We start from the raw sequence: 42,184 nt of genomic DNA on the forward strand, positions 1-42,184 counted from the left end.
CACCGGCCGGCTGCACGACGCCGCCGAGTACTGCTACCAGGGCATCGAACTGGCCCAGAACTGCGGCGCGGACGGGCTGGTCGCCCAGGCCCGCCGCGAACTCGCCCGCGCGGGCCTGCGGCCCAACCGGCTGCGGACCCTCAGCAAGGACTCCCTCAGCCAGAACGAGCGCAGCGTCGCCGAGCTCGCCGCCAAAGGAGTACCTCCCCAGCGGATCGCCGAGCAGCTCAACGTGGCGCTGAGCATGGTCCACCGCCGCCTGGCGGCCGTCCACCGGAAGATCGGCACCGGCCCCGAGGGCCTCGCCGAGGCCCTGGGACTGGACCGCCCCAAGGATTAGCGGTAGCGCCCCGCAGGGGCGCGAGGAACTGCGCGCGGGGGAACGGCAGCACCTGCAGCTGGCTGACGGCGGTTCAGTTGCCGGTGAGCCGCCTCCCGATTCGCGCAGTTCCTCGCGCCCCTGGTGTAACCACGTACGTCCTCGCACCCAAGGTACGATCCAACAAGGTCGCACAGGTTCGAACACGCGAAGGGGTCCTGTCCAGATGCCGCAGACCGAGGTAAGCCGCGCGCCGTTCGACCGCACCGCCGCCGGCGCCGCCATCGAGCGCTGGACCCTGCGCAGCGGCCCGGTCGAGGCCACGGTCCTCTCCCTCGGGGCGACGCTGCACGGCCTCACCGCCCCCGACCGCGACGGCCGGAGCGCCCAGGTGCTCCTCGCCTCCGACGAGCTCGCCGCCGTGCTCGGCCCGGCGCGCCACTACGGGGCGACCGTCGGCCGGTACGCCAACCGGATCGCCGACAGCCGGATCACCGTCGACGGCGAGGACCACCCGCTCGCCCCGACCGGCAACGGCGTGACCCTGCACGGCGGCCCCGACGGCTTCGCCCACCGCCTCTGGCAGGCCACCGAACTGCCGGGCGCCGGAGTCCGCCTGACGCTGCACAGCCGGGACGGCGACCAGGGCTTCCCCGGTGCGCTGGACGTCACCGTGGACTACCTGCTGGACGGCGCCGACCTCACCATCGCCTACCACGCCGTCACCACCCGCCCCACGGTGGTCAACCTGACCAACCACGCCTACTTCAACCTCGCGGGCGAGGGCTCCGGCGACGTCCTCGGCCACCTGCTCACCCTGGAGGCCGACCACTACACCCCGGTGGACGCGCGGCAGATCCCGCTCGGCCCGTACGAGGCGGTGGCCGGCACGCCCTTCGACTTCACCACGGCCCGCCCGATCGGGAAGGCGATCGGCGAGGCGGGCGGCTACGACCACAACTGGGTGCTGCGCGGCTACGACGGCGGCACCGCTCCGTCCCGCGCGGCCCTCCTGGAGGACCCGATCAGCGGCCGCACCCTGGAGGTGCTCACCACCGAGCCGGGCATCCAGGTCTACACGGCCAACGGCTTCGACGGCGCCGTCACCGGCCCGAGCGGGGTGCCCTACGGCCGCTACTCCGGCGTCGCCCTGGAGACCCAGCACCACCCGGACTCGCCGCACCAGCCCTCGTACCCGAGCACCGTGCTGCGCCCGGGCGAGGAGTTCCGCTCCGTCACGGTCTTCCGCCTCGGCACCTCCTGACGGCCGCTCACCGGAGGACGGCACCTTTGGCCGGCAGGAGCGGTACATCCGATTCGCCGTATATTGACCGGATGGACGGCAGCACGGAGAGCAGCGGCGAGGTGCACCGGGCGCTGGCCGCGCCGGCCCGCCGCGCGCTGCTGGCGGAGCTGACGGCGGCCGGCGAGCCGCTGGAGGCACGGCAGCTGGCCGAGGCGGTCGGCCTCCACCTGACCACCGTCCGGCAGCACCTGACCGCCCTGGTGCGGGCCGGGCTGGTCGCCGTGCACACCGAACCGGCGGTCGGCCGGGGCCGTCCGAAGCTGCGCTACACCGCCGCCCCGGAGCGCGAACAGCTGGACGCCTACCGCGAGTTGGTGGACATCCTGGCCCAGGGGTACGGCCGGCTCACCCCGTCGCAGGCGGGCCGGGAGTGGGGAGCCGCCGAGCCGCCCCCGGACGCCCCGCTGGCCGACCGGGTGATGGCGGCCGCCGAGCGCTGGGGCTTCGAGCCCGAACTGGACGACCGCCGGGTCCTCCTCCACGGCTGCCCGTTCGCCCCCAACGCCACCCGCCACCCCGAGGTGGTCTGCGCCGTGCACCAGGGCCTGCTCGACGCCCTGGCACCCGGCATCACCCTGCGCCCCTTCTCCGCCCCGGGCCTCTGCACCATCGAGCTGCCCGGGGCGCGGTGACCTACTGCCCGGCGAGCCAGAGGTCGGGGCCGAAGACCTCGTAGTGGATGGCGTCCGCCGGGACGCCGCGCTCCAGCAGCTGCCCGCGGGCCGCCCGCATGAAGGGGAGCGGGCCGCAGAGGTAGGCCTGCACACCGGTCGGCAGCGGGACGGCGGAGAGGTCGACCAGGCCGTCGGTCTCCTCGTACCAGCGGTGCAGCTCCGCCTGCGGGAGGGCTCCGGTGAGCTCGGCCAGCTCCGCGGCGTGGGCGTGCGCGGCGGGGGAGCGGTCGCCGTGGACGGCGACCACGCGGCGCTTGGAGCCGGTGCGGACCAGGTGGTCGAGCATGCCGATCATCGGGGTGCAGCCGATGCCGGCGGAGGCGAGCAGCACCGGCGCGTCGCCGTCCCGGAGCACCAGGTCGCCGAAGGGGTGCGAGACGGAGAGCTCGCCGCCGACCTCCAGGTGCTCGTGCAGCCGGCTCGACACCTCGCCGTCGCGCTTCACGGTGATCCGCCACTCGTCCCGCCCGGGGGCGGCCGAGAGGCTGTACTGCCGGATCTGCCGTGCGCCGTCCGGGAGTCGGACGCCGACGCTGACGTACTGGCCGGGCAGGAAGGCGCCGACCGGGGCGCCGTCGGTGCGGCGCAGGGTGAAGGAGACCGCGTCGGCGGTCTCGTCCTGCCGGCCGGTGACGGTCATGGACTGCCAGACGTCGCCGGGCTCCAGGCCGGCCTCCTGGTACAACTTGGCCTCCAGGGCGACGAGTTCACCGGCCATCAGCCAGTAGAGCTCGTCCCAGGCGGCGGCCACCTCGGGGGTGACGGCCTCGCCGAGCACCTCGACGATGGCGGCGAACAGGTGGGTGTGCACCACCTGGTACTGGGCCTCGGTGACACCGAGCGAGGCGTGCTTGTGGGCGATCCGGGCCAGCATCGCGCCGGGCCGCACCTCGGGGTGCTCGACCAGCAGGGTGGCGTAGGCGGCGATCGAGCCGGCCAGTGCCTGCTGCTGCTCGCCGCTGGCCTGGTTGCCGCGGTTGAAGAGGTCGCGGAGCAGTTCGGGGTGGGCGGCGAAGAGCTTGGAGTAGAACAGCGGGGTGATCTCCCCGATGGCCCCGCCGACGGCGGGCAGGGTGGCGCGGACGGTCTCGGTCGACTGCGGGGAGAGCACGGGTCCTCCTGGATGGGGTGACGGCTGCGCTCTCAATATAAATGGTGATCGCCATTTAAAAAGTGGGCCAAAGGTCCCGATCTCCGCCGATCCGGCCCCGCCACCGTCCGGCAACGCGCAGGACACGCGGACGTAACGATCCCCGGTTCTTGCAGAAACTTGCTGCAAGACCTTTCGGCGCCGCTCGCGCCGCTGTTACGTTCCTTCCCGAGCCCGACGGCCACGAGCAACGGCGCAGTCGGCAACGGGACAGCCATTATGCGCCGTCCCCCTCCACTTCGGGCACCCCCACCTTTCCCCAAGGAGTTCTCATGCGGCGTGGCATCGCGGCCTCTGCCCTCGTTGCGGCCCTCGCGGTCACCATGGCGGCCTGTGGCAGCAGCGGCTCCGGTTCGGACGACAAGGCCGCCTCCGGCCCGGTCACCATCACCTACTGGGACACCTCCAACGCCACCAACGAGGCGCCGAACTACGAGGCCCTGGTCAAGAAGTTCGAGGCCGCCAACCCGAACATCAAGGTCAAGTTCGAGAACGTCCCGTTCGACCAGGCGCAGAACAAGCTGCAGACCGCGATGGGCGCCACCGGCGCCCCGGACGCCTTCCGCGCCGAGGTCGGCTGGACCTCCGCCTTCGCCAAGGCCGGCTACCTGGAGCCGCTGGACGGCACCGCCGCCCTCGCCGACAAGGCCGCGTTCCAGCCCAGCCTGATCCAGCAGGCCACCTTCGAGGGCAAGGTCTACGGCGCCCCGCTGGTCACCGACACCCTGGGCCTGCTCTACAACAAGGAGCTCTTCACCAAGGCCGGCATCACCAAGGCGCCCACCACCTGGGACGAGCTGAAGACCGCCGCCGCCCAGGTCAAGGAGAAGACCGGCGCCGACGGCTTCTTCCAGCGCGCCGGTGACGGCTACTACGCGATGCCCTACCTGCTCGGCGAGGGCACCGACACGGTGGACGCCAAGGGCAAGAAGATCACCGTGAACTCGCCCGAGGCCGCCAAGGCGATCGAGACCTACAAGTCGATGTTCACCGCCCCGGGCACCGTGAAGGCCGACGTCACCACCGACTCCTACGCGCACATGATGGACGCCTTCAACAGCGGCAAGGTCGCGGCGATCATCCAGGGCCCGTGGGAGGTCACCAACATCTACAAGGGCACCGCCTTCGCCGACAAGAAGAACCTCGGCATCGCGCCCGTCCCGGCCGGCTCGGCCGGCAAGGCCGGCGCCCCGACCGGTGGCCACAACGTCTCGGTCTACGCCGGCTCGGACAAGGCCCACAAGGAGGCCGCCGCCAAGCTGGCCGGCTTCCTGACCTCGGCCGAGAGCCAGGCCTTCCTCGCGCAGAAGAACTCCACCCTGCCGACCCGCACCGACGCCTTCACCGCCGAGGTCAAGGCCGACCCGGGCATCGCCGGCTTCCAGGCGGTGCTGGCCTCCGCCCAGCCGCGCCCCGAACTGCCGGAGTACTCCTCGCTGTTCGCCTCGCTCGGCACCAACCTGGGCAAGGTCGTCCAGGGCCAGTCCGACACCAAGGCCGGCCTGGACGCCGCCGCCGTGGACTACGCCAAGCTGCTCCCCGGCTTCGCCAAGTAAGCCCCAGGAAGCACCTCGCAAGCCCGCCGCCCGGGCCGCCCACCTGACGGAGGTGGCCCGGGTGGCTGCCACCCACTCCCGAGAAGGTGTCAACTCATGGCAGTCGCCGTGCAGGACGCGCCGGCCGAGGACGGACGGCGCTCCCGTCCCGGTCTGCTGGCCCGCGTCAAGCTCTCGTACAGCAAGTACTGGTACGCGTACGCGATGGTCGCCCCGGTCGTCATCGTCCTCGGGGTGCTGGTCGGCTACCCGCTGGTGCAGGGTCTGTACCTGACCCTCACCGACTCCAACAGCCTCAACTCGGCCCGCACCATCGGCGTCAAGCACATCCCGGCCACCTACGAGTTCATCGGCCTGCACAACTACGCCGACGTGCTCTGGGGCCCCGGCTCCTACGACCGCTTCTGGTCGCACTTCGTCTGGACCATCGCGTGGACGGTCATCTGCGTCACCGTCACCTACGCGACCGGTCTGGCGTTGGCCATGCTGATGAACCAGCACCTGCGCGGCCGCGGCCTCTACCGGCTGATGCTGATCCTGCCCTGGGCGGTGCCCACCTTCGTCACCGTCTTCTCCTGGCGTCTGATGCTGGCCGACGGGGGAGTGGTCAACGGACTGCTCGGCAGCGTCGGACTGCCCGAACCCTCGTGGCTCTCCGACCCGTTGGCCCAGAAGGCGGCCGCCATCGGGGTGAACACCTGGGTCGGCGTGCCGTTCATGATGGTCTCGCTCCTCGGTGGCCTGCAGTCCATCCCCGGCGAGCTGTACGAGGCCGCCGAGATGGACGGTGCCACCCCCTGGCAGCGCTTCCGCCACATCACCCTGCCGGGCCTGCGCACCGTCTCCTCCACCGTGGTGCTGCTCGGCGTGATCTGGACCTTCAACCAGTTCACCGTCATCTTCCTGCTGTTCGGCAACGGCGCGCCGGACGCGCAGATCCTGGTCACCTGGGCCTACCGCCTCGGCTTCGGCCAACAGCCGCGCGACTACGCCCAGTCGGCCACCTACGGTGTGCTGCTGCTCTCCATCCTGATCGTCTTCACCAGCTTCTACCGCCGTTGGCTGGCCCGGAACGAGGAGTCGTCCCGATGACCGCGACCATCGAGGAGGCCGTGAACACCCCGGCCCCGAAGGCGAGTTCCCCCGGCCGTCCGAAGAAGGTGCGCCGCCGCGGCGAGTCCTCACCCGTGGTGAAGGCGCTCTCGCACGCCGCCCTGGTGCTGGCCAGCCTGATCGCGCTGTTCCCGGTGCTCTACATCGGCTTCATCTCGCTCGGGCCGGACAAGATGGACTACCTGCACCCCGGGCAGATCCTCTCCAAGGTGACCTTCTCCAACTACACCAAGGTGCTGTTCGAGACCGACTTCGGCACCTGGTTCCTGAACTCGGTGATCGTGGCCGGCGGTACCACCGTCTTCGGCGTGCTGGTCGCCGCCACCACCGGCTACGCGGTCTCCCGGATGCGCTTCGCCGGCCACCGCCAGCTGATGTGGACCCTGCTGGTGACCCAGATGTTCCCTATTGCGGTCCTCATTGTGCCGATGTACACCATCCTCTCCGAGCTGAAGCTGCTGGACGGCTACCTTGGCCTGATCATGGTCTACTCCGCCACCACCGTCCCCTACTGCGCCTGGCTGCTGAAGGGCTACTTCGACACCATCCCGGTCGAGATCGACGAGGCCGGGCGGGTGGACGGGCTGAGCCCCTTCGGCACCTTCTGGCGCCTGGTCATCCCGCTGGCCCGGCCCGGCCTGGCGGTCGCCGCCTTCTACTCCTTCCTCACCGCCTGGGCCGAGGTGGCCTTCGCCTCCACCTTCATGCTCAGCTCCGGCAAGTACACGCTGGCCGTGGGCCTGCAGACCTTCATCAGCCAGTACGAGAGCCAGTGGAACCTGATGGCCGCCACCTCGGTGCTGATCGCCCTCCCCGCAGCTCTGGTCTTCTACCTGGTACAGCGTCACCTCGTGACCGGTCTGACCGCCGGCGCCGCGAAGTCCTGACGGCCTGACGTACCGTCAAAACCGCCCCCGCACCTGCCTGTTGCCGCGAACCGGCCGCCCCGACCGGGCGGCCGGGCCGCCACCGAGTCCCCAAGGGATGACTGTCCATGACCCAGAACCTGGCCGACACCTCCCGGCCCGCCGCCCCCGCCGCCGAGTCCGACGCCGACTCCTCCGCTGCGAACGGTGCCGCCGGCAGAGGCTGGTGGCGGGACGCGGTCATCTACCAGGTGTACCCCCGCAGCTTCGCCGACTCCAACGGCGACGGCATGGGCGACCTGCCGGGCGTGCGCAGCCGGCTCCCGTACCTGCGGGACCTCGGGGTGGACGCGGTCTGGCTCTCCCCCTTCTACGCCTCCCCGCAGGCCGACGCCGGCTACGACGTGGCCGACTACCGCGCGGTGGACCCGATGTTCGGCACCCTGCTGGACGCCGACGGCCTGATCCGGGACGCGCACGAGCTGGGCCTGCGGATCATCGTGGACCTGGTCCCCAACCACTCCTCGGACCAGCACGAGTGGTTCCAGCGCGCCCTGCGCGAGGGCCCCGGTTCCCCGCTGCGCGACCGCTACCACTTCAAGCCGGGCAAGGGCGAGGGCGGCGAACTGCCGCCCAACGACTGGGAGTCCATCTTCGGCGGCCCGGCCTGGACCAGGACCACCGACCCGGACGGCACCCCCGGCGACTGGTACCTGCACCTGTTCGCCCCCGAGCAGCCGGACTTCAACTGGGAGAACCAGGCCGTCGCCGACGAGTTCCGCTCCATCCTGCGGTTCTGGCTGGACATGGGCGTGGACGGCTTCCGGATCGACGTCGCGCACGGCATGGTGAAGGCCCCCGGCCTGCCCGACCTCGGCTCGCACGACCAGCTCAAGCTGCTCGGCAACGACGTGATGCCGTTCTTCGACCAGGACGGCGTGCACGCCATCTACCGCGCCTGGCGGCAGATCCTGGACGAGTACCCCGGCCAGCGGATCGGCGTCGCCGAGGCCTGGACCCCGACCGTCCAGCGCACCGCCAACTACGTCCGCCCGGACGAGCTGCACCAGGCCTTCAACTTCCAGTACCTGGGCACCTCCTGGGACGCCGCCGAGCTGCGCGAGGTGATCGACCTCTCGCTGGACTCGATGCGCCCGGTCGACGCCCCCACCACCTGGGTGCTGTCCAACCACGACGTCACCCGGCACGCCACCCGCTTCGCCAACGAGCCGGGCCTGGGCACCCAGATCCGCACCCCCGGCGACCGCGAGCTGGGCCTGCGCCGGGCCCGCGCCGCCTCCCTGCTGATGCTCGCCCTGCCCGGCTCGGCCTACGTCTACCAGGGCGAGGAGCTCGGCCTGCCGGACGTCACCGACCTGCCCGACGAGGTCCGCCAGGACCCGTCCTTCTTCCGCGCGGAGGGCCAGGACGGCTTCCGCGACGGCTGCCGGGTGCCGATCCCGTGGTCCGGCACCGAGGCCCCCTACGGCTTCGGCCCGACCGCCGGCGGCCCCAGCTGGCTGCCGCAGCCCGACAGCTGGGCCGGGCTCAGCGTCGAGGTCCAGACCGGCGACCCGACCTCCACCCTGGAGCTCTACCGCTCCGCCCTGACGATCCGTCGCTCCCACCCGGACCTCGGCGCCGGCGAGTCGGTGGAGTGGCTGGAGACCGGCGAGCACCTGCTCTCCTTCCGTCGCGGTTCCTTCGTCTGCACCGTGAACACCGGCTCCGAGCCGGTCCGGATCGCCGCTCCCGGCCGTATCCTGCTCTCCTCCACCGAGGCCGTCGCGGTGGAGGGCGAGACGGTCCTCCCGGCGGACAGCACCATCTGGTGGGCGGTCTGACATGGTTGCAATAGGCTCTGGGATCGTGACTACGGCGCGACTCTCGGACATCGCGGCGCAGGCGGGGGTCAGCGAGGCCACCGTCAGCCGCGTCCTCAACGGCAAGGCGGGCGTCTCCGCGACGACCCGTCAGACGGTGCTGGCCGCACTCGACGTGCTCGGGTACGAGCGGCCCACCAGGCTGCGCCAGCGCAGCGCCGGCCTGATCGGCCTGATCACGCCGGAGCTGAGCAACCCGATCTTCCCCGCCCTGGCCCAGGTGATCGAGCAGGTGCTGAGCCGGCACGGCTTCACGCCGGTGCTCTGCACCCAGACCCCGGGCGGCTCCACCGAGGACGAACTGGTGGAGATGCTGGTCGACCGGGGCGTGGCGGGCATCGTCTTCGTCTCCGGCCTGCACGCCGACTCCACCGCCGACCACGACCGGTACGCCAAGCTGACCGGCCGCCAGGTGCCGTTCGTGCTGATCAACGGCTACAGCGAGAAGATCGCCGCGCCGTTCATCTCGCCGGACGACCGGGCCGCGATGTGGATGGCCGTCCAGCACCTGGTCGAACTCGGCCACGAGAAGATCGGCCTGGCGGTCGGTCAGCGGCGCTACGTGCCGGTGCTGCGCAAGATCGAGGGCTTCACCGCCGCGGTCGGCGAGTACCTCGGCCTCGGCCCGGACCAGGCCGCCGAGTACGTCCACCACACGCTGTTCAGCGTGGAGGGCGGGCACGCCGCGGCCAACGCCCTGCTGGACAAGGGCTGCACCGCGATCGTCTGCGGCAGCGACCTGATGGCGCTCGGCGCGATCCGGGCGGTCCGCCAGCGCGGGATGGCGGTGCCGAAGGACGTCTCGGTGGTCGGTTTCGACGACTCGCCGCTGATCGCCTTCACCGAGCCGCCGCTCACCACCGTCCGCCAGCCGGTCGAGGCGATGGCCACCGCCGCCGTCGACGCCCTGCTGGAGGAGGTCAACGGCAGTGGCTCGCAGCGCGGTGAGTTCATGTTCCAGCCCGAGCTGGTCATGCGCGGCTCCACCGGCCCGCGCCAGCACGGGCGTTAGGACGCGCGAGAAGGGCCCGGGGTCGTCGTGACCCCGGGCCCCTCCGTGCTGTCAGCCCTCCTGGACGACACCGCCCCTGGGTTCGGTGAGGCGCGCCTCGTCGGCGGCGTCGCCGGTCCGTGCCTCGGTGCGGCGCGAGCGCACGAGGTAGTCGCGCAGGATCAGCTCGACGGCGTCCTGCGGGTTCTTGGTGCCGGCGAGGAGCATCAGCTCGATCGCGAAGTCGGCTTCCAGGGAGACGTTGACCTTGGCCATGGCGGCAGGATACGGCCGTGCCCCCGGAGCCGACCAGGTCTCCGGGGGCACGGCTTCATGCCGTCGTCAGACGCGGCCCGCGAAGTCGGGGGCCCAGTTGGCGATGGTCTCGGTCTTCACGCCGGCGCGGGGGTTGGCCGCCTCGACGTACTTGCCGCCGCCCAGGTAGATGGCGACGTGGTAGACGCCGGAGTTGGCGCCGTTGTTGGACCAGAACAGCAGGTCGCCCGCCTGGAGGTTGTCCAGCGAGACCCGGGTGGCGGCGTCCGCCTGGTCGTTGGCCACCCGCGGCAGGGAGATCCCGGCCTGGCGGAAGGCCGCCTGGGTCAGGCCGGAGCAGTCCCAGCCGCCGTTGCTGCTGCCGCCGTAGACGTAGGCCTGGCCGACCTTGGAGAGCGCGAAGTTGATCGCGGCGGCCTTGGAGCCGGTGGCGACGGTCGCGGTCTGCTCGGCGGCCGCGGCGGCGGACTTCTTCGCCTTGGTGGTGGTGCCGGTGGAGGCCGAACCCGACTGCGGGGCGGTCGACTTGGGGGCCGGAGCCGGGGCCGGGGCGGCCTGGGCGACGTTGCCCAGGACCAGCTGCTGGCCCGGGTAGATCATGTCCGGGCCCTCGGTGAGCTGAGCCTTGTTCAGCTCGTAGAGCTTCTCCCAGCCGCCCTCGACGTTCTGCTGCTGGGCGATGGTGGAGAGCCAGTCACCGGCCACCACGGTGTAGCTCTTGGCGGCCGCGGGCTTCGCGGCCGGCTGGGCGGCGGGCTGCTCGGCGGCCTTGGGAGCCTCCGCCTTCGGGGCCGAGGTGGTGGTCGAGGAGGTGTCGACCTGGGCGGCGGCGCCGCCCTTGGTCAGGCCCGCCTTGACGGAGCAGACCGGCCAGGCGCCGGGGCCCTGGGAGGCGAGCACCTTCTCGGCGACCGCGATCTGCTGCGCCTTGGTGGCCTGGTTGGCCTGCGGCGCGTACTGCTTGCCGCCGAACTCGGCCCAGGTGCTGGAGGTGAACTGCAGGCCGCCGTAGAAGCCGTTGCCGGTGTTGATCGACCAGTCGTTGGTGGACTCGCACGCGGCGACCTTGTCCCACACGGAGACGGGGGCGGCCGAGGCGGTGCCGGCGGTGAGGGTCGGGATGGTGAGGCCGATGCCCACGACGCCGGTGGCGGCGATGAGTCGGCGGGCACGCTTGGAAGTGGTGCTGGACAGCACGAAGACGCGTTCCTCTCCCACGCCTGCGAGGTGAGCTGTCGGATTCGGGCTGGAGTTGCCCGGCCGTGCCTGAGCGCGGCTTCACCCCAAGCCTGAAATCGGTCATACATGACCAAAACCAGGCGACTTACCTGTGGTTCCCCCGCCCCTGCCGCGGTGCTGATGAGCTGCCGACCCGTCCGGCGGCAGGATTCGGCGTTCCGGAGGGGCTGGGTCCGTGTGGTCACGAACAGGGCGTCACGTTAGGCAGAGTTAAGTTGAAACCGCAAACCCCTGTGATGCTGATCATGGTTTCTTTACCGACTCTTCATGAACCGGAAGCTGTCGATCCGGATGTCGATTCCGATCGATTCTGTTCAAATTCCTTGCGAGCAAAGGGATTTGCCTATGCTTCGGGTCATGCGGCACGCGAGAGGGCCCCAGTCGGGCCCGGCGGACAACGGATCGGCAAAGGTCAGTCGCCGGAAGCTCCTCATCGGCCTGGCGATCGGCACCGCCCTGGCGGCGGTCGGGGTGGAGGAGGTGGTACGGCGCAGCGGCAGCGGTCCTGACGCCCCCTCGGCGGCGAAGCCACCGCCGCCGACGGAAGCTTCGCATTCGCACGGTGCTTCGCCCGGTGCCTCTGACAGCCCGTCCGCCTCGGCCTCGCCCACCGAATCGGCCGCCGCCTCCGCCTCGCCCGCCGAGACGGTGCGGCCGCGGAGCTGGTCCGACCCGGCCGGCTGGAGCGGCGGCGCCGCGCCCCGCCCCGGCGCGGCGGTGCGGATCACCGACCACGTGCTGCTGGACGGCGACGTGACGGTGGGTTCGCTCCTGGTCGAACCGTCAGGTTCGCTCACCTTTGCCCCGGATCGTCCGGTTTCGCTCACCTCGCACGGCAACGTCGAGGTCCGCGGCGCGCTCACCCTCGCCCCGTCGAACGCCGCCACCGTCCACGCCGTCCGCTTCCCCGCGGTCGACGAGGGACGCTTCCAGGGCGGCGGGATGGCCCTGGTGGAGAGCGACACCGGCCTCTGGGTCACCGGCTCCGGCCGGCTCCGCCTGGCGGGCGCCCAGCGCACCGCCTGGGTCCGCGCGGCCGGCCCGCTGAAGGCCGGCGACACCAGCATCCGGCTGGCCGCCGCCCCGGCCGGCTGGCAGGTCGGCGACGAGCTCGCCGTCACCCCGACCGGGACGCCCGACGCCGAGGGCTTCTCCGAGCGCTACGACCACCGCACCGTCACCGCCGTCAACGGATCCACCGTCAGCCTGGACGGCCCGCTCAAGTACGCCCACCCCAAGGTCACCACCGGCGGCGGGGTGAGCGTCGGCGCCGAGGTGCTCAACCTGACCCGCAACGTCCGGGTCGAGGGCACCGAGAAGGGCCGGGCCCACGTCCACATCACCAGCAACCAGCGGGCCGACGTCCGCTACGCCGCGCTGCGCTGGATGGGCCCGAGGTCGGCCGGCAAGGAGAAGTGGGCCGGCAAGCCCGTCACCGAGCCGGTGCTCGGCCGGTACGGGTTGCACTTCCACATGCTCGGCGACACCACCCGGGGCACCGTGGTGGAGGGCGTGGTGGTCCGCGACACCGGCAGCCACGCCTTCGTGCCGCACAACTGCCACGGCATCACCTTCCGCTCCTGCATCGCCCACCAGACCTGGGAGGACGCCTACTGGTGGGACGGTCCGCTGGACACCCGCACCCCCCAGGGGCCCTCCAACGACATCACCTACGACGCCTGCGTGGCCTCCCGCACCCAGTTCGACCCCAACCCGCGCGGCTACCGGCTGACCGGCTTCAGCCTCGGCGCGGGCAAGGGCGGGGTGGCCCGGGACTGCGTGGCGGTCGGCGTCCAGGGCGCCAACGGCGCCTCCGGCTACGAGTGGCCGGAGACCAGCGAAGGGGTGTGGACCTTCGAGCGCTGCCTGGCCCACAACAACCTGGAGAACGGCATCTTCGTCTGGCTGAACGCCGAATTCCACCACACCGTGGGCCAGTTCGTGGCCTACCACAACGGCGGCTGGGGCATCGAGCACGGCGCCTACCTGAACGACTTCGACTACAACGGAACCGTCCTGTACGGCAACGCGGCCGGCGGAGTGGCGATCCACGCGCTCGGCCGGGACAAGGGCACCGTCTTCGACGGCCTGCTGATCGACGCGGCCGGGCAGTCGGACTACGCCGTCTCCACCGCGCTGCACCAACTCCCGGGCGAGACCGTCCAGGTGACGCGCAGCAAGTTCACGGGATACCGGAAGGCCGGGGTCGCGCTGCGCGCGGTGGACGGCGGGGCACCGGAGGACATCGCCATCCTGGACTGCGAGTTCAGCGGCACCGAGCTCTGGATCGACCCGAAGCTGCCGACCCCGAAGCGGGTGGTGCTGCGCAGGGCCGGGGCGGACCAGGCCCAGGAGATCCACCTCTCGGGCGCGCCGACCCCGACCACCAGCGCCGTTCCACCGCGCGCCGTGGTCACCCCGAGGATCGCGCTGCGGGACGCGGCGCCGCTCTCCTGAGTCCTGGGTCGCGGAGTCCACACGGGGACGGACGCGAGGGGGCCCCGTACGGTTGCACACCGTACGGGGCCCCTCGTGCTGTCGGGGTGTCAGGCCTCCGGCTGCTCCTCGAAGGCGGGCTGCGGGAGCGCTGCCAGGTACGCCGAGGCGATCAGCTGGCCGACGGCCGGGTAGGCGCCGAGCGGGGCGGCGCTGGGGCAGTCCGCCTCCTCGGCGGCGGTGGCCAGCAGCTCCGGGTCGGCCTCGGGGCCGATCACCAGCGGGGCCAGCGCGGGGCGCTGGGAGCCGGTCGCCTTCAGGTGGTTGACGGCCGCCAGCACCGAGCCGGGAACGTCGAGCGCGGCGCCGACCACCGGGACGGCCAGGCGGGCGGCCAGCAGCACGCCGGTAATCTCGGCGGCCTGGGCGGCGTCCTCACCGCCGGCGGTGGTGAGCACGATGCCGTCCGCGGCGGTCGCGATGGCGAACAGCCGGGCCCGGTCGGCCCGGGCCAGCCCGGCCTCGGAGAGGCGGACGTGGACGGCCTCGGCCAGCAGCGGGTGCGGGCCGAGCACGTCCGTCACGACGGCGCCGTGCGCGGCGGCCAGCTCGTGAAGGCCGGTCAGGAAGCCGTGCGGGCCCGGGAGGAGGGGCACCAGCACCGGGGCGGGCAGCCCGGCCTCGGCGGCCCGGGCGAGCAGCTCGGCCACGGTGGGGGAGGAGTCGTCCTGGGAGCCGTCCAGGTAGGCGGCGGCGGTCTCGATGCCGGGCTGCTCGCCGCGCACGATCGAGAGCAGTTCCTCGACCACGGGGCGGACCTCCGGCCCGGCGGTGGCCGGAACGGCCAGCACCAGCGTCGGCGAACCCGCCGGGATCTCCGGCCGCTCGGGACGGCGGTGGCGCCCCCGCGCACGGGAGCCTGGAGTACGTACGGGCAGTGCCGGGCCCGGGATGGCTGCTGTGCTCATGGCGGAGATCGTAGGACATCTCGCCCTACCTCCCACAGCCGGGCCGGAGTCCGGACAGTGATCGGCGTCACAATCCGACAGAGGTGACGGACCGTGAGCCATCTCGACAGACCCCCGAAGATCGACAACCCGCTGGAGTTCGAGTACGCGCAGTCATCGGTATGTCCACGATTGGCCCGCGTTTGTCCTGATACGGGGCCTCAACTCGCTTGTCGGACACCCGTGCTGACTGATTGATGCCCCACATCGTGCACGCGCAAACACCCGTGCTGATGCACGTGCACTGGAGCTATCATCACGTCAAGTGAGGCGAACGCCTGTCACGTCGGGGAGAATCCACATGCAGAACACCACGTACAACGGCATGCCTTCCGCGGACCTCGAGGGTGTGGTCTGGCAGAAGAGCCGCCACAGCAACTCGCAGGGGAACTGCGTGGAGTTCGCGGCGCTGCCGGGTGGTGACGTCGCGATGCGCAACTCCCGCTTCCCGGACGGGCCGGCCCTCGTCTACACCCGCGCGGAGATAGCGGCGCTGCTGCTCGGCGCGAAGGACGGGGAGTTCGACCACCTGGCGGGCTGACAGTCCGTCGGACCGGGGGCACCGGGGCCGTCGCGAGGGGATCGCGGCGGCCTTTCGTCGTGTCCGGGCCCGACGGGGCGTCAGGCGGACGGGTGCCCCGTCGGCGGGTGCCGGATGACGGCGGGTCAGGCGGAGCGCCGGTGGCGGCCGGGGGTGGCCGTGGGGGCGGGGACGGTGTCGGCCTCGAACACGGCCCAGACCACCTTGCCCGCGCCGGCCAGCGGGTGCCAGCCCCAGGAGCGGCTGAAGGAGTCCACCAGGTGCAGGCCGCGGCCGGACTCGGCGACGAAATCGGGCTCGCGGGCCACCGGACCCTGGCTGCTCGGGTCACTGACGGCACAGACCACCTGGGGTGCGCGGTGCACCAGGCTTATTCGGATCGGCAGAAGGCGCGCATCGGCCCGCGGCTCCACGGTACGGTCGGGACCGGGCTGCACCGGCAGCCGGACCGCCGACGCGGCGTCGGGCCGCTGCAGCAGGGCGTGCCGCAGCGCGTTGGTGACCAACTCCGAGGCCACCAGGGCGATGTCGTCGAAGAGGGGAGCCAGGCCCCAGCCGTGCAAGGTCTCCCTGGCGAACTCCCGGGCCGTCTTCACGGCCTCGAAGCGGGGAGCGAGGGTGCAGCTGACCACGTACGGGTCGGCCGCGATGGCCGTACCGGTGCTCATGAAGAGCTCCTCCCATAAGGGGGCGGACACGGCGGGACCCACCGGGGTCATGCCGGTCACCTCCGACTCGCTCGGCCGCGCGGCCACCGGGCCGACGAACCACGTCCGCACACGGCTATCCGGCCGCGCGGGGGCGCGGCCGGAGGCGTGTGCGGAATCGCGCGTGGGGACGTCGACACGGTGCCCGCGGGGGTGCCAGGGGTGTGCAGGTGCACGTGCACCATGGTCCCGTGCGCACACTGCGGATGCAAGAGTCGATTCACGTGCAGTCGCACCTTTGGCATATGCAAGCGCCGGATGCACGTGCATCCTGGGAGGGTCGGAGCAGAACTGGCAGATTGATCAGTCAGTACCGGCACCCAGAGCGCTCAACTGATGGCAGACTGTGCGCTGTTTGCTCACGGCGGAGGTTTTGACGGCAATGACCACAGTCCAGCCCGGTGGCGGTTCGATGGTGCGCCGGATCCTGCTCGGCTCGCAGCTCCGCCGGCTCCGGGAGTCCCGGGGCATCACGCGGGAGGACGCCGGCTACCAGATCCGCGCCTCCGAGTCGAAGATCAGCCGCATGGAGCTCGGTCGCGTCTCCTTCAAGGAGCGCGACGTCGCCGACCTGCTCAGCCTCTACGGGGTGGACGACGGCGCCGAGCGCGAGGCGCTGCTCGGCCTGGTCCGCGAGGCCAACAAGTCCGGCTGGTGGCACAGCTTCAACGACGTGCTGCCGGGCTGGTTCCAGACCTACGTCGGTCTGGAGGAGGCGGCCGCCCAGATCCGCACCTACGAGGTGCAGTTCATCCCCGGTCTGCTGCAGTGCGAGGAGTACGCCCGCGCGGTCTTCTCGCAGACCCGCCCGGTGATCACCGAGGAGGAGCTGGAGCGCCGCCTGAGCCTGCGGATGCGCCGTCAGAAGCTGCTCAGCGACGGGCCGGGCCCGCGCCTGTGGGCCGTGATCGACGAGGCCGCGCTGCGCCGCCCGGTCGGTGGCCCCAAGGTGATGCGCGCTCAGGTCCAGTACCTGCTCGACGTGTCGGAGCAGGCCAACGTGGTGATCCAGGTGATGCCGTTCCGCTTCGGCGCGCACGCGGGGGAGAGCGGCGCGTTCTCCATCCTGCGCTTCCCCGAGCAGGACCTCGCCGACGTGGTCTACCTGGAGCAGCTCACCAGCGCCCTCTACCTCGACAAGCGCGACGACGTCGACGCCTACGTCCAGGTCATGGAGCGCCTGTGCGTGGACAGCCTGACGCCGGAGCAGACCAAGGACCTGCTCACCCGGATACTGTCCGGCAACTGATCTTCTCTCCGTCAGGGGCCCGGGCAGACTCATGTCCGGGCCCCTGACGCATTCCTGACAGGTCGTCAGGCCGCAGCCCGGCTCAGACCCGGGTCGGTGGCTGTGCGCGCGGTGGCGCCTCGGGCAGCGGCGGCCGGCCCAACTCCCAGGCCAGGCCGTAGCGGTAGAACAGGTCGGCCCGGATCGGCGGCAGCGAGACCGCCGCGCCCGGCAGCAGCAGCCCGATCACCCCGCCCATCAACGCGCTGCGCAGCACCGCGTGTTCGGCCACCGGGTCGGCCGCGCCCCAGTCGCCCAGCAGCCCCTGGAGGATGCCGCCCAGGGTGCGCTGCTCGGGGTCCTTCACGAACGCGCCCACGTCCGGGTCGAGGATCAGCGCCAGGTGCGAGCGCATCACCCGGGGGTGGTCCAGCGCCAGCCCGAGCACCGCGTCGATCGCCCGGGCCAGCCGGGCCTCCGGGTCGCTGCCCCCGGGCAGCTCCGCCAGGGCGGCGGAGAGCGTCAGGTGCATCATCCGGTGGGTGGCCGCCTGCATCAGCAGCCGCTTGCTGTCGAAGTAGTACGTCAGCAGCCCCCGCGCCAGCCCCGCCCGCTCGGCGATGTCGCCCAGCGTGGTCTTGGCGTACCCGTTCAGGTCCACCAGCTCGACCGTCGCCTGCATGATGCGGAGCCGGGAACGTTGGCGCATTTCCTCATTGACCGATTCCCCGCGAGGTGCCATCGTGTCTGCTCCGTACGTTGATTGGCTCCCAGCCAATATACTGTGCGGGAGCCGCTCGCCCGGTCCTTCGGGCCACGCGTACGGCGACGGGGCCGGGTCCACCAACACGGGGGTTTGGTGGACCCGGCCTCCGTCATGAACGGACCCGGTGGGTCAGCCCTTGGTGAGCACCTCTGCCGTCGCGGGGGTCTCGGCGGCGTTGCGGGTGTAGTCGTAGTCCGGCACCGCCGCCGGGGCCGGCGCCTTGCGCCGCTCCAGCGCCACGCCCACGGCGGCCACCACGAAGCCGACTAGCGAGATCCCGGTGACCAGCAGCAGGGCCGGGCGGTAGCCGTCCAGCTGGGCCGCGGCGCTCTCCCCGCCGCCGCTGCCCGAGGTGATCACGGCGGTGACGGCGGCCATCACCAGGGCGCTGCCGACCTGGAAGGCCGTGTTCACCAGGCCCGAGGCCAGACCCTGCTCCTCGTCGTCGACGCCGTTGGTGGCCGCGATGTTGACCGAGGGGAAGCCGAGCGCGAAGCCGATGCCGAGCAGCACCATGCTGGGCAGCACCAGCGTGGCGAAGCCGCTGTGCTCGTCGAGCCGCAGGAAGAGCGCGTAGCCGAGGGTCAGCGAGAGCACCCCGAGCACCATCAGGCGTCCGGTGCCGAAGCGGTCCACGATCGAACCCATCTTGGTCGCCGAGAGGGCGACCAGTGCGCCGGCCGGGAGGAAGGCCAGCGCCATCTCCAGGGCCGACCAGCCGAGCAGCCGCTGGAGGTAGAGCGTGGCGATGAACTGGAAGCCCGCGTAGGAGCCGAAGAGCGCCAGCGCGGTCAGGTTGGCCCGGGCCACGCCGCCGTTGCGGAAGATGCCGAGCCGCACCAGCGGGTGCGCGGTGCGCTGCTCGATCACCAGGAAGGCCGCCGCGAGGGCGAGCACCAGGACCAGCGAGCCGATGGTGCGCAGGCTGGCCCAGCCGGCGCTCTGGGCCTCCGTCACGGTGAACACCAGCAGGAGCAGCGAGCCGGTGCCGGTGACCGCGCCGGCGATGTCGTACCCGGCGGAGCCGCGCGGGGGCCGGGGCTGACGGGGCAGCAGGCGGAACGCGAAGACCAGGGCGATCAGCGCGACGGGCACCGGCATCAGGAAGGTCCAGCGCCAGCCCGCCGAGGTGAGCAGGCCGCTGAGCACCAGGCCGAGCGAGAAGCCGCTGGCGCCGGTCACGGTGTAGATGCTGAGCGCGCGGTTGCGGGCCGGGCCCTCGGCGAAGGTGGTGGTGATGATCGACAGTCCGGCCGGGGCGGTGAAGGCCGCCGCCACGCCCTTGACGAAGCGCGCCGCGATCAGCAGCCCGCCGTCGTCGACCACGCCGCCGAGCAGGGAGGCGGCGGCGAAGACGGCGAGGGCGACCAGGAAGACCTGACGGCGGCCCAGCAGGTCGGCCGCCCGGCCGCCGAGCAGCAGCAGGCCGCCGTAGCCGAGCACGTAACCGCTGACCACCCACTGGAGGGTGGAGGTGGAGAGCTGGAGGTCGGTGCCGATCGAGGGCAGTGCCACGCCGACCATCGACACGTCGAGGGCGTCGAGGAAGAGCGCGGCGCAGAGCACGATCAGGGTGCCCCAGAGCCGGGGGCTCCAGGCTTCGTCGCCGTGGACGGACGGGGCGTCAGAGGGGGTGGCGGGAGCGGCGGATGCCGATGGCTCTCGTGCTGTGGTCATGGGGAGGACACTTCCATGCACGTGCATTCAATGCAAGTCGATTTAATGTGTACGCAATAAGTTCATGCGCATGTGGTAGGGTGGCCGCGTGTCCGAACCCGAAGTCCCCGCCGACGGGGCGAACCTGGTCTCCGACTGGCGCGATCTGCTGGCCCGTCAGGCGGCCACCGCCTGTGCGCTCGACCGCGAGCTGGGCGAGCTGCACGGGCTGGGGATGAGCGAGTTCGAGGTGCTGGAGCGCCTCTACGAGGACGAGCGGAAGCCCCTGCACGAGACGCGGCTGCGGGTGCAGGACCTCTCCGCCCAGGTCCACCTGAGCCAGAGCGCCCTCTCCCGCCTGATCGGCCGCCTGGAGAAGGCGGAGCTGGTCGAGCGGGCCATGTGCTCCTCGGACCGGCGCGGCATCTACGTCACCCTCACCGAGGCCGGCCGGCAGCGCTACGAGGACGCCCGGCCGGTCCACCGCGAGGTGCTCGCCCGCACCCTGGGCGGTGGCCCCGGCGCGCCCGGAGGCAAGCGGCAGGACGGCTGAGGCTCCGTCAGGTCCGGGCCGGTTCACCGTCAGGCGGCCGTGCCCAGCCGGATCAGGTCCCGGACCAGGGCGGCCGTCCCCTCCGGGAGGGCGGTAGAACCGTTCGCCAGCAGGATTCCGGCCAGGCCCTCCGCCGGCGCGACGAGCAGGGCGGAGCGGAAGCCCGGCACCGAACCGGTGTGCCCGGCGAAGCCCGGCCCGCCACCGCGCGCCGGGTCGTCCGGCCAGAGCTCCAGGCCCAGGCCGTAGCACCCGTCCGGCACGGCCGGGCGGCGCATCTCGGCCAGGGTCGCCGCGCTCAGCACCCCGTCCTGACCCCCGGTCAGGAACGCCGCCCAGCGCACCAGGTCGTCGAGGGTGGACCAGTGCTGCCCGGACGGTGACATCACACCGAAGTCGTACGACGGGACGGCCGTCGGTCCGCCGGTCTCCGGGTCGGCCGCCCAGCCGGTGGCGGCCGGTGCCGCCGGCAGGCGGGTGGTGCGGCGCATTCCCAGCGGACGGAGCAGCTCGGTCCGCACGCACTCGGCCCACGGGGCCCCGCGGTGCCGCTCCACCAGCGCTCCGAGCAGGGTGAAGCCGACGTCGGAGTAGTGGTGCACCGCACCGGCCGGGTACAGCGTGGGCGGCTGCCCGAACAGCCCGGCGGGGAAGTCGTCGGTGCCGTCCCGTCGCCACGTGGCGGGCGGGCCGCCGGGCACGCCGGAGGTGTGGGCGAGGAACTGGCCCACGGTGGCGGCACCGACCGGCTCCGGCAGGCCGGGCAGGTGGCGCCCCAGCGGGTCGTCCAGGCCGAGCCGTCCCTCGTCGCGGAGCCGGAGCACCAGGGCGGCGGTGAGGGTCTTGGTGATCGAGCCGATCCGGAACTGGGTGCCGGCGTCCAGCGGGTGGCCGTCCACGGCGCCCGTGGCGCCCCGCCAGAGGGGCCGGCCGTCCCGGAGCACCACGGCGGTCGCCGCCGTCGCGCCGAGGGCGGTACGGGCCGCCGCCAGGCGGTGGTCGAGCAAGAGGCGGGTGGCGGTGCGGAGTTCGTCGTTCACCAGGGGACGGTAGCCCGGCGGGGAGGGTGCGGGGCCACCGAATTCGGCCCCGTACAGTTCGGGTCGGACCGGTGTCGGCGCAACGAGGGGGACTTGGTGGTGGAGCTCGCGCGGTCGTGGGTCGAGGGGTGGGCGGTGTCCCGGGGGCTGGCCGGGCCGGCGACGGTGCCCTGGGGGCTGCGGATCGAGGTCGGGAAGCCGCGGGAGACGGTCCGTCACGTCCTGCTCGACACGGAGGCCCGCACCACCCGTGCCCTGACCGCCTCGGTCACCGAACCCGCCGTCTGCGTCAAGGGCTTCCTCCCCGCCACCGAGCTGGACCCGTACTTCCCGGCCGCCGGCTGGCTGCCGCTCGACCCCTGCTTCCTGATGGCCACCGAGCTGCGCCCGCTGCGGGTACGGGTGCCCGAGGGCTACACCGTCACCACCTCGACCGCCGACGGCGTCGCCACCGTCCGCGTCCTCGGCGCCGACGGTGGCCCCGCCGCCTCCGGGCAGGCGGGCCTGACCGGCACCGTCTGCGTCCCGGATCAGATCTCCACCGAACCGGCCCACCGGCGAAGGGGGTTGGGCACGATGGTGATCGCGGCCCTCACCGACGCGGCGCTCGCCCACGGGGTCTCGACGGGTGTCCTCGGGGCGACCGTCGAGGGCCGCGCGCTCTACGAGGCCCTCGGCTGGCGGACCCTCGCCCCGCTGACCGGCTACGTCTCCCGGCCCCGGTGAGAAACCAGGTGACACGTGCCGTCGGCCGCGTGATCCTTGGCCCATGATCCCGGCACCGGACAGCCTTGAGCTGCGACTGCACTACCCGCCGCACGGAGAGGGGCACTTGGACGTCCGGCCGGTCGTCAACGGTCGCGACCTGCTGGCCGAGTTCCCCACCCTCGACGGGGCGTCCGCCCCGAACTACGTGACGACGGGGCCCCGGTACCTGCTGGGTCGGTCCGGGGTGCTGCTCGGCGCCGCGGCACCCCGCGAGGTCCGGCTCGCGATCAGCGGATGCGGGTACGAGGGCTGCTGCGGTGCCCTGTACGTGACCGTCGGCAGGGAGGACGGGCAGATCGTCTGGTCCGGCTGGCGCGACCCGGGCAACCGGCTGCCCGCCCTGCCGGAGTTCCGGTTCGACGCCGTCGCGTACGAGGCCGAGGTGCGGCGGGCAGCGGCGGACCGCAGCTGGGAGTGGCCGGGGGTGGTGGTCGCGCAGCTGCTGGAGGCGGACCTGCGGGGCGCCTCCGAGTGGCTGGAACGCTGGGACTGCGAGGTGGAGGCGGTCTGCGCGTCCCGTGCCGAACCGGACGGGATCGAGGTGATGCTGAGGCACCCGGCCGGTCTGGGGGAGGAGTCGTTCCAGCTGCAGATCGAGCTCCCGGTCGGTGACCGGGACCCGGGCGAGCGGGCCGCGCAGCTCGCGGCGGAGCTGACCGCCGGTGATCCCCGGACCGACGCGAAGTTCTGGGCGGGCTCGACCGAGCTGGCCGAACGGATGGGCTACCCCTGGCCGCCGGACCACGACGGGTACCGCTGAGCCCTCGTCACAACAGGCTGACCAGGCCGGGGCCGGCGGCCAGCAGGATCGCGGCGGCGGGGGCGGCCAGGGCGGCCACCGTGAGGCGCAGGCGGTGGTGGACCGGGAGGCGGGGCTCGCCGGCGAGCAGGCGGTCGACGCGGCGCGGGGTCTCGGCGAGCTGCTGCGGGGGGCAGGAGGCGCCGAAGACGCCTCGGCCGCTGTTGATCTCCACCAGGGCCAGCGCCGTGGTCACCCGGCCGTGCCGGCGGGCCGCCCGGTCATCGGCCGCCAGCTCCACCAACTCGCCCACCTGGTCCCGGAAGGCGGAGAACACCCCGACCCCGGGGAAGCCGCTCGCCAGAGCCTCGGCGGACTGCGCCAGCCAGTGGTGCCGGTGCCGGACGTGCCCGCGCTCGTGGCTGAGCACCGCCGCCAGCTCACGGTCCGTCAGCTGCTGCAGAGCCCCCGTGGTCACCACCAGCCGGGAGGACGGACCTGGCAGCGACCAGGCCTCCGGGCGGACGTTCTCCAGCACCACCAGCCGCTCCCGCCCGGCGCCCTTGCGGGCACCCAGCCCTTCGGGCAACTCCGGCGCACGGTGGGCCAGTTCGGCGGAGCGACGGTCGCGCAGCGCCCGGGCGGCCCGGACCTCCCGGGAGAGCGAGTACGCCGTCCACAGCCCGCCGGCCGCCAGCAGCGCGGCCGTCAGCCGCCCCCACCCCTCCGCGTCGGCCAGGCCGTAGGCGGCCTCCACCCCGTGCGGGGCGGTCGAGAACAGCAGGCTCCGTACGGGCGGCAGCGCGGCGGAGGCGGCCAGCAGCAGCGCCAGCACGCAGCACAGCAGCACCGCGACGACCAGGCACTGCCACACCAGCAACGCCAACACCGGCTCCCGGTCCGCCCACCGCACCCGCGCCAACAGCCGCGGCGCCACGGTGGCCAGCACCGCCCCGAGCACCAGCAGACCGAACAGAGCCGTCATGGCAGCAACCTACGCGCTCCACCGCCCCGCGAGAACCCGCTACGGCCCAACATGACCCACGGCACACTTGTTGTACGTGGCTAGGCCTCCGGGGGCGCGGGGAACTGCGCGAGTTCGGAAGGCGGACCAGCGTGGGATCGGGGCAGGCGAGCCAGTTGCAGCACGTGCCGTTCCCCCGCGCGCAGTTCCCCGCGTCCCTGGAGCGCTGCCCTACCGGGCCCGTGCGCTACATGGTGAGCAGCATCGCGAACATGCCGACCCCCATGGCCGAGCGGCAGGCCCGGGAGACGTGGGCCGAGACCGCGACGGTGTGGCCGGTCGGGGTGACGAGGAGGCGGGTGCCGCTCCAGACGGTGTAGCCGCCGAAGTACAGCAGGAGCAGACCCGTCAGCAACGGCAGCCCCGCCGCGCCGTGGTGGGCGGCCGGGCTGAGCGCCATGTACGCCATCGCCGCCGAGCCGACGGCGTGGTGGAGGCGGTGGCCGGGGTGGTGGCCGCCGAGTGCGGCGGCGGCCAGCATGTAGACGGTGAGGCCGGCGAAGAGCCAGCCCCAGAGGGGGAGGGGCCACAGGGCCATGCCGGCCATGCCGAGGCCCATCGCGGCCTCGGTGGCGTCGGACTCCCGCTGCCCGCCCCGCCGCAGGCGGTACAGGCAGTAGCCGGCCGTGCCGCCCGCGACGGCCGCGAGCAGCGTGCTCACCAGCACCGGTCCGTGCACCGCAGCGCCCCCTCCGCAGCCGATCCCGCCCCGTCCGCTCCACGATCACCGATCGGGAACGGGCGGAGCAGGGCGCGAAAGGGGGCGCACTGGGGTGTGACAGGTGGTCAACTGCCGGGCGTGAGCCGTCCGGAGGCGACGATCCGCCGGAGGAACCGGCGGGTCCGCTCGTGCTGTGGGTCGCCGAAGACCTGCTCCGGCGGGCCCTGTTCCAGCACCACGCCGGAGTCCAGGAAGCAGACCTGGTCGGCCACCTCGCGGGCGAAGCCCATCTCGTGGGTGGAGAGCACCATGGTCATCCCCTGCTCCTTCAAGTCCCGTACCACACCAAGGACTTCGCCCACCAGCTCGGGGTCGAGCGCGGCGGTGACCTCGTCCAGCAGGAGCAGCCGGGGCCCGGTGGCCAGGGCCCGGACGATGGCCGCCCGCTGCTGCTGGCCGCCGGAGAGGCGGTCGGGGTACTCGCGGGCCTTGTCGGCCAGGCCGAGCCGGGCGAGGAGTTCCAGGGCGTGCGCCTCGGCCTCCGCGCGCTCCCGACGGTGGACCCGGCGCGGGGCGAGGGTGACGTTCTGCAGGACGGTCAGGTGCGGGAAGAGGTTGTAGGACTGGAAGACCACGCCGATCCGGCGCCGGACGGCGTCCTGGTCCACCGCCGGGTCGGTGATCTCCTCGCCGTCCAGGAAGACCGCGCCGTCGTCCACCTCCTCCAGCAGGTTGGCGCAGCGCAGCAGGGTCGACTTTCCGGAGCCGGAGGCCCCGATCAGTGCGGTGACGGAGTGCGCGGGCACGGAGAGCGAGACGTCGCGCAGCACCAGCTGGCCGCCGTACGACTTCCGGACCGATTCGAAGCGGAGCACCGGGTCCTGGCTCACACCGCACCCCCTTGCAGCTGACGGCGGTTCATCCGCTGGCTGACCCAGTCGGTGAACCGGGTCATCGGGATGGTGAGCAGGATGAAGACCAGCGCCGAGACCAGGTACGGCGTGTAGTTGAAGGTCCGGGAGGTGATGATCTTCGCGGCGAAGACCGCGTCGATCACGCCGCCGATGGAGACCAGGCCGGTGTCCTTCTGGAGCGAGACCAGGTTGTTCAGCAGCGGCGGCACCACCCGCCGCACCGCCTGCGGCAGGATCACGAACCGCATCGCCTGCGCGTTGGTCAGGCCCAGCGAGCGGGCCGCCGCGCGCTGGCTCGGGTGGACGGACTGGATGCCGGCCCGGAACACCTCGGAGACGTACGCCGAGTAGGTCAGCACCAGGGCGGCGCCGCCCAGCACCAGCGGGTCGGTGGTGACGCCGGTGAGCCGGAGCGCGGGCACGCCGGTGATCATGACGAGCAGGCAGATGATCATCGGCAGGCCGAGGAAGAAGTCCACGTACGCGGTGGCCAGCAGGCGCACCGGCAGGAAGACCGGGCCGCGCAGGGTGCGCAGCACCGCCAGCAGCAGGCCGAACACCAGGATCAGCGCGCCGCAGACCAGCATCAGGACGAGGTTGACCTTGAGGCCGGCGAGCACCTCGGGCAGCGCCTGGCGGGCGTAGTGGGCGTTGAAGAAGGTCTGCCGGGTGCGCTCCCAGCCGGGGGAGCTGACCACCACGACCGCCAGCACCAGCGCGGTGAGCGCGGTGCTGGCGGTGGCGATCAGGGCGGAGCGGCGGGCCCGGCGGCGCCGGTGCGCCTCCCGGGCCAGCCGCCGCTCCGACGGCCGGTACTCCTCCTCCGGCTTCGTCAGGTCGGTGGTCGCGGTCACTTGAGCACCGGGGCGGAGACGGCGTCGGAGAGCCACTGCTTCTCCAGCCTGGCCAGCGTGCCGTCGGCCCGCAGCGCGTCCACGGCCTGGCTGACGCAGCTGGTCAGCGCGCTGCCCTTGTCCAGCACCAGCCCGAACTGCTCGCCGCCCGAACCGCCCGCCACGGTCTCCAGCTGGCCGATCACCTTGGCGTCCGTCACCTCGGCGCCGGTGATGTAGAAGGCGGTGGGGAGGTCGACCACCAGGGCGTCGATCTGACCGTTCTTCAGGGCGGTCTTCGCCAGGTCGTTGTCGTCGAAGACGGCGGGCTGGGCGGCCGGCTTGATCTGCCCGGTGATGGCGGACAGGCTGGTGGTGCCGACCTGGGCGCCGAGCTTGACGTTCTTGAGCTCGGCCAGCGAGGCGGCGCCGGCCGCCTTGGAGCCCTTGAGCGCGATCACGGCCTGCCGGACGTCGTAGTAGCCGGAGGAGAAGTCGACCGACTGCTTGCGCTCGGCGCTCACCGAGATCTGGTTGACGTCGAAGTCGAAGTCCTTGACGCCGGGGGCGAAGGCCTTGTTGAACGGGCTGACCACCCAGCTGACCTTCTCCTTGGGGTAGCCCAGCTTCTCCGCCACCGCGTAGGCCACCGCCGACTCGAAGCCCTTGCCGTTCGACGGGGTGTCCTCGGAGAACCACGGGTCGTACGCGGGCTTGTCGGTGCCCACCGTCAGGGTGCCGGACTTCTTGGTGGCCAGCTTGCCCGCCTCGCAACTCCCGGCGGCGGAGGGCGACTTGGCCTCCTCCTGAGGGGCGCAGGCGGTGAGCAGCGCGGCGGCCGCGAGCAGGGCGGCGGCGGGGGCGAGGCGGTGCGGGCGGACGGCCGGGGTCATGGCGGGCTCCAGGGGCAGGGGGTGAGGACTTGCCAGAAGAGGACTGCCCGTCGGGCGGGCGCGGCCAACCGGGTCAGCAGCGGTGGCGGAGCGCGGGGGCGGCGGGCATGGTCGGCGTACGGCACGGCCGCCGCGGTGCCTCCCGACGGGGTGTCAGCGGCGGGGCGTCAGCAGGTGCCGCGACAACAGGAAGGCACCCGGGTCAGGTAGGGGTGGCAGCAGGCCACGTGGATCACCGCCGGGAGCATGGCGGGAGGTTCGCACCCCATCGGCCCCACTGTCCACAAAGTCCACGTGACTGTCCGCATGCTGGACGGCACGGATGTCACCTCAGTGCCGGAGGGACCCCCCTTGAACAGGAGAACCTTTCGAATCTATGGTGTACCTGTCGAAATAACTCCTGTCTAAGTGGGTCTCTGATGCAGAATCTTTCGCCCAAGCTCGTCGAGGCGGCCGAACTCTCCGGAGTAACCCCGGCCGGCCACGCGGCGCACCCCGCCTGGCTCCGGCTCAAGGAGGCCGTCGAGGCGCTGCGCCCCCTGCAGGCCAAGGACGGTTCCATCGACCTGTCCGCCGTCCAGCGCTCCACCGTCGACCCGCTGGTCGAGTCGGTGCTCGGCGCGGTCGAGGAGCTCGCCCCGCTCTTCCCGCACGACGCGGCCTACCTGACCGCCGTCCTGGCCGACCTGCGCAAGTGGGCCGACACCGGATACCGCGAGCCCGACTTCCTGGACTCGCTGCTGGCCTTCCAGCCGGCCGAGCAGCGCGAGGACGGCCTGGAGCACCTCGTGGTGTTCCCGATGTACACCCAGAACGGCAACCCGAACCGCAACCTCGAGGCCGTCCTGCTCACCGTGGTCTGGCCCGAGTGGCTGGCCGAGCTGGAGCGCGAGCGCTTCGACAACCCGATGTTCGTGCCGATCACCTTCACCGACTTCACGGCCGGCTACGACACCAACTCCGCGGTGCTCTTCCCGGAGACCGTCGCGGTCCGCCAGGCCCCCGAGCGCTTCACCTGGGGCGGCATCTTCTGCGACCGCGAGGCGGCCCGCTTCCGCGCCGTCTCCACCAGCGCCGTGCGCCAGCTCGGCCTGGAGATCCCCGAGGACGCCGTCGGCCTGCTCGCCGACCAGCAGCGCGCCCAGCAGACCTTCGTGCTCTGGGACCTGGTCCACGACCGCACCCACAGCCACGGCGACCTGCCGTTCGACCCCTTCATGATCAAGCAGCGCTCGCCGTTCTGGATGTACGGCCTGGAGGAGCTGCGCTGCGACCTGACCGCCTTCAAGGAGGCCGTCAAGCTGGAGGCCGAGGGCTACCCGCAGGGACGCGACGTCCAGTACGCGATCCTCTTCGACCGGATGTTCCGCTTCACCGTCTCCGGTGACCGGGTGCGCAACTACGACGGCATGGGCGGCCAGCTGCTCTTCGCCTACCTGCACAAGAACGACGCGCTGCGCTGGCGGGACAACCGGCTCTCGATCGACTGGACCCGGGTCGCCGAGGTCACCAACGCTCTCTGCGCCGAGATCGAGACCCTCTACCGCGACGGCATCGACCGCCCCAAGACCGCGCACTGGATCGCGGCCTACGAGCTGGTCTCCAAGTACCTCACCCCGCACCCGGCCTCCACCTGGGCCAAGGGCCCCGAGGGCCTGCCGCTGGACATCGCCGAGGACAAGGCGCTCCGCAAGGCGCTCTGCGACGCGGTGCTCCCGGACGAGTTCCCGCTCTCGATGTTCTTCGAGGCCCTGTCCAAGAAGCTCGGCGGCGTCATCGCCGCCACCACCGGCATCACCGGCGCCACCGCCGACCGTCAGGAGATCGCGGCATGACCGACCGTCACCTCGAGGGCAAGGTCATCGCCGTCGCCGGCGCCACCGGCCCGGCCGGCCGCGCCACCCTGCGCCGCCTGACCACCGCCGGCGCGACCGTGATCGCCGCCGACATCGACGGCCAGGCGCTCGACGCGGCCCTCGACACCATCCGGCTCACCGTCCCGGACGCGAAGATCTCCAGCCAGGTCATCGACCTGCTCGACCCGCAGGAGGTCCACGACTGGGCCGACCACCTGGAGGGCGAGCACGGCCACGTGGACGGCGTCTTCCACCTGGTCGGCGGCTGGCGCGGCAGCAAGACCTTCTTCGACAGCCGCATCGACGACTGGGACTTCCTGCACGACCGGGTGGTCCGCACCCTCCAGCACACCTCGCTGGCCTTCCAGCCCGCGCTGGTCCGCAGCGAGGCCGGCCGCTACGCGATGATCTCCGCCTCGGCCGCCCACAAGCCGACCGCCGGCGGCGCCGCGTACGCCGCCGCCAAGGCCGCCACCGAGGCCTGGACGCTGGCCATGGCCGACTCCTTCGTCAAGGAGACCACCGCCCCCGACGGCGTCCCGACCGCGGCGGCTGCGATCCTGGTGATCAAGGCCCTGGTCACCCCGGAGATGCGGGCCGAGAAGCCCGACGCCAAGTTCGCCGGCTTCACCGACACCGCCGACCTGGCCGACGCCCTGGCGTCCCTCTGGGACCGCCCCGCAGCAGAACTGAACGGACAGCACCTGTGGCTGACAGCCCGATGACCACCACCGACGCCGTACGCCGCCACGACCCGGCCGTCCGCGGCTTCGCCAGCGACAACTACGCCGGCGTCCACCCGGAGATCCTCGCCGCCATCGCCCTGGCCAACGACGGCCACCAGGTCGCCTACGGCGAGGACCAGTACACCGAGCACCTCCAGGAGGTGTTCCGCAAGCACTTCGGCCCGTCCGCCGAGGCCTACCCGGTCTTCAACGGCACCGGCGCCAACGTGGTGGCCCTGCAGGCCCTGCTCCCGCGCTGGGGCGCGGTGATCGCCGCCGAGTCCGCCCACATCAACGTGGACGAGTGCGGCGCCCCCGAGAAGATCGCCGGCATCAAGCTGCTCACCGTCCCCACCCCCGACGGCAAGCTCACCCCCGAGCTGATCGACCGTCAGGCCTGGGGCTGGGGCGACGAGCACCGCGCCCAGCCGCTCGCCGTCTCCATCACCCAGAGCACCGAGCTCGGCACCCTGTACACCGCCGAGGAGATCAAGGCGATCTGCGACCACGCCCACCAGCACGGCATGCTCGTGCACCTGGACGGCTCCCGCATCGCCAACGCCGCCGCCTCCCTGGGCCTGCCGCTGCGCGCCTTCACCACGGACGCGGGCGTCGACGTGCTCTCCTTCGGCGGCACCAAGAACGGCCTGCTGCTCGGGGAGGCCGTGGTGGTCCTCAACCCGGAGCGGGTCAAGAACCTCAAGTACCTGCGCAAGATGTCGATGCAGCTCGCCTCGAAGATGCGCTTCGTCTCCGTGCAGTTCGAGGCCCTGCTCAGCGGCGACCTCTGGCTGCGCAACGCCTCGCACGCCAACGCCATGGCCAAGCGCCTGGAGGCCGCCGTCTCCGGCATCGACGGCGTCACCCTGGTCCGCCCCGTCCAGGCCAACGCGGTCTTCGCCATCCTCCCGCGCGAGGTCAGCGAGCGCCTGCAGAAGCGCTACCGCTTCTACTTCTGGGACGAGCACACCGGCGAGGTCCGCTGGATGGCCGCCTTCGACACCACCGAAGCCGACATCGACGCCTTCGCCGCCGCCATCGCCGAGGAGATGGGCCGCGCCTGACGCCCCGCCACTCCGTCGAATGCCCCCGCCGTCCACGGCGGGGGCGTTCGCCGTCAGTCGGTGAGGTCCTCGGGTCCGCAGCCGAAGGCCTCCGTGACGACGGTGCGGACATCGGCCTCGGTCAGCGTGGCGCGCAGCTCCGCGAGGACGCCGGGAAGGTCCTCCTCGTCGATCGAGCCGAGGTACTCCCGGCGGAGCCGGTGGATCACCTCGACCAGCTCCGGCCGCAGCCCCATCCAGGCCCGGGAGGAACGGATCTCGGCCTCCACCCGGTCCATGAACCGGCGCATGACCTCGTACGGCACCTCGTGGTCCTGCGGCTCGAAGCGGAGCGCCGGCTCCCGGGCCGGGTCCTCGTCGGGTATCACCGCCGTCACGAGCAGCCGCTGTCGACGGAGATCCTCGAGCTCCAGGTGCCAGGCGTCGTCGTCGAGGACGTAGGACGTGGTGGTCAGGTAGTCGCGGTCGTGTGGGGGCGCCATGGTGTGCGGCCTTCCGGTGGGGCGGTGGTTCCGAGCCACATCATCGGGGGCGGGCCCGTGCCGTGCCGAGCGGTTTTCGCCGGTCAGTCGGTGGCGGCGAGGACGATCCGGAGGGCGTCGTGCGGCTCCAGGACGGTGCCGTCGGGGCTGCGCCGTACCGAGGCGGCCAGGACGGCGGGGAGGTCGGGCTCGGGGATGGCGGTGCGGAGTTCGGCGAGGAGGGCGGGGAAGTCTGCGTCCTCGATCCAGCCGCCGTAGTACTCCTGCTGGAGGCGGTGGACGGTGGCGACGAGCTCGGGGCGCAGCCGCATCCAGGCGCGGATCTCGTGGATCGCCTCGTCGACCCGGTCCACGTACCAGCGCACGACGTCGTACGGCACCACCGAGTGCGGCTCGGGCGACTCGAAGTGCAGCGTCGGCTCCTCCGACGGATCCTCGTCGGGGATCAGCGCCACCATCAGCAACTGGTTCTGCGGCCCTCGGAGTTCGAGCTGCCAGGCCTCCTCGGACGGGTCGTAGACCTCGGCGGCCTTGTAGAAGGGATCAGGGGACGGGACGGTCATCCTCGGTTCTCCTGTCACGTTCGACAGCGCTGTGTCGTCCCACTCCGCGGTACCGGCTACGGAGGGACGAGGACCATGCGGACGAAGGCCATCATCGTGTGCGACTCGGTGTCGCACGGAAACACCCGGCGAATTGCCGATGCCATGGCGGAGATCCTGCACGCCGAGGTCCGCACCCCCGCCCAGGCCGACCCGGCGGAGCTCGCCGCGGCCGAGCTGGTCGGCTTCGGTTCGGGCGTCTTCCACGGCCGGATGCGGCCCACCCTCGCCGCTCTGGCCCGCACCCTCCCCACCGGCCCGGGCCGGGCCTTCGTCTTCGCCACCAGCGGCTTCCCCGAGGTCCCGTTCGCCCCGTTCACCCGCCCACTGGTCCGCCGCCTGGAAGCCGCCGGCCGCCACGTCGAGCCCGCCTTCAGCTGCCGCGCCCTCGACACCTGGCTCCCGTTCAGGCCATTCGGCGGCCTCCACCCCGACCGCCCCGGCCCGGACGACCTGGCGGCCGCCCGCGCGTACGCCCGCGGCCTGCGCGGCTGACCGGGCAGCGGGTGGCGCACCGGCAGCTGAAGAGCCGTCAGCCGGTGTACGCGTCAGGCCGTCCGGGCCAGCGCCGCCGCTCCGATCAGGCCCGCGTCCGTGCCCAGTTCGGCCGGCAGGAGGACCGTGCGGGCCGCGAAGGGGAGGGCGGCGTAGCCGGCGAAGTGGCGGCGGAGCGGGGCGAAGAGGAGGTCGACGGCCTGGGCGACGCCGCCGCCGATGACGGCGGCGTCGAGGTCGATGAGGGTGGCGGTGGCGGCGATGCCGGCGGCGAGGGCGCGGGCGGCGGCGTCGAAGGCGGCGAGGGCGAGCGGGTCGCCGGACCGGGCGGAGGCGGCGACGGCGTTGGCGGAGGTGTCGCCGTCGGGGGAGCGCCAGCCGGATTCGGCGGCGGTGCGGGCGATGGCGGTGCCGCTGGCGAGGCCCTCCAGGCAGCCGCGGGAGCCGCACGGGCAGGTCCGCCCCTCGAAGTCGACGGTGATGTGGCCGAGGTGGCCGGCGTTGCCCGTACGGCCCGTGTGCAGCTGACCCCCGATCACCAGCCCCGCGCCGACCCCCGTGGAGACCACCAGGCAGAGGACGTCCCGGTAGGGGCGGGCGGCGCCGCGCCAGTGCTCGGCGGCGGTCATCGCCACCGCGTCCCCGCCGAGGACGACGGGCAGCCCGGCCACCGCCGGGTGGGCGGCGACCTCGGCGCGGAGCGGGAAGGCGCGCCAGGAGGGGATGTTGACCGGGCTGACCGTCCCCGCCTCGATGTCGACCGGGCCGGCGCTGCCGATGCCGACGGCGCGGACGGCTGCCCAGCCGGGGTGCCCGGCGAGCAGGTCGAGGACGGCGGTGACGGCGGCCGCCATCTCCTTCTCGGTGCCCCGGGCCGGGGTCGGCACCTGCACCCGGTGCAGCAGGACGCCCTCGGAGTCGACCAGCCCACCGGCGATCTTGGTGCCGCCGAGGTCGATCGCGGCCAGCAGGGACTCGGGGGTCCGGACGTTCATGGGCGACGGCTCCGCAGGTGGGGTTCGGTGGGACTGCGGCGATTCTCGCCGCCCCTGACAACGTTGTCCAGGAGCCCTCGGCAGCCCCCGCCCCGGTCTCGTACGCTGACCCCGTCCGACCGACCGTCAGGAAGGCCAGCCCGCATGCCGATCGACCTGCCGCCGCACCCGACCGTGCTCTTCCAGGGCGACAGCATCACCCGGGCCGGGCGCCACCCGGCCTCCCCGTCCGACCTCGGCCACGGCTACGCGGCGCTCGCCGCCCCGGCGCTGCGCGAGGCCCACCCCGGCGCCACGGTGCTCAACCGCGGCGTCTCCGGCGACGGCGTCACCGACCTCCGCGGCCGCTGGGCGGACGACGCCCTTGCCCACCGCCCCGACCTGCTCTCGCTGCTGATCGGCGTCAACGACACCTGGCGGTGGCAGGAGGGCGGCATCGAGTCCCCGATCGACCCCTGGGAGGGCCACTACCGGGCCCTGCTGGACGAGCTGCTGGACCGTCACTCCACCGCCCGTCTCGTCCTGGTCGAGCCCTTCCTGCTCCCCGTCGCCCCCGCCCAGTGGGCCTGGCGCCCCGACCTGGACGCCCGGATCCAGGTGGTCCGCCGCCTCGCCGAGGAGTACGGCGCCCTGCTGCTCGCCGCCGACGGCCTGCTCAACCAGGCCGCCCGCACCCTGGGCGGCCCCGCCGCGATCGCCGCCGACGGCATCCACCCCACCCCCGCCGGGCACCGCCTGCTGGCCGAGGCCTGGACCGCCCTGGTGCTCGGCTGAGCCGAGCCGGGGGAGCCGTATGCTCCCGGTATGACCAGCCGCCCCGTCACCGCCAGGCCCACCATGAAGGACGTGGCGGCGGCGGCCGGGGTCGGGCTGAAGACCGTCTCACGGGTCGTCAACGGGGAGCGCGGGGTCACCGAGGAGACCGCCGCCCGGGTGCGGGAGGCCATCACCGCCCTCGGCTTCCGCCGCAACGACGGCGCCCGCCTGCTGCGCACCGGCCGGACGGCCTCCGTCGGTCTGCTCCTGGAGGACATCGCGGACCCGTTCTCCGCCGCCCTGACCCGGGCGGTGGAGGAGGTGGTCCGGGCCGAGGGCAGTCTGCTGTTCACCGGCTCCAGCGGCGAGGACCCGGAGCGCGAACGGGAGTTGGCCCTGGCCTTCTGCGCCCGCCGGGTGGACGGACTGATCGTGGTGCCGGCCGGGGACGACCACCGGTACCTGCTGCCGGAGACCGAGTCCGGCACCCCCGTGGTCTTCCTGGACCGCCCCGCCGCCGGGATCGAGGCGGACGCGGTGCTCAGCGACAATGCGGGCGGCGCCCGGGACGGGGTGGCCCACCTGATCCGCCACGGGCACCGCCGGATCGGCTTCGTCGGCGACCAGCCGCACCTGCACACCGCCGCCGAACGGCTGCACGGCTACCGGGAGGCGATGGCCGCCGCCGGTCTGACGGTCGATCAGCGCTGGATCGAGAGCGGCACGAGCGACCCGGCTCGGGTGGCGGCGGCCGTGGCCCGGCTCACCGGCGGGCCCGAGCCCGTGACGGCCCTGTTCACCGCCAACAACCGGATCACCCTGGCCGCCCTGCACCACCTCCCGCCGCGCCCGCCCGCCCTGCTCGGCTTCGACGACCTGGAGCTGGCCGACCTGCTCAGCCCCGGCCTCACCGTGGTCGCCCAGGACCCGCCGGCCCTCGGCGCGGCCGCCGCGCGCGCCCTCTTCGACCGCCTGGCCGGGGACTCCTCCCCGGCCAGGCGCACTATCCTCCCGACTTGCCTGGTCCCGCGCGGCTCGGCCGAACGACCGCCGCACTGACCCACCGTCAGCGGGCGGCCCCGCACCGGTCCACCGTCAGCGGGCGGCCCCGCGCCGGGGACCGCTCAGGAGGCGGCCGCCGCGTGCAGCGCCCCGTACGCGCCGCCGTCGGCGATCAGCTCGGCGTGGCTGCCCAGCTCGACCAGCCGTCCGTGCTCCAGCACCGCGATCCGGTCCGCCGCCCGGATGGTGGAGAGGCGGTGCGCGACCACGAAGACCGTGCGGCCCTTCACCAGTTCGGCCATCGCCCGCTGGACCAGGGCCTCCGAGTGCGGGTCCAGCGCGGAGGTCGCCTCGTCCAGCACCAGCACCCGGGGGTCGCGCACCAGCGCGCGGGCGATGGCCAGCCGCTGCTTCTGTCCGCCCGAGAGCCGCACGCCGCGCTCGCCGAGCAGGGTGTCCTTGCCCTGCGGCAGCCGGTCGATGAACTCCAGCGCGTTGGCGTCCCGCAGGGCCGCGTCGAGCACCTCCTCCGGCACGTCCCGCAGGCCGTAGGCGACGTTCTCCCGGACGGTGCCGTCGAACAGCACCGGCTCCTGCGGGACCACCGACAGGAAGCGGCGGTAGCTGCGCAGGTCGAGGGTCTCCATGTCGGTGCCGTCCAGGAGGATCCGGCCCTCGGTCGGCCGCAGGAAGCCGATCACCAGGTTGAGCACGGTGGACTTGCCCGCGCCCGAGCCGCCGACCAGGGCGATGGTCTCCCCGGCGCGCACGCTCAGGTCCAGCCCCGCCACCGCGGGCCGGTCCGCCCCCGGGTGGAGCAGGGTGACGCCGCGGAAGTCGATCCGGCCGCGGACGGCGGTGACCTCGGCCTTGCCCGCGTTCTCCTCCAGGTCGGGAGCCTGGAGGACCTCCCCGGCCGAGCGGATCGAGGCGAAGCCCTTGCCCAACTGCGGGGCCAGCGCCAGCAGGCCGGTGACGGAGCCGGTCAGCGAGGTGAAGTAGGCGCTGAGCATCACCACCGCGCCGGGGGTGACGCCCAGCCAGCCCCGGTACGCCGCCACCGCCGCGCCGGCCAGGCAGCCGACCCCGATCGCGTTCAGCAGGATCCAGGAGAGCGCACCGAAGCGGCCGTTCAGCAGGTCGAGCCGCAGGCCCGCGTGCAGCACCCGGTCCAGGGTGCGGTCCATCCGGCGCAGCGCGGTGCGCTCCAGACCGTGCGCCCGGGTGACCGGGATCAGGGTGGTCATCTCGCCCACCCGGCCGGCGAGTTGCTCGACCTCGCGGCGGAAGGACTCGTTCTGGTCGCGCAGCCGGTTTCGCAGCCTGGTCACCAGGTAGGCGGCCGCGGGCACCAGCACCAGGAAGACCGGCAGGAAGGCGGGGGCCTTCCAGCCGATCACGGCCAGCGCACCGAGCAGGGTGGCGATGGCCGCCAGCCCGTTGTCGGCGGTCTGCTGGGCGGCGTTCTCGATGTTCTCCACGTCCCGGATCACCTTGGACTGGAGCGCCCCGGCGGTGACCCGGGCGTGGAAGCCGATCGACAGCTGCTGCATCCGGTGGCAGAGCGCGCTGCGCAGCCGGGTGCCCATCCGGCGGATGGTGCCGTGCATCCAGTGCACGTAGAGCAGGTGGAGCGGGAGGTTCAGGGCCAGGATCACCAGCAACAGGCCGGTGTTCCACCAGAGTTCGGCCAGCGGGCGGTGGTCGACCACCACGTCCAGGACGTTGGCGGTGACCAGCGGCAGCAGCCAGATCGGCGAGTGCTTGGCGAGGAAGACCAGGACGGCCAGGGCGGCGCGGGTGCGGTCGGGGCGGATCAGGAAGAGCAGGGTCCGGAGCGGGTGCTCACCCTGGTAGCGGTGACCGAGTGCGCCCTGGGGCAGTGCCATGGAGGCTCCAGCGGAGGGGGTGGTGTGGGGGGATGGTGAGCAGTGTGCCAAGCCGTACCCGATCGGTCAGCCCCGTCCCACTCCGTGGGCAGTCCACCACCCCCCTCCGCGCGCCTCGCTGAACTTGCTGAACTCGGCCGCTCCCGGGCGCCGTTCCAGGTGCCGGGCAGTTCCGGGCCCAGAGGCCTGCCCACGGCTCCCGGACCGCCCTACCGTGGAAGGCGGGGCCCGAACCGGTCGGGCCCCGCCAAGACCGCACCTACGGGGGAGAGCCGCGGACCGACCCCTCGGTGCCACGACTCCTCGGCTCGACGACCCCTCGGAGCCACGGCGTCCCGCGTCCGACGCCTCGTCAAGGGCGGCCCGCCGTCGTGCGACCAGGTGTCAGCCGGTCAGGCGCGGCATCTCCGGGAAGCGGGCCTGGGCGGCGTCCCGGGCGGCCGGGGTGATCACGCGGCGGATGCCCGGGTCACCGGCCAGCCGGACCGCCTCCTCCTCGGTCAGCGGCACGACGCCCTTCTTGTTGCCGGTCCCGTCCCAGGCCAGGCAGCTGGCCAGGTTCAGCTGGATGCCGGTGCCGTCGGGGTGCACCATCCAGATCACCGTGTCCTGGATGCAGTTGTCCCGCATGTGACTGACCGTGTACTTGTTCCCCCGCCCGTCGACCCGGCAGGAGGTCTGCGCGGTGCAGACCTTGTCCGGGCTGGCGGAGCTGACGAACGCCCGGAGCATGCCGGTGCCTTTTGGCGTGCTCAGGTAGACCTGGGCGACGGTCTCCTTGGAGCCCTCGTCGACGTAGGCCGTCTCGGCGGCGTAGCCGCTGGTCGGGACGGACGGCGGCAGTGCGTCCAGGAGCTGCCCGAGCAGGGCGCGGCCGGTCACCTTCACCAGACCGGCGTCCGGATCGGCGGTGGCGCCGGCGCTGGGGCTCGCGGCGGGCCCGGCGGCCGCCGCCAGCTGCACCGTGTCGTCGGTGCCGCCGGTCGGCCGCAGGTGTCCGCCGAGCAGTGCGGCCAGGCCGGCCACGGCGAGCGTGGTGGCCACCGCGCCGCCGAGCAGGCGGGCGCGGCGCCGACGGGCCGGTCGGTGGGTGCCGGTGCTCGGCGGGGTGAGGTCGAGCATCGGCAGCTCGTTGCGGGGGATGTCGGACGGGAGCTCGTGCATCTCCGTCGGTCCTTCCGTTGTCGTCGTCGCATGCCGGCCATGCAGACCGCCCGGTGGCGGTGTTGCCCATCTGGACGTGGCGGCGGGCGGTGCCGGTAACGGGAGGGAGCGGCGGTTTTCCGGTTCTGCCCGTTCGGACAGCCCCGTGTGGTCCGAACGGTCAGGCGTAGGACGCCGTGCCGCCGACCAGATCGGCCAGTTCGCTGAGCGCCGGGCCGAGCGGGAGCCCGAGCCGGGTGGTGGCCAACTCGTCGCCCCGGGTGGGGCCTTGGTTGACGATCGCGACCGGGGTGCCGTCCCTGGCGGCCCGGCGGACGAAGCGCAGGCCGGACATGACGGTCAGGGAGGAGCCGAGCACCAGCAGCACCTGCCCGGCCGCCACCAGGTCGAAGCAGCGCTCCACCCGGGGCTTGGGCACGCTCTCGCCGAAGAACACCACGTCCGGCTTGAGCACTCCGCCGCACCGGGCGCACGGCGCCACCCGGAAGCCCTCCACCGCCGCGTCCGGCAGGACGGCGTCGCCGTCGGCCTGGCGGTGCGCTCCCGGGTCCGCGAACTCCCCGTTCAGCTCGGTCAGCCGGCGGTCCAGCTCGGCCCGGGAGCTCAGCTGACGGCAGGTCAGGCAGACCACCCGGTCCAGCCCGCCGTGCAGCTCCACCGCGTCCCGGGTGCCGGCCGCCCGGTGCAGGCCGTCCACGTTCTGGGTGATGACGGCCGAGACGTGGCCCGAGCGGCGCAGCCGCTCCACCGCGCGGTGCCCGGCGTTCGGCTCGGCCCGGTCGATGGTCCGCCAACCGGCGTGGCTGCGGGCCCAGTAGCGGCGCCGGGCCGCCTCGCTCCCGGTGAACTCCTGATAGGTCATCGGGGAGCCGCGGCGACGGCTGCCGGTCTCGCCCCGGTAGTCCGGGATCCCCGACTCGGTCGACAGACCGGCCCCGCTCAGCACCACCACGCCCCGCCCGGCCACCAGCCGGGCCAGGGCCTCGACACCGGCGGACGGTTCCGCCGCGATCACGGGCTCAGCCATGCCGCCCAGGGTAGACCGGCCTGTTCGAGCAGGGCGGGATGTAGTAGATTCCGGTTCGGCACGGCGCAAGTTTCGAAAGGGAACTCACTATGCAGCAGTCCTCGGCCCAGCAGACCCTCACCCAGCAGGCCCAGGAGGCGCAGCAGACCTGGACCGCCGTCGACGACTACTTCAACGACCTCCTCGTCGAGGAGGACGACGCCCTGCTCACCGCCGTCGCCGACAGCGACGCCGCCGGACTCCCCGGCCACCAGGTCGCCCCCAACCAGGGCAAGCTGCTCCACCTGCTGGCAAGCATCAGCGGCGCCCGCACCGTCCTGGAGATCGGCACCCTCGGCGGCTACAGCACCATCTGGCTCGCCCGCGCCCTCCCGGCAGAAGGCCGCGTCGTCACCCTGGAGGTCGACCCCCGCTGCGCCGAGGTGGCCACCGCCAACCTTGACCGGGCCGGCCTCACCGACCGCGTCGAACTCCGCGAGGGCCCCGCCCTCGACTCCCTCGCGCAGCTCGCCGCCGAGGGCCAGGGCCCCTTCGACCTGGTCTTCATCGACGCCGACAAGCCCTCCAACCCCGCCTATCTGGACTGGGCCCTGCGCCTCACCCGCCCCGGCAGCCTGATCATCGGCGACAACGTGGTCCGCGACGGCGCCGTCACCGACGAGGCCTCCGACGACCCCCGCGTCCAGGGCGTCCGCACCTTCACCGAACTGATCGCCGCCCACCCCCGCCTCACCGCCACCGCCCTCCAGACCGTCGGCTCCAAGGGCTACGACGGCTTCGTCCTGGCCGTGGTCACCGCCTGACCCCGCCCGGTCCGCCGATTGCCGATCGACAGGACGCCCCCGTCCTCATTACGCTCCGCCGGACAAGTCACGGGGGACGGGGGACGGACCATGGATTCGGATCTGCTCGACGTACTGATCGTCGGACTCGCCATCGGAGTGCCGCTCGGGCTCGCGCTCGGGCTCTACCTGAGACGGCGGATCTACGGCAACAAGCAGACCCAGAACACCCGGTACCACGCCGGGATGCTGCGCGAGGAGGTCTTCCGCCGCAGCGATTCGGTCGGCGACGTGGTGGACGTCGGCGCGTACGTGCGCGCGCAGCCTTACGGGGACACCCAGTTGGGGCGGATGGGCGTCTTCGGCCAACTCAGGGCCGACGGTGCCATCGTCGACCTGCCGACCGCGGACCCCTCCGTCCCCGGCAGCCTGCTCATCCGCCTCACGCCCGAGGCCTGGCACGAGGACCTCTCCTACCTGGCCGTCCGCGACCCGGAGCTCGCCGCCGCGCGGGCTCGCGTCGCGGTGCAGGGCCCGGCGGCGTACGAGGAGGAGGGCGAGTCCGACGAGGAGGCGGTCCTCCCGCTCTGCAGCTGCTGCGGCGAGCCGCTCGGCACGGCGACGCCGGCCTTCGACTACGACCTGCCGGACCCCGTCGCAGCCCTCGCCGAGCAGGAGCGGGAGCGCGTCGTCACCTTCCGCTCGGAACAGACCGTGCTCACCAGCACCCTCGGCGGGTTCGTCCGCGCCCTGCTCCGGGTGCGGCTCACCGACGGACGGACCGTCAGCTTCGGCGTATGGATATCGATCGAGGCGGACACCTACGGCCGATTCGCCGACGCGGTGCACGGCACCGGCTCCGCCGAGGAGGCCTTCGACGGCCGGCTCGCCACCGCCCTCGCACCCTGGGGCGACACCGTCCTCGCGGCCCCGGTCACCATTTCCTCCCCGCGCCGGGCGGACGGGCTGAGCACCCCGACGGTCCTCAGCAGCTCCGCCTCCGCGCTCACCACCGTCCTGCAGAGCACCTGGCTCCCGGACGAGGTCCTCGTCGGGGAACGGGTCTGGGCCCTTCCGTACGACCCGGAGAAGCCGGCGGAGCACGCCCACCACTGAGCCGCCGTCGGGTGACCTCCCGTCACACCGTCACACCGTCACACCGTCACGCCCCGAGGTGCGCCAGCAGTTCCGGCCCCGCCGGGTACGGCCGCTCCTGCGGGAGCAGCTCCGCGGCCGCGTCCAGGTCCCCCTCGCGCACCAGCGCGTGGACCTGGTGCGCGAGCGGGGTCACGTCCGTGATCGACACCGTCCACTCGTCCGCGTACAGGCCCGAGGCCTCGCCGGCCAGACCGAGCTGGAGCGAGCGGTACGGCAGGGGGCGCAGGTGCAGGTCCCGCTCGGGGTCCCACTGGACCCGGGCCGGCGCCCGCTTGAGCTCGCGCTTCCAGGCGGCCTGGTCGGAGTGGAGCCCGCGCTCGTAATGGGAGAGGCACGCGTGCCGCAGCGCCCACTCGAAGCCGGCCCGGGAGATCTCGACCGCGAGCACGGTCTCCTGCCCTTCCTTCTCCCCCCAACCGCAGCGGTACATCATCCAGAGGAACGAGGGCTTGATCCACGTCATCCGGCTCCGGCTCCAGGAGGAGGGGAAGCGCCCGTCACGGGCCGCGGCCACCCCGATCTCCGGGCGGTACGCCTGGTAGACGGTGACGGTCTCCTCGGTGTGCAGCGCGCGGATGCGGTGCTTCGGTTCGTCCATGCCGAGGAGGATGCGGCCCATGGGGCCGAACGGGCGAACCGTTTTCGAGGGGCGGGCCTGGGAGTTTGCCTTCGGGCAGGGATGGGCGTAGTGTTCCCTAGTCGCTCGGCAGGGAGCACCGGACACGCGTTCTGTGTGGACGGTCCCGGGGCGGCCAATCCTTGGAACACCACTTCTGCTCGGAACTGGTCTGTGCTTTTTGCGGGCCGGGTCTATTTGTCGTGTGCGTTTATATGGATTGCGGCTGGATTCGCTTTTCGGAGCGGGGATCGGCTAGAGTTTGAAACGTCGGACGGGCCGTCAGGTCGCAGAAGACGGAAGCGAGTCGGACGAAAACGTCTGATAAGCTCGAAATACGAACGAAGCGCCCGGAGGGCCCGCTGGAAGGCGGACCGAAGGAAGCCACCGTTCCTTGAGAACTCAACAGCGTGCCAAAAGTCAACGCCAGAT

At 72.6% G+C, this 42,184-nt stretch carries 42 protein-coding genes and 1 riboswitch (1 of these 43 running past the window's edge); of the genes, 22 read left to right on the forward strand and 20 right to left on the reverse strand.

The annotated features are described in order from the left end of the window. The 3 genes from ACWCYY_RS32210 to ACWCYY_RS32220 all read left to right on the forward strand — a co-directional run. Positions 1–340, forward strand: partial view of a helix-turn-helix transcriptional regulator gene (locus ACWCYY_RS32210; protein WP_449798042.1) — the final stretch only. 2,594 nt of this gene lie to the left of the window's left edge; only the last 340 of its 2,934 coding nucleotides appear in the window; its start codon lies beyond the left edge, outside the window; it ends in the stop codon at positions 338–340. Positions 341–545: 205 nt separating this feature from the next. Then, on the forward strand, positions 546–1,583 hold the full coding sequence (locus ACWCYY_RS32215; RefSeq protein ID WP_345289159.1) for an aldose epimerase family protein: 1,038 nt from the start codon (positions 546–548) through the stop codon (positions 1,581–1,583). Between the two features lie 71 nt (positions 1,584–1,654). After that, complete coding sequence (locus ACWCYY_RS32220) at positions 1,655–2,257, forward strand: helix-turn-helix transcriptional regulator (RefSeq protein WP_345289158.1); 603 nt, start codon at positions 1,655–1,657, stop codon at positions 2,255–2,257. A gap of 1 nt (position 2,258) precedes the next feature. On the opposite strand, the gene ACWCYY_RS32225 is transcribed toward ACWCYY_RS32220, so the two are convergent. After that, on the reverse strand, positions 2,259–3,410 hold the full coding sequence (locus ACWCYY_RS32225; RefSeq protein WP_449798043.1) for a globin domain-containing protein: 1,152 nt from the start codon (positions 3,408–3,410) through the stop codon (positions 2,259–2,261). Between the two features lie 311 nt (positions 3,411–3,721). Here ACWCYY_RS32225 and ACWCYY_RS32230 point away from each other — a divergent pair, with 311 nt between their 5' ends. From ACWCYY_RS32230 to ACWCYY_RS32250, 5 genes are all read left to right on the forward strand, one after another. Next, positions 3,722–5,005 carry an extracellular solute-binding protein gene (locus ACWCYY_RS32230; RefSeq protein ID WP_345289155.1) on the forward strand — a complete coding sequence of 428 codons (1,284 nt, stop codon included), beginning with the start codon at positions 3,722–3,724 and terminating at the stop codon, positions 5,003–5,005. Between the two features lie 96 nt (positions 5,006–5,101). Further along, positions 5,102–6,097, forward strand: coding sequence for a carbohydrate ABC transporter permease (locus ACWCYY_RS32235; protein ID WP_449798044.1), 996 nt, complete (start codon positions 5,102–5,104; stop codon positions 6,095–6,097). After that, the gene (locus ACWCYY_RS32240) at positions 6,094–7,005 is read left to right on the forward strand and encodes a sugar ABC transporter permease (protein WP_345289153.1); all 912 of its coding nucleotides are present in this window, start codon (positions 6,094–6,096) and stop codon (positions 7,003–7,005) included. The genes ACWCYY_RS32235 and ACWCYY_RS32240 overlap by 4 nt, the downstream gene beginning before the upstream one ends. Positions 7,006–7,112: 107 nt before the next feature. Beyond that, positions 7,113–8,828, forward strand: a complete 1,716-nt coding sequence (locus ACWCYY_RS32245) for a glycoside hydrolase family 13 protein (RefSeq protein ID WP_449798045.1) — start codon at positions 7,113–7,115, stop codon at positions 8,826–8,828. Position 8,829: 1 nt separating this feature from the next. Next, positions 8,830–9,879 (forward strand): LacI family DNA-binding transcriptional regulator, encoded by a 1,050-nt coding sequence (locus ACWCYY_RS32250; protein WP_345289151.1) that lies wholly within the window; start codon positions 8,830–8,832, stop codon positions 9,877–9,879. Positions 9,880–9,930: 51 nt separating this feature from the next. Here the strand turns inward: ACWCYY_RS32250 and ACWCYY_RS32255 are convergent, their stop codons facing one another. Together ACWCYY_RS32255 and ACWCYY_RS32260 are read right to left on the reverse strand one after the other, a co-directional pair. Beyond that, positions 9,931–10,134 carry a hypothetical protein gene (locus ACWCYY_RS32255; protein ID WP_449798046.1) on the reverse strand — a complete coding sequence of 68 codons (204 nt, stop codon included), beginning with the start codon at positions 10,132–10,134 and terminating at the stop codon, positions 9,931–9,933. A 66-nt stretch (positions 10,135–10,200) separates the two neighbouring features. Then, positions 10,201–11,352 carry a transglycosylase family protein gene (locus tag ACWCYY_RS32260; protein WP_449798047.1) on the reverse strand — a complete coding sequence of 384 codons (1,152 nt, stop codon included), beginning with the start codon at positions 11,350–11,352 and terminating at the stop codon, positions 10,201–10,203. Beyond that, positions 11,339–11,539: riboswitch (cyclic di-AMP (ydaO/yuaA leader) on the reverse strand. Its footprint overlaps the gene before it by 14 nt. 191 nt (positions 11,540–11,730) lie before the next feature. Here ACWCYY_RS32260 and ACWCYY_RS32265 point away from each other — a divergent pair. Next, entirely contained in the window at positions 11,731–13,830 is a 2,100-nt protein-coding gene (locus tag ACWCYY_RS32265; RefSeq protein WP_449798048.1) for a hypothetical protein, read from the forward strand. Positions 13,831–13,919: 89 nt separating this feature from the next. Here the strand turns inward: ACWCYY_RS32265 and ACWCYY_RS32270 are convergent, their stop codons facing one another. Further along, positions 13,920–14,777 (reverse strand): sirohydrochlorin chelatase, encoded by an 858-nt coding sequence (locus tag ACWCYY_RS32270; protein ID WP_345289600.1) that lies wholly within the window; start codon positions 14,775–14,777, stop codon positions 13,920–13,922. Between the two features lie 340 nt (positions 14,778–15,117). Between ACWCYY_RS32270 and ACWCYY_RS32275 the strand changes: the two genes are divergently transcribed. Further along, positions 15,118–15,357: a DUF397 domain-containing protein gene (locus ACWCYY_RS32275; RefSeq protein WP_345289599.1), complete on the forward strand. Its 240-nt coding sequence runs from the start codon at positions 15,118–15,120 to the stop codon at positions 15,355–15,357. A 125-nt stretch (positions 15,358–15,482) separates the two neighbouring features. Here the strand turns inward: ACWCYY_RS32275 and ACWCYY_RS32280 are convergent, their stop codons facing one another. Further along, a complete protein-coding gene (locus ACWCYY_RS32280) occupies positions 15,483–16,025 on the reverse strand; it encodes an ATP-binding protein (RefSeq protein WP_345289597.1) in 543 nt (180 codons plus the stop codon). Positions 16,026–16,446: 421 nt separating this feature from the next. On the opposite strand from ACWCYY_RS32280, the gene ACWCYY_RS32285 reads away from it, so the two are divergent. Beyond that, positions 16,447–17,313, forward strand: coding sequence for a helix-turn-helix domain-containing protein (locus tag ACWCYY_RS32285; RefSeq protein ID WP_345289596.1), 867 nt, complete (start codon positions 16,447–16,449; stop codon positions 17,311–17,313). A gap of 82 nt (positions 17,314–17,395) precedes the next feature. Here the strand turns inward: ACWCYY_RS32285 and ACWCYY_RS32290 are convergent, their stop codons facing one another. Both ACWCYY_RS32290 and ACWCYY_RS32295 read right to left on the reverse strand, forming a co-directional pair. After that, positions 17,396–18,001, reverse strand: coding sequence for a TetR/AcrR family transcriptional regulator (locus ACWCYY_RS32290; RefSeq protein ID WP_449798049.1), 606 nt, complete (start codon positions 17,999–18,001; stop codon positions 17,396–17,398). Between the two features lie 186 nt (positions 18,002–18,187). After that, complete coding sequence (locus ACWCYY_RS32295) at positions 18,188–19,735, reverse strand: MFS transporter (RefSeq protein WP_345289594.1); 1,548 nt, start codon at positions 19,733–19,735, stop codon at positions 18,188–18,190. Positions 19,736–19,823: 88 nt separating this feature from the next. Between ACWCYY_RS32295 and ACWCYY_RS32300 the strand changes: the two genes are divergently transcribed. After that, positions 19,824–20,267, forward strand: coding sequence for a MarR family winged helix-turn-helix transcriptional regulator (locus ACWCYY_RS32300; protein WP_449798050.1), 444 nt, complete (start codon positions 19,824–19,826; stop codon positions 20,265–20,267). Positions 20,268–20,296: 29 nt separating this feature from the next. On the opposite strand, the gene ACWCYY_RS32305 is transcribed toward ACWCYY_RS32300, so the two are convergent. Beyond that, the gene (locus tag ACWCYY_RS32305) at positions 20,297–21,307 is read right to left on the reverse strand and encodes a serine hydrolase domain-containing protein (RefSeq protein WP_449798051.1); all 1,011 of its coding nucleotides are present in this window, start codon (positions 21,305–21,307) and stop codon (positions 20,297–20,299) included. 96 nt (positions 21,308–21,403) lie between these two features. Here ACWCYY_RS32305 and ACWCYY_RS32310 point away from each other — a divergent pair, with 96 nt between their 5' ends. Together ACWCYY_RS32310 and ACWCYY_RS32315 are read left to right on the forward strand one after the other, a co-directional pair. Then, on the forward strand, positions 21,404–22,033 hold the full coding sequence (locus tag ACWCYY_RS32310) for a GNAT family N-acetyltransferase (RefSeq protein ID WP_449798052.1): 630 nt from the start codon (positions 21,404–21,406) through the stop codon (positions 22,031–22,033). Positions 22,034–22,076: 43 nt separating this feature from the next. Then, a complete protein-coding gene (locus tag ACWCYY_RS32315) occupies positions 22,077–22,835 on the forward strand; it encodes a hypothetical protein (protein ID WP_449798053.1) in 759 nt (252 codons plus the stop codon). Positions 22,836–22,842: 7 nt separating this feature from the next. On the opposite strand, the gene ACWCYY_RS32320 is transcribed toward ACWCYY_RS32315, so the two are convergent. The 5 genes from ACWCYY_RS32320 to ACWCYY_RS32340 all read right to left on the reverse strand — a co-directional run bounded on the left by ACWCYY_RS32320 (position 22,843) and on the right by ACWCYY_RS32340 (position 27,139). Continuing rightward, positions 22,843–23,799 (reverse strand): M56 family metallopeptidase, encoded by a 957-nt coding sequence (locus tag ACWCYY_RS32320; RefSeq protein ID WP_345289587.1) that lies wholly within the window; start codon positions 23,797–23,799, stop codon positions 22,843–22,845. Between the two features lie 226 nt (positions 23,800–24,025). Further along, complete coding sequence (locus tag ACWCYY_RS32325) at positions 24,026–24,517, reverse strand: DUF5134 domain-containing protein (RefSeq protein WP_380149878.1); 492 nt, start codon at positions 24,515–24,517, stop codon at positions 24,026–24,028. A gap of 107 nt (positions 24,518–24,624) precedes the next feature. Then, positions 24,625–25,389, reverse strand: coding sequence for an amino acid ABC transporter ATP-binding protein (locus ACWCYY_RS32330; RefSeq protein WP_345289585.1), 765 nt, complete (start codon positions 25,387–25,389; stop codon positions 24,625–24,627). Then, a complete protein-coding gene (locus tag ACWCYY_RS32335) occupies positions 25,386–26,267 on the reverse strand; it encodes an amino acid ABC transporter permease (protein WP_345289584.1) in 882 nt (293 codons plus the stop codon). The genes ACWCYY_RS32330 and ACWCYY_RS32335 overlap by 4 nt, the downstream gene beginning before the upstream one ends. Continuing rightward, on the reverse strand, positions 26,264–27,139 hold the full coding sequence (locus tag ACWCYY_RS32340; protein WP_449798054.1) for an ABC transporter substrate-binding protein: 876 nt from the start codon (positions 27,137–27,139) through the stop codon (positions 26,264–26,266). The genes ACWCYY_RS32335 and ACWCYY_RS32340 overlap by 4 nt, the downstream gene beginning before the upstream one ends. A gap of 419 nt (positions 27,140–27,558) precedes the next feature. On the opposite strand from ACWCYY_RS32340, the gene ACWCYY_RS32345 reads away from it, so the two are divergent. Genes ACWCYY_RS32345 through ACWCYY_RS32355 form a run of 3 tightly spaced genes read left to right on the forward strand, consistent with a single transcriptional unit; the run spans position 27,559 to position 30,784 of the window. Continuing rightward, the gene (locus ACWCYY_RS32345; protein ID WP_380149880.1) at positions 27,559–28,974 is read left to right on the forward strand and encodes a DUF6421 family protein; all 1,416 of its coding nucleotides are present in this window, start codon (positions 27,559–27,561) and stop codon (positions 28,972–28,974) included. Then, the gene (locus ACWCYY_RS32350) at positions 28,971–29,720 is read left to right on the forward strand and encodes an SDR family NAD(P)-dependent oxidoreductase (protein WP_380149881.1); all 750 of its coding nucleotides are present in this window, start codon (positions 28,971–28,973) and stop codon (positions 29,718–29,720) included. The genes ACWCYY_RS32345 and ACWCYY_RS32350 overlap by 4 nt, the downstream gene beginning before the upstream one ends. Further along, on the forward strand, positions 29,717–30,784 hold the full coding sequence (locus ACWCYY_RS32355; RefSeq protein WP_380149882.1) for a threonine aldolase family protein: 1,068 nt from the start codon (positions 29,717–29,719) through the stop codon (positions 30,782–30,784). The genes ACWCYY_RS32350 and ACWCYY_RS32355 overlap by 4 nt, the downstream gene beginning before the upstream one ends. A 53-nt stretch (positions 30,785–30,837) precedes the next feature. Here the strand turns inward: ACWCYY_RS32355 and ACWCYY_RS32360 are convergent, their stop codons facing one another. Beyond that, positions 30,838–31,266: a hypothetical protein gene (locus tag ACWCYY_RS32360; RefSeq protein ID WP_345289582.1), complete on the reverse strand. Its 429-nt coding sequence runs from the start codon at positions 31,264–31,266 to the stop codon at positions 30,838–30,840. Between the two features lie 83 nt (positions 31,267–31,349). Beyond that, positions 31,350–31,829, reverse strand: a complete 480-nt coding sequence (locus tag ACWCYY_RS32365) for a hypothetical protein (protein ID WP_380149883.1) — start codon at positions 31,827–31,829, stop codon at positions 31,350–31,352. A 144-nt stretch (positions 31,830–31,973) separates the two neighbouring features. On the opposite strand from ACWCYY_RS32365, the gene ACWCYY_RS32370 reads away from it, so the two are divergent. Next, positions 31,974–32,363 carry an NADPH-dependent FMN reductase family protein gene (locus ACWCYY_RS32370; RefSeq protein WP_345289580.1) on the forward strand — a complete coding sequence of 130 codons (390 nt, stop codon included), beginning with the start codon at positions 31,974–31,976 and terminating at the stop codon, positions 32,361–32,363. A gap of 53 nt (positions 32,364–32,416) precedes the next feature. On the opposite strand, the gene ACWCYY_RS32375 is transcribed toward ACWCYY_RS32370, so the two are convergent. Then, positions 32,417–33,358 (reverse strand): ROK family protein, encoded by a 942-nt coding sequence (locus ACWCYY_RS32375; protein ID WP_449798055.1) that lies wholly within the window; start codon positions 33,356–33,358, stop codon positions 32,417–32,419. Positions 33,359–33,502: 144 nt separating this feature from the next. Here ACWCYY_RS32375 and ACWCYY_RS32380 point away from each other — a divergent pair, with 144 nt between their 5' ends. Together ACWCYY_RS32380 and ACWCYY_RS32385 are read left to right on the forward strand one after the other, a co-directional pair. Then, positions 33,503–34,132: an SGNH/GDSL hydrolase family protein gene (locus ACWCYY_RS32380; protein ID WP_345289578.1), complete on the forward strand. Its 630-nt coding sequence runs from the start codon at positions 33,503–33,505 to the stop codon at positions 34,130–34,132. Between the two features lie 30 nt (positions 34,133–34,162). Beyond that, positions 34,163–35,173 (forward strand): LacI family DNA-binding transcriptional regulator, encoded by a 1,011-nt coding sequence (locus ACWCYY_RS32385; protein ID WP_449798056.1) that lies wholly within the window; start codon positions 34,163–34,165, stop codon positions 35,171–35,173. 65 nt (positions 35,174–35,238) lie between these two features. Here ACWCYY_RS32385 and ACWCYY_RS32390 read toward each other — a convergent pair whose 3' ends face one another. The 3 genes from ACWCYY_RS32390 to ACWCYY_RS32400 form a co-directional block, all read right to left on the reverse strand. Then, positions 35,239–37,005, reverse strand: coding sequence for an ABC transporter ATP-binding protein (locus tag ACWCYY_RS32390; RefSeq protein ID WP_449798057.1), 1,767 nt, complete (start codon positions 37,003–37,005; stop codon positions 35,239–35,241). 384 nt (positions 37,006–37,389) lie between these two features. After that, positions 37,390–38,169: a hypothetical protein gene (locus ACWCYY_RS32395; protein ID WP_449798058.1), complete on the reverse strand. Its 780-nt coding sequence runs from the start codon at positions 38,167–38,169 to the stop codon at positions 37,390–37,392. Between the two features lie 160 nt (positions 38,170–38,329). Further along, entirely contained in the window at positions 38,330–39,196 is an 867-nt protein-coding gene (locus ACWCYY_RS32400) for an NAD-dependent protein deacetylase (protein WP_449798059.1), read from the reverse strand. Between the two features lie 89 nt (positions 39,197–39,285). On the opposite strand from ACWCYY_RS32400, the gene ACWCYY_RS32405 reads away from it, so the two are divergent. Then, entirely contained in the window at positions 39,286–39,999 is a 714-nt protein-coding gene (locus tag ACWCYY_RS32405) for an O-methyltransferase (RefSeq protein ID WP_449798060.1), read from the forward strand. 90 nt (positions 40,000–40,089) lie between these two features. Beyond that, positions 40,090–41,094 (forward strand): DUF2199 domain-containing protein, encoded by a 1,005-nt coding sequence (locus ACWCYY_RS32410; RefSeq protein ID WP_449798061.1) that lies wholly within the window; start codon positions 40,090–40,092, stop codon positions 41,092–41,094. 46 nt (positions 41,095–41,140) lie between these two features. Here ACWCYY_RS32410 and ACWCYY_RS32415 read toward each other — a convergent pair whose 3' ends face one another. Next, positions 41,141–41,734 carry a DUF4291 domain-containing protein gene (locus tag ACWCYY_RS32415; protein WP_345289570.1) on the reverse strand — a complete coding sequence of 198 codons (594 nt, stop codon included), beginning with the start codon at positions 41,732–41,734 and terminating at the stop codon, positions 41,141–41,143. Positions 41,735–42,184 lie beyond the last annotated feature (450 nt).

The organism is Kitasatospora sp. NPDC001664 (assembly GCF_053596675.1).

Bases quoted from the DNA above. Each gene is read 5' to 3' on its own strand.
- ACWCYY_RS32265 (WP_449798048.1), top strand. From the start codon at position 11,731: ATGCGGCACGCGAGAGGGCCCCAGTCGGGCCCGGCGGACAACGGATCG.
- ACWCYY_RS32370 (WP_345289580.1), top strand. From the start codon at position 31,974: ATGGCGGAGATCCTGCACGCCGAGGTCCGCACCCCCGCCCAGGCCGAC.
- ACWCYY_RS32405 (WP_449798060.1), top strand. From the start codon at position 39,286: ATGCAGCAGTCCTCGGCCCAGCAGACCCTCACCCAGCAGGCCCAGGAG.
- ACWCYY_RS32375 (WP_449798055.1), bottom strand. From the start codon at position 33,358: ATGAACGTCCGGACCCCCGAGTCCCTGCTGGCCGCGATCGACCTCGGC.
- ACWCYY_RS32340 (WP_449798054.1), bottom strand. From the start codon at position 27,139: ATGACCCCGGCCGTCCGCCCGCACCGCCTCGCCCCCGCCGCCGCCCTG.
- ACWCYY_RS32345 (WP_380149880.1), top strand. From the start codon at position 27,559: ATGCAGAATCTTTCGCCCAAGCTCGTCGAGGCGGCCGAACTCTCCGGA.
- ACWCYY_RS32320 (WP_345289587.1), bottom strand. From the start codon at position 23,799: ATGACGGCTCTGTTCGGTCTGCTGGTGCTCGGGGCGGTGCTGGCCACC.
- ACWCYY_RS32230 (WP_345289155.1), top strand. From the start codon at position 3,722: ATGCGGCGTGGCATCGCGGCCTCTGCCCTCGTTGCGGCCCTCGCGGTC.
- ACWCYY_RS32390 (WP_449798057.1), bottom strand. From the start codon at position 37,005: ATGGCACTGCCCCAGGGCGCACTCGGTCACCGCTACCAGGGTGAGCAC.
- ACWCYY_RS32235 (WP_449798044.1), top strand. From the start codon at position 5,102: ATGGCAGTCGCCGTGCAGGACGCGCCGGCCGAGGACGGACGGCGCTCC.
- ACWCYY_RS32415 (WP_345289570.1), bottom strand. From the start codon at position 41,734: ATGGACGAACCGAAGCACCGCATCCGCGCGCTGCACACCGAGGAGACC.
- ACWCYY_RS32355 (WP_380149882.1), top strand. From the start codon at position 29,717: ATGACCACCACCGACGCCGTACGCCGCCACGACCCGGCCGTCCGCGGC.
- ACWCYY_RS32255 (WP_449798046.1), bottom strand. From the start codon at position 10,134: ATGGCCAAGGTCAACGTCTCCCTGGAAGCCGACTTCGCGATCGAGCTG.
- ACWCYY_RS32215 (WP_345289159.1), top strand. From the start codon at position 546: ATGCCGCAGACCGAGGTAAGCCGCGCGCCGTTCGACCGCACCGCCGCC.
- ACWCYY_RS32280 (WP_345289597.1), bottom strand. From the start codon at position 16,025: ATGAGCACCGGTACGGCCATCGCGGCCGACCCGTACGTGGTCAGCTGC.
- ACWCYY_RS32295 (WP_345289594.1), bottom strand. From the start codon at position 19,735: ATGACCACAGCACGAGAGCCATCGGCATCCGCCGCTCCCGCCACCCCC.
- ACWCYY_RS32360 (WP_345289582.1), bottom strand. From the start codon at position 31,266: ATGGCGCCCCCACACGACCGCGACTACCTGACCACCACGTCCTACGTC.
- ACWCYY_RS32400 (WP_449798059.1), bottom strand. From the start codon at position 39,196: ATGGCTGAGCCCGTGATCGCGGCGGAACCGTCCGCCGGTGTCGAGGCC.
- ACWCYY_RS32245 (WP_449798045.1), top strand. From the start codon at position 7,113: ATGACCCAGAACCTGGCCGACACCTCCCGGCCCGCCGCCCCCGCCGCC.
- ACWCYY_RS32290 (WP_449798049.1), bottom strand. From the start codon at position 18,001: ATGCGCCAACGTTCCCGGCTCCGCATCATGCAGGCGACGGTCGAGCTG.
- ACWCYY_RS32220 (WP_345289158.1), top strand. From the start codon at position 1,655: ATGGACGGCAGCACGGAGAGCAGCGGCGAGGTGCACCGGGCGCTGGCC.
- ACWCYY_RS32285 (WP_345289596.1), top strand. From the start codon at position 16,447: ATGACCACAGTCCAGCCCGGTGGCGGTTCGATGGTGCGCCGGATCCTG.
- ACWCYY_RS32410 (WP_449798061.1), top strand. From the start codon at position 40,090: ATGGATTCGGATCTGCTCGACGTACTGATCGTCGGACTCGCCATCGGA.
- ACWCYY_RS32315 (WP_449798053.1), top strand. From the start codon at position 22,077: ATGATCCCGGCACCGGACAGCCTTGAGCTGCGACTGCACTACCCGCCG.
- ACWCYY_RS32380 (WP_345289578.1), top strand. From the start codon at position 33,503: ATGCCGATCGACCTGCCGCCGCACCCGACCGTGCTCTTCCAGGGCGAC.
- ACWCYY_RS32350 (WP_380149881.1), top strand. From the start codon at position 28,971: ATGACCGACCGTCACCTCGAGGGCAAGGTCATCGCCGTCGCCGGCGCC.
- ACWCYY_RS32385 (WP_449798056.1), top strand. From the start codon at position 34,163: ATGACCAGCCGCCCCGTCACCGCCAGGCCCACCATGAAGGACGTGGCG.
- ACWCYY_RS32395 (WP_449798058.1), bottom strand. From the start codon at position 38,169: ATGCACGAGCTCCCGTCCGACATCCCCCGCAACGAGCTGCCGATGCTC.
- ACWCYY_RS32365 (WP_380149883.1), bottom strand. From the start codon at position 31,829: ATGACCGTCCCGTCCCCTGATCCCTTCTACAAGGCCGCCGAGGTCTAC.
- ACWCYY_RS32270 (WP_345289600.1), bottom strand. From the start codon at position 14,777: ATGAGCACAGCAGCCATCCCGGGCCCGGCACTGCCCGTACGTACTCCA.
- ACWCYY_RS32275 (WP_345289599.1), top strand. From the start codon at position 15,118: ATGCAGAACACCACGTACAACGGCATGCCTTCCGCGGACCTCGAGGGT.
- ACWCYY_RS32240 (WP_345289153.1), top strand. From the start codon at position 6,094: ATGACCGCGACCATCGAGGAGGCCGTGAACACCCCGGCCCCGAAGGCG.
- ACWCYY_RS32250 (WP_345289151.1), top strand. From the start codon at position 8,830: ATGGTTGCAATAGGCTCTGGGATCGTGACTACGGCGCGACTCTCGGAC.